The organism is Corynebacterium glaucum, assembly GCF_002287505.1.
Taxonomy (GTDB): Bacteria; Actinomycetota; Actinomycetes; order Mycobacteriales; family Mycobacteriaceae; genus Corynebacterium; species Corynebacterium glaucum.
The window spans coordinates 1,526,175-1,583,069 of sequence record NZ_CP019688.1; the positions used below are offsets into that span (position 1 = coordinate 1,526,175).

At 61.9% G+C, this 56,895-nt stretch carries 54 protein-coding genes (2 of these 54 running past the window's edge); 20 read left to right on the forward strand and 34 right to left on the reverse strand.

What is annotated here, in order from left to right; genetic code table 11:
- Nucleotides 1-585: the 3' portion of an amino acid ABC transporter permease gene (locus CGLAU_RS07445; protein WP_095660139.1), read on the forward strand. It extends 372 nt beyond the left edge of the window; 585 of the gene's 957 nt are visible here — the last part of the coding sequence; its start codon lies beyond the left edge, outside the window; it ends in the stop codon at nt 583-585.
- 31 nt (nt 586-616) lie between these two features.
- Here CGLAU_RS07445 and recX read toward each other — a convergent pair whose 3' ends face one another.
- The 3 genes from recX to CGLAU_RS07460 form a co-directional block, all read right to left on the reverse strand.
- Nucleotides 617-1,228 (reverse strand): recombination regulator RecX, encoded by a 612-nt coding sequence (recX, locus tag CGLAU_RS07450; protein ID WP_095660140.1) that lies wholly within the window; start codon nt 1,226-1,228, stop codon nt 617-619.
- A gap of 3 nt (nt 1,229-1,231) precedes the next feature.
- Nucleotides 1,232-2,377, reverse strand: coding sequence for a recombinase RecA (gene recA / locus CGLAU_RS07455; protein ID WP_095660141.1), 1,146 nt, complete (start codon nt 2,375-2,377; stop codon nt 1,232-1,234).
- 195 nt (nt 2,378-2,572) lie between these two features.
- Nucleotides 2,573-2,788, reverse strand: coding sequence for a DUF3046 domain-containing protein (locus CGLAU_RS07460; RefSeq protein ID WP_095660142.1), 216 nt, complete (start codon nt 2,786-2,788; stop codon nt 2,573-2,575).
- Between the two features lie 92 nt (nt 2,789-2,880).
- Between CGLAU_RS07460 and CGLAU_RS07465 the strand changes: the two genes are divergently transcribed.
- The 3 genes from CGLAU_RS07465 to CGLAU_RS07475 are packed head-to-tail and all read left to right on the forward strand — an operon-like array spanning nt 2,881 to nt 4,798.
- Entirely contained in the window at nt 2,881-3,492 is a 612-nt protein-coding gene (locus tag CGLAU_RS07465; protein ID WP_095660143.1) for a biotin transporter BioY, read from the forward strand.
- Nucleotides 3,493-3,497: 5 nt separating this feature from the next.
- Nucleotides 3,498-4,187 carry an energy-coupling factor ABC transporter ATP-binding protein gene (locus tag CGLAU_RS07470; RefSeq protein WP_095660144.1) on the forward strand — a complete coding sequence of 230 codons (690 nt, stop codon included), beginning with the start codon at nt 3,498-3,500 and terminating at the stop codon, nt 4,185-4,187.
- Entirely contained in the window at nt 4,187-4,798 is a 612-nt protein-coding gene (locus CGLAU_RS07475; protein WP_095661115.1) for an energy-coupling factor transporter transmembrane component T family protein, read from the forward strand. Before CGLAU_RS07470 ends, CGLAU_RS07475 begins: the two co-directional genes overlap by 1 nt.
- A 61-nt stretch (nt 4,799-4,859) precedes the next feature.
- Here CGLAU_RS07475 and CGLAU_RS07480 read toward each other — a convergent pair whose 3' ends face one another.
- The 4 genes from CGLAU_RS07480 to pgsA form a co-directional block, all read right to left on the reverse strand.
- Entirely contained in the window at nt 4,860-5,717 is an 858-nt protein-coding gene (locus CGLAU_RS07480) for a PspA/IM30 family protein (RefSeq protein ID WP_095660145.1), read from the reverse strand.
- 87 nt (nt 5,718-5,804) lie between these two features.
- Complete coding sequence (locus CGLAU_RS07485) at nt 5,805-6,164, reverse strand: helix-turn-helix domain-containing protein (protein ID WP_415877120.1); 360 nt, start codon at nt 6,162-6,164, stop codon at nt 5,805-5,807.
- A gap of 15 nt (nt 6,165-6,179) precedes the next feature.
- On the reverse strand, nt 6,180-6,746 hold the full coding sequence (locus CGLAU_RS07490) for a CinA family protein (protein WP_095660146.1): 567 nt from the start codon (nt 6,744-6,746) through the stop codon (nt 6,180-6,182).
- A gap of 5 nt (nt 6,747-6,751) precedes the next feature.
- Nucleotides 6,752-7,306, reverse strand: coding sequence for a CDP-diacylglycerol--glycerol-3-phosphate 3-phosphatidyltransferase (gene pgsA, locus CGLAU_RS07495; protein ID WP_332461810.1), 555 nt, complete (start codon nt 7,304-7,306; stop codon nt 6,752-6,754).
- A 46-nt stretch (nt 7,307-7,352) separates the two neighbouring features.
- Between pgsA and CGLAU_RS07500 the strand changes: the two genes are divergently transcribed.
- Nucleotides 7,353-7,640 (forward strand): YciI family protein, encoded by a 288-nt coding sequence (locus tag CGLAU_RS07500; RefSeq protein ID WP_095660148.1) that lies wholly within the window; start codon nt 7,353-7,355, stop codon nt 7,638-7,640.
- A gap of 21 nt (nt 7,641-7,661) precedes the next feature.
- Here the strand turns inward: CGLAU_RS07500 and CGLAU_RS07505 are convergent, their stop codons facing one another.
- Entirely contained in the window at nt 7,662-8,831 is a 1,170-nt protein-coding gene (locus CGLAU_RS07505) for a TerC family protein (RefSeq protein ID WP_095660149.1), read from the reverse strand.
- Nucleotides 8,832-9,404: 573 nt separating this feature from the next.
- Here CGLAU_RS07505 and CGLAU_RS07510 point away from each other — a divergent pair.
- From CGLAU_RS07510 to CGLAU_RS07530, 5 genes are all read left to right on the forward strand, one after another.
- Entirely contained in the window at nt 9,405-10,973 is a 1,569-nt protein-coding gene (locus CGLAU_RS07510; protein WP_095660150.1) for a SpaH/EbpB family LPXTG-anchored major pilin, read from the forward strand.
- A 145-nt stretch (nt 10,974-11,118) separates the two neighbouring features.
- Nucleotides 11,119-12,060 carry a class C sortase gene (locus CGLAU_RS07515; protein WP_095660151.1) on the forward strand — a complete coding sequence of 314 codons (942 nt, stop codon included), beginning with the start codon at nt 11,119-11,121 and terminating at the stop codon, nt 12,058-12,060.
- On the forward strand, nt 12,050-12,913 hold the full coding sequence (locus tag CGLAU_RS07520; protein ID WP_095660152.1) for a SpaA isopeptide-forming pilin-related protein: 864 nt from the start codon (nt 12,050-12,052) through the stop codon (nt 12,911-12,913). The genes CGLAU_RS07515 and CGLAU_RS07520 overlap by 11 nt, the downstream gene beginning before the upstream one ends.
- On the forward strand, nt 12,910-16,053 hold the full coding sequence (locus CGLAU_RS07525) for a SpaA isopeptide-forming pilin-related protein (protein WP_095660153.1): 3,144 nt from the start codon (nt 12,910-12,912) through the stop codon (nt 16,051-16,053). Before CGLAU_RS07520 ends, CGLAU_RS07525 begins: the two co-directional genes overlap by 4 nt.
- Before the next feature lie 112 nt (nt 16,054-16,165).
- Complete coding sequence (locus CGLAU_RS07530) at nt 16,166-17,794, forward strand: SpaH/EbpB family LPXTG-anchored major pilin (RefSeq protein WP_095660154.1); 1,629 nt, start codon at nt 16,166-16,168, stop codon at nt 17,792-17,794.
- 9 nt (nt 17,795-17,803) lie between these two features.
- Here CGLAU_RS07530 and CGLAU_RS07535 read toward each other — a convergent pair whose 3' ends face one another.
- The 8 genes from CGLAU_RS07535 to CGLAU_RS07570 all read right to left on the reverse strand — a co-directional run bounded on the left by CGLAU_RS07535 (nt 17,804) and on the right by CGLAU_RS07570 (nt 27,220).
- Complete coding sequence (locus tag CGLAU_RS07535; RefSeq protein ID WP_095660155.1) at nt 17,804-18,385, reverse strand: DJ-1/PfpI family protein; 582 nt, start codon at nt 18,383-18,385, stop codon at nt 17,804-17,806.
- Complete coding sequence (locus tag CGLAU_RS07540; protein WP_095660156.1) at nt 18,385-21,528, reverse strand: FtsK/SpoIIIE family DNA translocase; 3,144 nt, start codon at nt 21,526-21,528, stop codon at nt 18,385-18,387. The genes CGLAU_RS07535 and CGLAU_RS07540 overlap by 1 nt, the downstream gene beginning before the upstream one ends.
- Before the next feature lie 72 nt (nt 21,529-21,600).
- Nucleotides 21,601-22,236, reverse strand: coding sequence for a TIGR03085 family metal-binding protein (locus CGLAU_RS07545; protein WP_095661117.1), 636 nt, complete (start codon nt 22,234-22,236; stop codon nt 21,601-21,603).
- Nucleotides 22,237-22,400: 164 nt separating this feature from the next.
- On the reverse strand, nt 22,401-24,470 hold the full coding sequence (locus CGLAU_RS07550) for a ribonuclease J (RefSeq protein ID WP_095660157.1): 2,070 nt from the start codon (nt 24,468-24,470) through the stop codon (nt 22,401-22,403).
- A 2-nt stretch (nt 24,471-24,472) separates the two neighbouring features.
- Entirely contained in the window at nt 24,473-25,381 is a 909-nt protein-coding gene (dapA, locus tag CGLAU_RS07555) for a 4-hydroxy-tetrahydrodipicolinate synthase (protein ID WP_095660158.1), read from the reverse strand.
- Nucleotides 25,382-25,457: 76 nt separating this feature from the next.
- Nucleotides 25,458-26,210, reverse strand: coding sequence for an FAD-dependent thymidylate synthase (gene thyX / locus CGLAU_RS07560; protein WP_095660159.1), 753 nt, complete (start codon nt 26,208-26,210; stop codon nt 25,458-25,460).
- A gap of 3 nt (nt 26,211-26,213) precedes the next feature.
- The gene (dapB, locus tag CGLAU_RS07565; RefSeq protein ID WP_095660160.1) at nt 26,214-26,960 is read right to left on the reverse strand and encodes a 4-hydroxy-tetrahydrodipicolinate reductase; all 747 of its coding nucleotides are present in this window, start codon (nt 26,958-26,960) and stop codon (nt 26,214-26,216) included.
- Nucleotides 26,961-27,010: 50 nt separating this feature from the next.
- On the reverse strand, nt 27,011-27,220 hold the full coding sequence (locus tag CGLAU_RS07570) for a hypothetical protein (RefSeq protein WP_095660161.1): 210 nt from the start codon (nt 27,218-27,220) through the stop codon (nt 27,011-27,013).
- Between CGLAU_RS07570 and CGLAU_RS07575 the strand changes: the two genes are divergently transcribed.
- The 3 genes from CGLAU_RS07575 (at nt 27,219) to CGLAU_RS07585 (ending at nt 29,642) form a co-directional block, all read left to right on the forward strand.
- Entirely contained in the window at nt 27,219-27,683 is a 465-nt protein-coding gene (locus CGLAU_RS07575; protein WP_095660162.1) for an AMIN-like domain-containing (lipo)protein, read from the forward strand. The two genes, CGLAU_RS07570 and CGLAU_RS07575, sit on opposite strands and share 2 nt — an antisense overlap.
- 212 nt (nt 27,684-27,895) lie before the next feature.
- Nucleotides 27,896-28,684: an NAD(P)-binding protein gene (locus CGLAU_RS07580; RefSeq protein ID WP_095660163.1), complete on the forward strand. Its 789-nt coding sequence runs from the start codon at nt 27,896-27,898 to the stop codon at nt 28,682-28,684.
- A 34-nt stretch (nt 28,685-28,718) separates the two neighbouring features.
- Complete coding sequence (locus CGLAU_RS07585) at nt 28,719-29,642, forward strand: oxygenase MpaB family protein (protein WP_095660164.1); 924 nt, start codon at nt 28,719-28,721, stop codon at nt 29,640-29,642.
- Between the two features lie 82 nt (nt 29,643-29,724).
- Here the strand turns inward: CGLAU_RS07585 and CGLAU_RS12520 are convergent, their stop codons facing one another.
- Together CGLAU_RS12520 and CGLAU_RS07595 are read right to left on the reverse strand one after the other, a co-directional pair.
- Complete coding sequence (locus tag CGLAU_RS12520; protein ID WP_232507075.1) at nt 29,725-31,179, reverse strand: DUF6114 domain-containing protein; 1,455 nt, start codon at nt 31,177-31,179, stop codon at nt 29,725-29,727.
- On the reverse strand, nt 31,169-31,744 hold the full coding sequence (locus CGLAU_RS07595) for a DUF6230 family protein (RefSeq protein ID WP_095660165.1): 576 nt from the start codon (nt 31,742-31,744) through the stop codon (nt 31,169-31,171). Before CGLAU_RS07595 ends, CGLAU_RS12520 begins: the two co-directional genes overlap by 11 nt.
- A gap of 293 nt (nt 31,745-32,037) precedes the next feature.
- Between CGLAU_RS07595 and CGLAU_RS07600 the strand changes: the two genes are divergently transcribed.
- Both CGLAU_RS07600 and CGLAU_RS07605 read left to right on the forward strand, forming a co-directional pair.
- The gene (locus tag CGLAU_RS07600) at nt 32,038-33,129 is read left to right on the forward strand and encodes an oxygenase MpaB family protein (RefSeq protein WP_095660166.1); all 1,092 of its coding nucleotides are present in this window, start codon (nt 32,038-32,040) and stop codon (nt 33,127-33,129) included.
- 111 nt (nt 33,130-33,240) lie between these two features.
- Nucleotides 33,241-34,821: a succinic semialdehyde dehydrogenase gene (locus CGLAU_RS07605; protein WP_415877155.1), complete on the forward strand. Its 1,581-nt coding sequence runs from the start codon at nt 33,241-33,243 to the stop codon at nt 34,819-34,821.
- Here the strand turns inward: CGLAU_RS07605 and CGLAU_RS12270 are convergent.
- A complete protein-coding gene (locus CGLAU_RS12270) occupies nt 34,805-35,659 on the reverse strand; it encodes a helix-turn-helix transcriptional regulator (RefSeq protein WP_157731287.1) in 855 nt (284 codons plus the stop codon). The two genes, CGLAU_RS07605 and CGLAU_RS12270, sit on opposite strands and share 17 nt — an antisense overlap.
- A 16-nt stretch (nt 35,660-35,675) precedes the next feature.
- Between CGLAU_RS12270 and CGLAU_RS07610 the strand changes: the two genes are divergently transcribed.
- Together CGLAU_RS07610 and CGLAU_RS07615 are read left to right on the forward strand one after the other, a co-directional pair.
- The gene (locus CGLAU_RS07610; protein WP_232507076.1) at nt 35,676-36,740 is read left to right on the forward strand and encodes a hypothetical protein; all 1,065 of its coding nucleotides are present in this window, start codon (nt 35,676-35,678) and stop codon (nt 36,738-36,740) included.
- 11 nt (nt 36,741-36,751) lie between these two features.
- On the forward strand, nt 36,752-37,153 hold the full coding sequence (locus CGLAU_RS07615) for a cupredoxin domain-containing protein (RefSeq protein WP_157731289.1): 402 nt from the start codon (nt 36,752-36,754) through the stop codon (nt 37,151-37,153).
- 1 nt (nt 37,154) lies between these two features.
- Here CGLAU_RS07615 and CGLAU_RS07620 read toward each other — a convergent pair whose 3' ends face one another.
- From CGLAU_RS07620 to CGLAU_RS12360, 5 genes are all read right to left on the reverse strand, one after another.
- Complete coding sequence (locus CGLAU_RS07620; RefSeq protein ID WP_095660170.1) at nt 37,155-38,417, reverse strand: copper oxidase; 1,263 nt, start codon at nt 38,415-38,417, stop codon at nt 37,155-37,157.
- Between the two features lie 53 nt (nt 38,418-38,470).
- Entirely contained in the window at nt 38,471-40,759 is a 2,289-nt protein-coding gene (locus CGLAU_RS07625) for a polyribonucleotide nucleotidyltransferase (RefSeq protein WP_232507077.1), read from the reverse strand.
- Between the two features lie 176 nt (nt 40,760-40,935).
- Nucleotides 40,936-41,205, reverse strand: coding sequence for a 30S ribosomal protein S15 (gene rpsO / locus CGLAU_RS07630; RefSeq protein ID WP_095660172.1), 270 nt, complete (start codon nt 41,203-41,205; stop codon nt 40,936-40,938).
- Between the two features lie 82 nt (nt 41,206-41,287).
- Entirely contained in the window at nt 41,288-42,250 is a 963-nt protein-coding gene (locus tag CGLAU_RS07635; RefSeq protein WP_095660173.1) for a nucleoside hydrolase, read from the reverse strand.
- A gap of 42 nt (nt 42,251-42,292) precedes the next feature.
- Entirely contained in the window at nt 42,293-43,291 is a 999-nt protein-coding gene (locus CGLAU_RS12360; RefSeq protein WP_198304867.1) for a bifunctional riboflavin kinase/FAD synthetase, read from the reverse strand.
- Between the two features lie 30 nt (nt 43,292-43,321).
- On the opposite strand from CGLAU_RS12360, the gene truB reads away from it, so the two are divergent.
- Entirely contained in the window at nt 43,322-44,212 is an 891-nt protein-coding gene (truB, locus tag CGLAU_RS12365; RefSeq protein WP_198304869.1) for a tRNA pseudouridine(55) synthase TruB, read from the forward strand.
- Nucleotides 44,213-44,230: 18 nt separating this feature from the next.
- Here truB and CGLAU_RS07650 read toward each other — a convergent pair whose 3' ends face one another.
- From CGLAU_RS07650 to rimP, 9 genes are all read right to left on the reverse strand, one after another.
- A complete protein-coding gene (locus tag CGLAU_RS07650; protein WP_095660174.1) occupies nt 44,231-44,884 on the reverse strand; it encodes a 4'-phosphopantetheinyl transferase family protein in 654 nt (217 codons plus the stop codon).
- Nucleotides 44,884-45,684, reverse strand: coding sequence for a metallophosphoesterase family protein (locus tag CGLAU_RS07655; RefSeq protein WP_095660175.1), 801 nt, complete (start codon nt 45,682-45,684; stop codon nt 44,884-44,886). Before CGLAU_RS07655 ends, CGLAU_RS07650 begins: the two co-directional genes overlap by 1 nt.
- A 22-nt stretch (nt 45,685-45,706) precedes the next feature.
- Nucleotides 45,707-47,002, reverse strand: coding sequence for an MATE family efflux transporter (locus CGLAU_RS12370; RefSeq protein WP_198304871.1), 1,296 nt, complete (start codon nt 47,000-47,002; stop codon nt 45,707-45,709).
- The gene (locus CGLAU_RS12375) at nt 47,003-47,974 is read right to left on the reverse strand and encodes a DHH family phosphoesterase (RefSeq protein WP_198304873.1); all 972 of its coding nucleotides are present in this window, start codon (nt 47,972-47,974) and stop codon (nt 47,003-47,005) included.
- Between the two features lie 9 nt (nt 47,975-47,983).
- Complete coding sequence (gene rbfA / locus CGLAU_RS07665; protein WP_095660176.1) at nt 47,984-48,421, reverse strand: 30S ribosome-binding factor RbfA; 438 nt, start codon at nt 48,419-48,421, stop codon at nt 47,984-47,986.
- Between the two features lie 152 nt (nt 48,422-48,573).
- Nucleotides 48,574-51,459, reverse strand: a complete 2,886-nt coding sequence (gene infB / locus CGLAU_RS07670) for a translation initiation factor IF-2 (RefSeq protein ID WP_095660177.1) — start codon at nt 51,457-51,459, stop codon at nt 48,574-48,576.
- Nucleotides 51,460-51,581: 122 nt separating this feature from the next.
- The gene (locus CGLAU_RS07675) at nt 51,582-51,923 is read right to left on the reverse strand and encodes a YlxR family protein (protein WP_095660178.1); all 342 of its coding nucleotides are present in this window, start codon (nt 51,921-51,923) and stop codon (nt 51,582-51,584) included.
- Nucleotides 51,924-52,029: 106 nt separating this feature from the next.
- The gene (gene nusA, locus CGLAU_RS07680) at nt 52,030-53,034 is read right to left on the reverse strand and encodes a transcription termination factor NusA (RefSeq protein ID WP_095660179.1); all 1,005 of its coding nucleotides are present in this window, start codon (nt 53,032-53,034) and stop codon (nt 52,030-52,032) included.
- 3 nt (nt 53,035-53,037) lie between these two features.
- Nucleotides 53,038-53,580, reverse strand: coding sequence for a ribosome maturation factor RimP (rimP, locus tag CGLAU_RS07685; RefSeq protein ID WP_095660180.1), 543 nt, complete (start codon nt 53,578-53,580; stop codon nt 53,038-53,040).
- Between the two features lie 31 nt (nt 53,581-53,611).
- Here rimP and CGLAU_RS07690 point away from each other — a divergent pair, with 31 nt between their 5' ends.
- The gene (locus tag CGLAU_RS07690; RefSeq protein ID WP_095660181.1) at nt 53,612-54,415 is read left to right on the forward strand and encodes a hypothetical protein; all 804 of its coding nucleotides are present in this window, start codon (nt 53,612-53,614) and stop codon (nt 54,413-54,415) included.
- A gap of 36 nt (nt 54,416-54,451) precedes the next feature.
- Here CGLAU_RS07690 and CGLAU_RS07695 read toward each other — a convergent pair whose 3' ends face one another.
- Entirely contained in the window at nt 54,452-56,251 is a 1,800-nt protein-coding gene (locus CGLAU_RS07695) for a proline--tRNA ligase (protein ID WP_095660182.1), read from the reverse strand.
- 30 nt (nt 56,252-56,281) lie between these two features.
- Here CGLAU_RS07695 and CGLAU_RS07700 point away from each other — a divergent pair, with 30 nt between their 5' ends.
- Nucleotides 56,282-56,895, forward strand: partial view of a YaaA family protein gene (locus CGLAU_RS07700; RefSeq protein WP_095660183.1) — the 5' portion only. The gene runs 58 nt beyond the window's last position; the window shows 614 of its 672 coding nt (coding positions 1-614); it begins with the start codon at nt 56,282-56,284; the stop codon falls past the right edge of the window.

The following is a 56,895-nucleotide window of genomic DNA, read 5'->3' on the forward strand; positions in this document are numbered from 1 at the left end:
ATCTTCGCCTACCAGTTTTTCGCGGTCTACAAACTCGTGCCGCCGAACGGACTCGCATTCTGGGCGGTCGTTGTGGCTCTCACCCTCTACAACGGCTCGGTCATCGCGGAGATCCTTCGCGCGGGCATCAACTCGCTGCCGAAGGGCCAGACCGAGGCAGCCCGTGCGCTGGGAATGTCGCACTGGCAGACCATGTGGTCGATCCTGCTCCCCCAGTCCATCGCGGCGATGCTGCCGGCGCTCATCGCGCAGATGGTGATTGCGCTCAAGGACACTGCGCTGGGCTACCAGATCGGCTACGTCGAGGTGGTCCGCTCCGGCATCCAGTCCGCCTCTACGAACCAGAACTTCCTGGCCTCGCTCGTGGTTGTTGGCGCCATCATGATCATCATCAACTACGCGCTCACCTTGCTCGCCGAGCGCGTCGAGCGCCAGCTTCGGGCTGGGCGCGCACGACGCAACATCTTTGCCAAGGTGCCTGAGGCTGCCAGCGCAGGCGTGGGCTTGGACACGAAAGACACCGTCAACGTGGACTGGCACGCGCCGGGCTACACCGAGCTAGAAAACCCCGACCGGGGGCACTAAGCCGCTTATCGACGGCCCATGGCAACGCGAATTATCCCACGTCGCTGCTGTCCGAGTTGAGCGCATCGATTCGCGCGTCCAAGGTCTCACGTGCGACACGCAGCGACATCTCTGAGGAGTAACCGCGCCGCGCGAGTACGCCAACAACACGGCGCAAGTGCTTGTCGTATTCCTGCCGATCCGTGGGTGGTGCCTTCACAGCGCGGGCTTTCTTTTCCGCCAGCACCCGTGCTTGCGCCTCTTCGTCCTCCGGAGAAACTTGGCTGAGCGCATCGGCGCGGATATCCGCTGCCACGCCCTTGTCTCGCAGCTCGAGGTCAAGTGCTCGCGCGGATTTTCCACGGGCCGCTGCACGCTGGCGCACCCACTCGCGGGCGAACGCCTTGTCGTCGAGCAGCCTCGAGCGCTCGAGGGAATCGAGCACTTCCTCTACGAGGTCCTCCTCGAACTCGGCTTTTAGCAGCCGCTCGCGAAGCTCGTGCCGGGAGCGGGCACGCTGATCTAGGAGGCCAAGCGCCCGCTTACGCACGGGTGCGATGGCCTCCTCGTGGGTGCGGTCGAAGAGTTCTCCGCCCCCATGTGTTTTGTAGTGATCGAGGGCCTCTTGTAGCCGTGCGATTTTGTCCGGGTCGGGCGTATTCAACGGCTAGCTGCCCTGCGCGGGCAGAAGGTTGACATCGTCGTTTTCGTCCTCGTCATCGTCGAAGTCGATGTTGGGGACCATGTCGACGAGGTCGTCCGAAAGCTCGTCGCTCGCCGCATCCTTGCCCGCATATGCCCCGACACCCAGTGCCTTGAAGATCTTGTCTTCGATCTCGTCAGCCAGTTCCGTGTTGTCCTTGAGGAACAGCCGGGCTTTTTCCTTGCCTTGGCCGAGCTGCTCACCTTCGTAGGTGAACCACGAGCCGGACTTCTTCACGATGCCGTTGTCCACGCCCATGTCGATGATGGAGCTCTCGCGGGAAATACCTTCGCCGTACATGATGTCGAACTCGGCAACCTTGAACGGCGGCGACACCTTGTTCTTCACCACCTTGAGCTTGGTGCGGTTACCAATCGAGTCCTGGCCGTCCTTCAGCGTCTGGATGCGGCGCACGTCGCAGCGCACGGAGGCGTAGAACTTCAGCGCTTTACCACCGGTGGTGGTCTCAGGAGAGCCGAACATCACGCCGATCTTCTCGCGCAGCTGGTTGATGAAGATCGCAGTGGTACCCGAGTTGTAGAGCGCGCCCGTCATCTTGCGCAGCGCCTGCGACATCAGGCGAGCCTGGAGACCCACGTGGGAATCACCCATCTCGCCTTCGATCTCCGCCTTCGGAGTCAGTGCCGCAACGGAGTCGATGACGATCATGTCGATTGCACCGGAGCGCACCAGCATGTCGGCGATCTCTAGTGCCTGCTCACCAGTGTCTGGCTGGGAGACCAAGAGATTATCCGTGTCTACGCCAAGCTTCTTCGCGTAGTCCGGATCCAGCGCATGCTCCGCGTCAATGAAAGCCGCGATGCCGCCAGCCTTCTGCGCCTGCGCGATTGCATGCAGCGCCACCGTGGTCTTACCCGAAGACTCCGGGCCGTAGATCTCCACGATGCGGCCGCGCGGCCAGCCACCGATGCCCAGTGCCACGTCGATGGCGGTATTGCCGGAGGAAATGGACTGGATCGGCGGGCGGTTGTCCTCACCCAGGCGCATGATGGCGCCCTTGCCAAAGTCCTTCTCAATCATCGCCAGCGCTGCATCGAGCGCATTCTGGCGGTCGTTGCCAGCGGCTCCAGTCTTCTTCTTTGCTGCCATGTGCTTGTAACTCTCCTGCGATGTGTAGCTAGCGTGCGTGCTTCAAACCGATATGTATTAGACGTTCACCGACACCGTCTCGGTTCCATCAACACTTCGAAATCCTAGAACGCGGATTCAACACGTTCGAACGTACACGCAAACATGTTCGATAACAATGTGACACGCGCGCACCCGAACGCAACCTTCCCTGCCTTACTTTCCCGGCCGATCTACGCCTAAACGCCGCTCTTCCGGCACGTCAAACGCGTCGCAAAGCCCCTCCCACACGACGCGCGGATCGACACCATTTTCGATTAGCTCGGCCGCTGTGCGATCGCTTTGCGGCAGCACCTGCGACTGGACGATCCACTGCGCACGCTCCGCGCCGAACTCGTCTTCCACGAGCTGATCAAATTCCGTCAAACGCATGCCACCTAACCTACACACACCCCACGCCTCTCCCTTTCTGTAAGCGCGCCTTTTTCATATCGCTTGAACACCGTTCAGATACTCTTCTTCACATGACATCTGTGCACGCCTCTTCAGACTCCCAACCGCCGCGCTCCAGCTCTAGCGCCAGCACTGCCACTGACATCGCCTACATTGCAGTCTTCGCCGCCATCATCATCGTGCTGGGGTTCCTCGCCATCCCAGTCGGCGCCCTCGGCGCACCGATCGTGCTGCAAAACGCCGCAGTCATCCTCGCCGGCCTAGTCCTCGGACGCCGCCGCGGTTTCCTCACCGCCGCAGTGTTCCTCTTGGTAGGCCTGGCACTTCCGGTGCTCGCAGGCGGGCGTACCACCATCGCCGCAATCGGAGGCATCACGGTCGGGTACCTTGTCGGCTACCTGGTTTCCGCTTGGGTCGCTGGCGCGATCGCCTACCGTGCACCGTTCAAGTCGAACCGGGGCATGGCAATTGCCGTGCTCATCATCGCAGGTTACGTGGGACTCTTCATCCAGTACTTCTTCGGCGTATTCGGCTTCATGTTCCGCGCGGACATGACGTTCATCCAGGCGTGGCAAGCCCAATTGCCGTTCGTGCTGACCGATGCAATCGAGATTGCGCTCGTGATCGCCGTCGCAATCGGAGTGCACTCGGCGATCCCGGACATCCGCAGGGGTCGTCGATAAGCATCATGCCCCTCATTGAGTTTCGCGAAGCCTCCGTTTCCTACGACGGCGAGACCGTGCTCGCCCCGCTCAACGTCAGTTTTGACGAGCAGCGTGTCGGCATCATCGGCTCGAACGGCTCCGGCAAATCCACCACCGTGCGCATGATCAACGGTTTGATCGAACCCACGACAGGCAGTGTGCTTTACGACGGCCTCTCCCCCACGAGCCAGGGCAAAGACGTCCGCAAACGGGTGGGCTTCGTCTTCTCCGACGCGGAATCACAAATCGTCATGCCAAGGGTGAGCGACGATGTGGCGTTCTCGCTCCGTCGGTTCAAACTGCCCCGCGCTGAGGTCCAGGCTCGGGTCACCGCGGTGCTGGAGAGGTTCGAGCTTTCTCACCTGGCCGAAAACTCGCCGCACACCCTCTCAGGCGGCGAGAAGCAAATGCTCGCGCTCGCCTCGGTGCTGGTGATCGAGCCGGACACCGTGATTGCAGATGAGCCAACCACGCTGCTCGACCTGCGCAACCGCCGCCGCATCATCCGCGAGCTGATGAGCTTGGAGCAGCAATTGGTGGTAGTCACCCACGACCTGGACATGCTTCGGGATTTCGACCGCGTGCTGGTCATCGACGAGGGGCAATTGCTTTACGACGGCTCCCCGGACGACGCCATCGCCTTCTACATCGACCGAATGGATGCCAAGCCGTGATCCGCGAGCTACCGCTAGGCGTCTACGTTCCCGGTAGTTCCTTCCTGCATCGGGTGCACCCGAGCCTGAAGTTCTTGCTGCTGGTCGCGTTCGTCCTCTGGGTGACCATCTGGCCGACACTGCCATGGCAATCGATGGCGGCCCTGACATTGATCATGGTGCTGTATGCGCTCGCCGGGATCCCAGTCGGCGTGGCCTGGCGCCAGTTCGTAACGTTGTTGCCGTTCTTACTCTTCCTCTGCGCGTTTATCTGGTGGCAAAACGGACTGGCAGCGGCTCTGACCACGGGCATAGGATTGACCGCCACAATCGCCGCTGCGAACTTGCTGACGCTGACTACCACGGTCGAAGCGCTGTTGGACGCGCTTGACCAGAGCCTCCAGCCGCTCGCTCGCGTTGGTGTTCCCGTGGAACTGATCAGCCTCACCATCGCCCTGACCATCCGGTTGATCCCGCTCATGCTGGCGACCGCGAACGAAGTGCTCGACGCGCGCCGGGCCCGCGGTGCCGGGTTTTCCTTCGCCGCCTTCGGTGTGCCGCTTGTGATCCGAGCGGTGCGCCGCGCCCGCCAAATCGGCGAGGCGCTCATGGCGCGCGGCGCGGTGGATTAAGCCCAAAACCGCCTCCATCCCGCAGTCATACAACGGGATGGAGGCGGTAGATGCAGAAGCGTTAGATTTCGCCGCGCAGCTCGCGCATGCGCTCGGCAACAGCGTCGTCCGAGACACCAGCCCCGGACGGCTGCTGGGACTGCTGCGCTGCACCCGGGCCGTTCGCACCCTGCTCAATCGCCGGCTTCGAGCCGGAGGTCAGCTCACCAGACATCTCGGCACGGATCTGCTCGAGGCGGCCGTGGCCAGCCATCTGGATGCCTGCCTGCTCAACCTCAGCCATACGGCCTTCGATGGAGTTTTGCGCAAGCTCGGCGGCACCGAGCGCGTTCGCGTAACGACGCTCGATTTTGTCGCGCACCTGATCCAGGTTCGGGCCAGTCGCGGTAATGGAGTTCATCTGGCGCATGGTCTCCGAGACCTTTTCCTGCATCTTGGCCTGCTCGAGCTGGCTCAGCAGCTTGGAGCGCTCAGCCACCTGCTGCTGCAGGTGTGCCGCGTTGCGCTCCACGGCCTGCTTCGCGGCCCCTGCCTGCTGCAGCGCCTGATCGTGGAGCTGCTTGGTGTCTTCCACGCCCTGCTCTGCGGTCACCAGCTGGGCAGCGAAAGCCTCTGCGGCATTCTCGTACTCGCTTGCGCGCTTCTGGTCGCCCTCGTTGCGAGCCTTGTCAGCGAGCTGCAGCGCCTGGCGGGTGTTCGCCTGCAGCTTCTCCACGTCCTCCAGACGGCGGTTCAGCTGCATCTCCAGCTGACGCTGGTTGCCAATCACAGCAGCTGCCTGCTGGGACAGCGCCTGGTGCTGACGCTGCGCCTCGCTAATCGCCTGCTCGATCTGGACCTTCGGATCAGCGTTCTCTTCGATCTTGTTGTCGAAGAGGGCCATGAGGTAGTTCCAGAACTTCTTGAACGGGTTCGCCATGGGTCAAAGACCTTTCGTGGAATGTTTTATCTATCGCGTAACCACAATAGACGCGATCCGCCCGCCACGCTGCAGGCGCTCAGGGTTTTAGGCCTCGGCTGCAGCTGGAGTGGTCGAAGCCAACTCGTCATTGATTGAAGGCAGCGATAGGTTCGCCACAGCCTCGAGCAGCACCTCGGCCACGGTGGTGTCCAACGCCTGGCAGATAGAGGCAAGCACCTCGGAGGAGACCTCTTTACGCCCACGCTCCAGCTCGGAGAGGTAGCCAGGTGAAACCATCGCGTGGGTGGCAAGCTCTCGAAGTGTCACGCCCTTATCGGCGCGGTAGGCACGCAGCGACATCCCGAGCGCCTCACGCAGCAAGGGTTCGCGCTGGCGGGGGTTACGCACCGGGGAAACCGGCACAGTTGCCGGTGCATCAAAAAGCAGAGTTGTTGTAGCCATCATTGAGTTCAACGGTACTCACCCCGCAATTGTTCCCTCGGGTTGGTCACGCACAGCCTTCAGCGCCCCACGCAGCGCTGCTTCAACGGCAGCGGCGCGAATCTCGTTGCGGTTGCCCGCCAACACTCGCACCGGCTCCGACTCCCCTGGAACCAGGGCGTAACGGCTCATCGCTATAGGCGCCAACTCGGCCGCGGGCGACGACGCGGTCCACTTCGGGCCACTGACACCAATCCACACCTCACCGACGTGGTGGCCGTCCTGCGGGTCCGGCCCGGCGACGCCCGTCAACGCCACCGCCCAGTCCGCACCGCACGCAGCCTTGCAGCCCCGAGCCATCTCGCGGGCGGTTTGCGCCGAGACCACGCCGTGGCGCGCGACCACTTCCTCGCCCACCCCAGCGAGCGTGACCTTCAAATCGGTCGCGTACGTCACCAACCCGCCGCGCAGCACGTCGGAGGCCCCCGGCACGCCAGCCAAAGTCGCGCACGCAAGCCCCGCCGTCAGCGATTCGCAGAACGCGATGGTCTGTCCGCGCTGACGAAGTTCGTCGATAAGCAATTGCTCGATGCTCGCTGTGCTCATTGGGCTCACTGATTGACCTTCTTCGCATCAACCAGATACTGAATGCCGGTGACCACCGTGACCACCACGGCCAGGAGCATGACAATGTACGTCGGCACGCTCATCCACTCCGGCAGCGGACAGAGGTACATGCCCACGCCCACCGTTTGCAGCACGGTCTTGAGCTTGCCGCCCTTCGACGCGGGCACGACCTTGCCTTGGCGCAGCATGCCCATGCGCCAGAAGGTGATGCCGAGCTCACGGATGATGATGACCACCGTCATCCAGATCGGCAGGTTGCTGGCGGTGTTGAGCGTCACCAGGGCGGTGATCATCAAGGCCTTGTCCGCGATTGGGTCGGCGATCTTGCCAAAGTCCGTCACCAGGCCGCGTGCGCGGGCGATGTCGCCGTCGAGCTTGTCCGTGACCATCAGCGCCACAAACAGGCCGAACGCCCACCACCATTGCTGGCTCAGCACCAGCCACGCGAACACCGGAATGAACAGGATGCGCAGGCTGGTGAGGATGTTCGGCAAGTTCCAGTTGGACTGCTTGCCAGGCGCCGGGGTCGAAGTGCTCACGCCGTCCACCCTACCGACCGCCGCTTGCGGGCCTAAACTGCCACGCATGAAGTATTTTGCATGCACTTACACCTACGGCGACGACGCGGCCCTGATCGACGCCACCCGCCCTAAGCACCGCGAGTTCATTTCCAACCAGCTAGGACTCGGCCGGATTGTCGGCTCGGGCCCGTACGTCGACGGCACTCAGGCGCTGATCATCATTCAGTTGCCGGATACCGCGACCGAGTCCGATGCCACCGAGCTGATGGACCAGGATCCCTACATCGCCGCCGGCGCGCTGGCCAAGCGCGAGATCCGCGAGTGGAACCCGGTTTCTAACATCTTCAGCTAGAGCTTTTTCGCTTATCGACGGCTAACGCTGCCCCTTCGCCACGTCGAGGTGCTCCGTCTCGCGTGATCCCGTCGCGGTGTGGTCACCCTTGCCGGAGGTAGCCGGGTCGTCGATCCACTCGACGTGGTTGCCGTCCTTGTCGATCTTGCGGCGGTTGCCGTGATCGTCGTAATCGATGCGGTAGCTCTCCTCGTCCGGATCGATCTTGCCGTTTTTAACGTCGCTGCGTTGCTTCGCAACGGACGCGATCGCGGTGATCGCCAGCACGCCGACGATGACCACAAGCGAGGTCACGGTACCGATCTCCGGGACGTTGAGGCCCTCGCCGCCGTTGATGAACGGCAGGTTGTTCTCGTGCAGCGCGTGCAGCAGGAGCTTGACACCGATGAAGCCGAGGATGATGGCCAGGCCGTACGGCAGGTACACCAACTTGTCCAGGAGGCCGTTGAGCAGGAAGTACAGCTGTCGCAGGCCGAGCAGCGCGAACGCATTCGCGGTGAACACCAGGAACGGTTCCTGGGTGATGCCGAAGATCGCCGGGATGGAATCGAACGCGAACATCACGTCGATGAATCCGATGGCGAGCAGCGCCACGAACAGCGGGGTGACCGCTTTCTTACCGGACTGCGTCTTCGAAACGAGGCTGTCGCCGTGGTAGGACTGCGTAACCGGGATCGCCTTGCGCAGCGTCTTGACCACGAACATGTCGTTCGGGTCCTGTTCCGGCTGGTCGGTGGCTTCGTCGTAAACCAGCTTGACCGCGGTGTAGATCAAGAACGCGGCGAAGATGTAGAACACCCACGACCATGCGGAGATGATCACCGCGCCCAGCAGGATGAAGATGAGGCGGAAAACCAGCGCCATGACGATGCCGATGAGCAGCACTTTCTGCTGGTACGCGCGCGGGATCTTGAACGAGCCCATGATCAGCGCGAACACGAACAGATTGTCCACGGACAGGGACAGCTCGGTGATGTAGCCGGTGAAGAACTGCAGGCCGTGCTCGGCGTCCCACAGCCACCAGACGATGCCGCCAAAGATGCACGCCATCGTCATGTAAAACAGCGCCCAGCCGCCCGACTCTTTCATTGACGGTTCGTGCGGCGTGCGCACGTGGGACACAAAGTCGAATACGAAGAATCCGAGGATCACCACCGAGGTGATGAGCCAGATCCACAAAGGAACGTCCATAGGTGTTTGCCTCCGGTCTTAAGGGAAAGGTAGGTGGGTCGGACCGGAGGTCTCCCCCGCCAACGCGGGCTGTGAAGACCGGGGCTTCCGCTTGACGACGGCTCCGTGCTGACGATCTCCAACAATTCTGGGGTACTCCCCTCCATGTGCGAAAACGCTGCCGTTTTCACAACGCTAAGACACCCTACACGGCGCATCGGCGTGGCCGCCGCATGAAGCACGCTATTCGAATCGAGAATGTTTGGACGGCGTGTTCAGCGGTAGACAGATGTAGTTGAAATCGCATTCTCAGGTTAGAGATGCGAGAAGGTGTTCTTCTTCATTTTTCACTTAACCAATCCGGTGGAAACCCTGTACATAGCGGCATGAACAGATTGCGACCCGTTAATGGTTTATAAAGTTATTTATAGATCTGATTTTTCAGTTGACTCGCTTACTTAACGTTCGTAATGTCTAGCTCGTTCTGCTGGCAATCTCCTGTGATGGCCGTGTAGACATCGTTCACCCACATCCGCCCCGACTCAAAGGTTTGGGTCGCGGGAGCGGATACTTTCTACATCGAAAGGTAAAGCTATGGCACACGCCATGAAGCGAACCGCAGCTATCGCGCTCGCGGCAGGTCTTGCAATCCCCGGCACCATCGGTACCGCTGTCGTGCTGAACACCGCCCCGGCGTTCGCGCAGTCCATCGACACTGTCAACGAGGCAACCGGCTCTATCACCGTTCATAAGCGTACAAACCACTCTGAACTGGGTAGCGACCACGACGGCTCGGATCTCGGCACCGGTGCGCCGGGTGAACCGCTCAACGGCGCGCAATTCTCTCTCCAGCCGTTGCAGTTGATCACTGATGACGCAACCTTCGCCGCGGCAGCCGGTCTTAAGGTGTCCGGCGAAACTGTTGTCGATGCCGACGGAAACACAGTCACTCCTGGAACTGCCCAGACCGGTACAACCGAAGGCGAAGGCACAGTCACCTTCGGAGACCTTGCTGCTGGTGCTTACCTGCTGACTGAGACCGCGGCACCTGCCTCAACCGACACGGTCTACATCCCGGCTGCCCCGATGATCGTGTACGTACCGATCGCCAACAACGATGAGTGGAACCGCGACGTTCACGTCTACCCGAAGAACACTGAGCTGAAGACCACTAAGAAGGTCGTAGACAAGGACCGTCAGCCGGTTGCTGGTGACAAGATCGACTACACCATCGACACCAACGCACCGGTCATGCCGCAGGGTCGCACGCTGACCGAATTCAGCCTCAACGACTACTACAACAACAAAGAACTACTGAACCCGGAGATCGGCGCGCTGACGTTGAACGGCACGGCTCTTGCCGAGGGCACTGACTACACCGTCTCTACCGACGCGTACACCGCCGGTGACAAGGGCGACGCAAACACCAAGACCTCGTTTGTGTTCACCGAGGCTGGCCTGCAGAAGCTTACCGACAGCAAGGGTGGCGCTATCCAGGTCACGATCAAGGCTGAGGTCGCCAAGACCGTCGTCAAGGGTGGCGAGGGCCTCGATGACGGTGCGGTTGATAACTACGCCGACACCACCGGTGCCACCAAGCGCACCGACGATTCCACCACCGTCGACGAGCCGTTCAAGACCCCGGAGGAAAAGGTCACCTCCTACTTCGGTGCGGTGCGCATCGTGAAGAAGGGCGAGGACGGCAAGGTGCTCCAGGGCGCTAAGTTCGAGCTGCACAAGGTCTCCTCCGACGCCACCTGTGACGGTGTCAAGGCGGGTGCTGACACCAAGATCGAGACCGGCGACCTGGTTACCGACAGCAACGGCAAGTTGTTCATCAACAATCTGCACGTCACCGACGTAGCCAACAGCACCGAGACCATCGATGACACCTACTGCCTGGTCGAGACCGAGGCACCGTCTGGCTACCAGAAGCTCACCGCAGCTATCCCGTTCACTCTGACCGCGGGCGAAGTCACGGCTGCGACTGCAGACGACCAGGTTACGACCGAGGTCTACAACATCTCCAAGGACGTTGAGAACACGAAGCGTCCTGAGTTCTCCTTGCCGCAGACCGGTGGGATGGGTGTTGTTGCCCTGGTCCTGGCTGGTTTGGCAATCCTCGGCGGTGGCGCATTCGCCGCACGTCGCCAAAACGCCTAACCCCAGGCACGCACTCGATGTAGTGCACCGTGCACACCGGCTAGACCCCATGCGGTTTTTAGCCGGTGTGGGCGCACCCATGTGGGGAGGCGTCCAAAGCCGAAACAAAGTATCCCCACCCACTTTTCATCACTAAGGAGCCACCATGTCTTCGGTCGTCGGAGCCAGACCACAAGAGCCAGGCAAAAACAGCTCACTCCACAGCACCGCAGAACAGAGCGCCAACCGTCGCGTACTCCTGCCGCTGCTGATCATGCTGCTCGGACTAACCGTGTTGGTCTACCCAGTCTTTTCCACCCAATGGAACAACTGGCTCCAACAACGCTCCGTCGACGACTACCAAAGCCAGGTGCGCTACGGCGAGCAAAACGACCCGGACGCTCTTGAGCGAGCGCTGGAATCTGCCCGCAGCTACAACGACACTCGCGCCGACGGCCCAATCCTCGACCCGTGGCTCGCACGCATCTCCAAAGACAACGCCGACTACCAGGCCTACCTCGACGAGTTGGATGACTACCCAGCGATGTCCCAGGTCGCGATCCCATCGATCAACTCCAACCTGCCCGTCTACCACGGCACCAGCGAAGACACGCTGCAAAAAGGTGTCGGCCACCTCTTCGGCTCCGCACTACCCATCGGTGGTGAAGGCAACCACACCGTGCTTACCGGCCATACAGGACTGACCAACGCGACGCTGTGGGACAACCTCATAGACGTCCAAGTAGGTGATGCGATCTACATCAACACCTACGGGCACAAAATGAAATACGAAGTCCACGACACCGAAGTCGTACTCCCGGATCAGACGGACTCCCTAGCGTCAATCCCTGGCCAAGACCTCGTCACCTTAATCACCTGCACCCCGTACGGCATCAACACCCACCGCCTCCTCATCCACGCCCACCGCGTGCCCATGGATCCGCAGGAAGCCAACGTCTTCGACGAAACCACCAAACTCATGCAGTGGTGGATGTGGCTCATCCTCACCATCGCCGCCCTCGCCACCGCCGCCATCATCTGGTGGCTTCGCAAACAACACACTCCCGCCCTGACCAATGCCAAAGATGACACACACGATGAAAGCTAGACTCCTTGCCACCAGCGCAGCCACAGCCGTGATGCTGCTTACGGTCCCTGGCGGTATTGCGGATGCTGATGCTCAGTCTCGTCCGGTCAGCGGCAACGACGGCAAAATCTCGATGCAGTCCGTCGACCGCAACCGTGCACTCAGCCTGAAAGTCACTAAGGCGAAGGGCAACCTCTACGACGACACCCATGAAGGTGAACTTCCCGAAGGCCGTCTCGAAGGTGTGAAGTTCACACTCTTCATCGCCCCGGACATCCCAGTAGGCACAGATGCTGATCGCGACGAAGCCAGCCGCGCACGCACAAAAGAAGAATGGGACGCCGTCAAACGCGAACCGGTCGCAACCCAAACCACCGACAGCAACGGTGAAGTCACCTTCACCAACCTCGCACCCGGTCTCTACTTGTTGGAGGAGCTCGCCCCCGATGCGGAGCACAACTACCACACCTCCGCACCGCAATGGATTGTCCTCCCGCTAACCGATGCCTACGGCACCCGGTTTGTTTACGACAACGTCATGGTGGTCAAACCCTCCCCGACCACAACCCCCGCCACACCGGGCGTGCCGTCGCCACCCGGAGCGAAAGAAACCCCAGCTCCTCCCGATACCCCGCCGGGGAAAATCACGACCCCGATAGTCACCCCACCACCGGCGACACCTCCAGCGGACACTTTCCCAGTGGACACACCCCTAGGAGACAATCTAGCTCCAAACACCCCGCCGGAAGACTCTCCGGTCAAGCCCGGGCCGGGCCGGCTGGCTGAAACAGGTGCCAGCGTACTGCTGATCGTTTTCGTCGGTCTCACCCTCATCGGACTCGGCGTGCTCATCTCAAGGAAGAAGGCGAAATGATGCGAACTCACGAAAGCTCATTGACGAAACGCATCGCCGCCGCGGCGGCAGCTGCCGCCGTACTGTTCACCGCAACCCCGGCAATCGCTGCCCCACAAACCACCACCGTTGCGGCCACAACAGAGCAGACCTGGACCGTCACCGACGAAACCGGAAACACCATCGATGCCGAACCCGCCGTCACCGTCACCGAAACCAAGACCGCCGAAAACGCACCAACCCAAGCGAAGCCGGCTCAAAATGCGCCTGCCACTACATCGGCGAAGCCAAAACAGCTCACCGAACCGGAACTCGCTGAAGACATCACTTTCACGCACGTAGGTACTACTGCAGATGGCAAAGAAGAATACGAACTCGAGGCAACGGTTAACCTTCCCGCCGATGAGGTAACCGGGCAGGTGTTGCCGCTTAATGCGATCTCGTTGATGCGCACCGAAGGCACCCTCAACCTTGATTCGGTTGAAAACGCCACCATCGACGGCGCCGAACTCAACAAGGACGCCGTCGAAGTATTCACCTACCCCGACATCCCCACCGAAGACGATGAAGCCCTCATCCCAGACGAAGTCACCGGTGATGTCATCACCCTCGACATTGCTGATGAGAACATGGGACGCACCGCAACCGTCACCGCAACCATCTACGCCAACGAACGCGCTTCCCGCAACATCGAATGGGACCTCTACAACGGGGTACTCCCACTCACGCTCAACAACATCGAGGTTGAAGGCGGGGCACCAATCGCCCCTAACGGCCCCGTCCCCGCCGACAGAGCGCGCGTCGTCGTCCAGGTAGCTGGCGATAAATTGCTTTCAGGCACCAACGGTGCAACCCGCGCGTCTGGCCCGAACGGCGAGCGTCTGGAGCGCGTCTTCCAAAACACCCCCGGCGAGGGTGCTGTCCTGCGACTATACGCCCCGCTGAACGACAAGAAGTTCGGTATGTCTGAGACGGCAACGGCCTGGGAGCAGGGCGCTCGCGGTGAGAACGCACGTCCGATCAACCAACCGTGGGCGACGTGTACGGCAGATGCCAACGGCGAGTGTGTCTTTGAGATTCCCCGCGGCAACGGCGCGGACATCTACGACTACTACTGGGTCGTCATGGAACAGGCTTCGCCTGGCTACAAGGTACAAGACTGGGTCCGCCTGGGTGTCTCTGGTGACACGGACACTGGCCGTGCGCGCATCCTGCGTCACGCCTACCCGACACCGCTGCTCAAAGGCGGCCAGATCTACTACTCCGGTGCGAAGTACAAGCGTATTTCCTTCAACCGGGATGGTTATGGTTCGGACTGGGGCGACTTCGACTCCGCGTCCTTCATGTACGAGGAAACCACTGGTCAGTATCAGGGTGCTTTTGGTGGCCACGTGCCGTACCGCAGCTCTTTGGGCTCGTTCACCCAGGTGCGTGAGAACCCGGCGATGCCGGAGACCTGTGGCCTCAAGGCGGCGCTCATTGTCGATACGTCTGGAAGCATGGGCACCAGCATGGATGTCATGCGCGACGTCGTCGGCAGCGTTATCGACGGTCTGGCGGAGACCAGCACTGAGCTGGGTTTATACAGCTTTTCCACGACCTCCCCGGGCGATGCTAGGAACCTGCCCAATTTGGATCCGAAACCGACCTACACCCCGGAAGGCCGCGCAGCTTTGAAGAGCTGGAAGAACAACCTGACTACCAGACGCTCCTCCGGAGCGACGAACTGGGAAGACGGCCTGGAGCAGGTAGCGGAATACAACGCGAAGAACCCGAACTCCCCGTACGACGTGGTGTACTTCATCACTGACGGTAACCCGACGGTGTACAACAACCCGGCTGGTAGCCCGGGCCAAGGTAACTCCGGTGCGGAAAGTGAGATGCGCGAGCTGGAAGCAGCTATCGCCATGTCCAACACCGTGAAGTCTCAGGGCTCGCGCATGGTGGCTGTGGGTATCCCGGCGAAGTGGCCAACCTTTTGGGGCACCCCGATCCCATCAAAGCGTCTGTCGAACCTGGAGATCTCCGAGCTGAACTTACAGGCCGTCTCTGGCGGTCAGGGTGGTGTTGACGAGCGATCCCTGCGCTCGAAGGACTTCGTGTTCTTCACCGAGCAGGACGTGTTCAAGCAGGCGCTATTGAATTCGCTCAACCTTCCGTGCCAGGTGACAGTCGAGCGACGCTTCTACGAAGGCGATGACGAGAACGTAGTCCCGAATTTCGACAACACTCGCGGCACCAATGTAGAGACCAACGCCAATAAGTGGGAGTTTACTGCTGACATGACCCCGACGTCCGGGACCGAGGAACAGCAGTCGAAAGTCCCGGACTCCGTGAACAAGCTAGGTGACAACAACCAGGCCGGATTCCCGTTGAACCGCACCACTGGGTACACCCAGATCGACATCAAAGAACCCGCAGGCAAGATCCCCAGCGGCTGGATACGCATGGATGCCGGTCCGAACGGTGAGCGCGCCCAGTGCAGCACCAAAGCTGGCAAACCGGTTACGACCACCGCGCTCGAGTCGGAGAAGACTAACGATTTCCGTCTGAAAGACGTGCCCGTCAACGGCGGCATTCACTGCGTGGTGTACTACCGGATCCCATCTGAACCACCTCAACCCGGCACATTCAAGTTCAAGTTGAACAAGGTCGATGCTCAGGACAACACTATCGGCCTGGAGGGTGCGGAGTTCAAACTCGAGGGGCTCGATGAAAGCAACGCAGGTGAACATGCTCCATCTTCTGTCGAGAACGCTGGAATAGGCGAGTTCAACTGGACTGAATTGAAGACTGGCCGCTACAAGCTCTCGGAGACGAAGGCTGCTGATGGCGGGTACATCTTGTTGGCTCAGCCGGTGTTTTTCCGGGTGGTCAGGGACGGTAACGCCACGAAACTGTACGTGCTTGAGAACGAAAGTGATCAAACCGGCATCGAGCTGACGGAGGAGAACAAGGCCGAGATCGTCACGTTCCCGATCGTTGGTCTCGACCAATCCGGCGCCGACAACGAGACCACGATCACGATGAAACTGGCCAACACCAAGGTCGGAGAACTGCCCAAGACCGGTGGCACGGGCGTCCTCGTCCAGGTCATGATCAGTTTGCTGATCATGACGGCCGGCGCAGCCGCCGCGCGGACTATGCGACGAGCTGCGTAGCAGTGCAACTCGCACCAATCACCCCGCCGTTAACCCCGGCCGACTCCATCGGACCGGGGTCCCTGCACACCCGCGCGATGTAGCGCGGAGCTATCGAAAGGCAGTCTGAACTATGGCTCAGACCTATTCCCGCAAACTCGCCACCGCCGTACTGGCGGCCGGGCTCGTATTCGGTACGACTACCGGCACCCCCATAACTCAAGCCCCCGTAGCGCACGCAGATTCAGCACGTTCTGCAACGATCTTTCTGCACAAGCGGGTCGGCGCTGACACTCATGGTGATCCGCATGTTGCGGGCAAAGAATCCACCAATGCACCTGGCACTCCCCTTGCTGGGGCAGAGTTCACCCTTCGCAAACTGAATCTCAGCCTCATCAATGCTGATGGCTACATTGATGATGCCGCGATCGCTCAGGCTGCGGAACTGCAGACGACAGCGGATGGCGTAGACGTCGACAAGCTAAACGCTCTCGGCTTCGATGAGCGAGTCGAACCATTCATGGGCACAACTAACGAAAACGGTGAGATCACCTTCCAGGGGCTGCCCTTCGGCGTGTACCTGGTCGAGGAGACCGGAGTACCTGAGTCGGAGGGTGGGGCCTATGTACCGTCGGCGCCGTTCGTGGTGGCTGTGCCGATGTTTGATCCGGAAGCCGAACCGTACGATGCGTGGATCCGGCAGGTACACGTCTATCCGAAAAACACCGAGCTGAAAGTGACCAAGACTGTCAAGGATGCGGGCGTGCACCCCGCCATGCCTGATAACCGCACGTTTACCTACACCGTGAATGCGCCGGTGCCGCTTTTGCCTCCGCAGCGCGAACTGACGGAGCTCAGCGTTGTGGACTCATACCTCGCTGGTGAGTTCGTGAATGGTCTCAAAGTGGAAAAGGCCGAGATTGTCCGCGAGGCTGGCGGAACTGAAGCGGTGCCGAACTATGAAGTCAGCGGACCGACACCGCTCCCCTCTGCGATCGAGGAAAGCGGCAAGGTTGTCGCTGATACCTCCCGTACCATCACCGTGACCGATAAGACTGTACTGTCCGGCTTGCAACCCGGCGACATGCTGCGGGTGACGCTGACCGGCGAGGTCAACCCGGTTCAGCAGAAAGGGCAAAGTACGGGCGTGACCGACGGCGAAGTGTCCAACTACGCTCACGTGACCGGCAAGAATCAAGTCTTTGGCAAGCCAGGTTTCGACGACCGGGAGTTCACGACGCCGACGACTCACGTTGAGTCGTACATCGCCGCGGTCCGGGTGACCAAGCACAAGGCTGGTGCCCCCGATGCGCTGCTTGACGGCGCTGCCTTCGATGTCTTCTCCGTCCCAGGCGACAAGCAGTGTTCCGATGGGGATCGGTCCTTGATAGTGAAGGATTTCGAGGTCACCGGTGGCCAAGCGGTGATCAACGCTTTGCACGTGGAAGATTATGTTGACGGCAAGCCTGCGACTACTCCTGCAGAGCAACTGAAGTTCTGCATCCAGGAGACCAAAGCGCCATCCGGCTACGTGCTTGATAAGACGCCTCGAGAGATCACCGGTGTAACTCGGAACAAGGCGGTGCAACCGACGACGGTTGGAGAGCTCACGTTCAGCGCTGAAGTCGCGGTCGAGAACGCAGAGCTCCCCCAACTCCCGCTGCCGCAGGTCGGTGGTGTCGGTGTGATCGGTCTTGTCCTTGCAGGCTTGGCGTTGCTCGGCGGCGGTGCCTACGCAGCGCGGCGTCGAGGTAAGTACTAAGACAAGTCGCTAAGCAAACGGGTCATCTGTTGGGTCGAGTGCGGCGTTCCATTCGAGGATGGTTGCAACCTCATCGGCCGCAGATTGCCCAACATGGTGTGCGACAAAAGCCAGCGCCATGTCGGTTCCGGCTGAAACACCTGAGGATGTCCAACGGTCCCGGTCGTGCACCCAGCGGGCGCTTCGCACCCACTCGACATCGCCGCCGAACGAGGTTGCCCAGTCGTAGGCGCGTTTGTTGGTAGTGGCGCGGTAACCATCTAAACGCCCGCTTGCTGCAAGCAACGCTGCCCCGGTACACACCGATGCGGTGATACCTGCGCGCACAGACATATCGGTTAGCTGGGCGAGGAAGGCTTGATCATTTACTAACACGCGGGTGCCCGCTCCCCCTGGGACGAGCAGGACATCGCCACTCATCGCGTTGTAGTCCGCGTGGGCAACGATCTCCACGCCCTGGCTGCTGGTAACCGGCCCACCATCCGCGGAGAGCAGCTCCACGCTTAACCCCTCCACCTTGGCAAACACCTCGACAGGGCCGGTTACATCAAGCAACTCGAAGTCCTCAAACAGGACGACCGAGATTCGCACTAAAACGCACCGCCAGTCGGATTGTAGGCCGCCTGCACGGTGCGGGCATCACCAGAGGATTCGGCATCAGCTGCGCCGCTGTCGGGGTCGCTGGTGGGGTCGGCGTTGGCCGAGCCGTCGAAAAGCGAAGGCTCCTCTGTGGGTGCCTCAGCTGGGTCGGCTCCCTTGATCATCCACAAGATGGTCTCCAGCTCCTCTGGCTTGACCAGCACCTCGCGGGCCTTCGAGCCTTCCGACGGGCCGACGACGCCGCGCGATTCCATGAGGTCCATGAGGCGGCCGGCCTTGGCGAAACCGATGCGAAGCTTGCGCTGCAGCATGGACGTGGAGCCGAGCTGGGAGGTGACCACAAGCTCGACGGCCTCGAGGAGGTCGTCCATGTCCTTGCCGATCTCCTCGTCGATCTGCTTCGCCTCTGCGGCCTTCTCCTCGGTCACGCCCTCGACGTAGTCCGGCTCGTCCTGGCTCTTCGCTGCCTCGACGACCGCCTGGATCTCTTCATCGGTGACAAACGCACCCTGCAGACGCTGCGGCTTGCCGGCACCCTGCGGGATGAACAGGCCATCGCCCATGCCGATGAGCTTCTCGGCGCCCGCCTGGTCGAGGATGACGCGGGAGTCGGTGAGCGAGGAGGTGGCGAACGCCAGGCGCGAGGGCACGTTCGTCTTGATCAGACCGGTGACCACGTCCACTGACGGGCGCTGGGTGGCCAGCACCAGGTGGATGCCGGCGGCACGCGCCTTCTGGGTGATGCGCACGATCGAGTCCTCGATTTCCTTCGGCGCGGTCATCATCAGGTCCGCGAGCTCGTCGACGACACAGACAATGAACGGGTACGGGCGCATCTCGCGCTCCGAGCCCGGAGGGGCCACGAGCTCGCCGGAGCGGACCTTGCGGTTGTAGTCCTTGATGTGGCGCACGCGCGCGGACTTCATGTCCATGTAGCGCTGCTCCATCTCCTCCACCAGCCACTGCAGGGCCGCGGCCGCCTTCTTCGGCTGCGTAATAATCGGCGTGATCAGGTGCGGAATGCCCTCGTACGGGGTCAGCTCCACCATCTTCGGGTCCACCAGGATCAGGCGCACTTCCTCCGGGGTGGCGCGCGTGAGCAGCGAGACCAGCATCGAGTTCACAAAAGCGGACTTACCTGAACCGGTCGAACCGGCCACCAGCAGGTGCGGCATCTTTTGCACCGATGCGGCAACGAAGTCGCCCTCGATGTCCTTGCCCAGGCCGATGAGCATCGGGTCCGAATCGGCAGCCACCTTCGGCGCGTCGAGCACGTCGCGCAGGCGCACCATCTCGCGGTCCTGATTCGGGACCTCGATGCCCACGGCGGACTTGCCAGGGATCGGGGTGAGCAGGCGCACGTTATCCGTCGCCACGGCGTACGCGAGGTTCGACTGCAGGTTGGTGATCTTGGAGACCTTCACACCCGGGCCCAGCTCCACCTCGTAGCGGGTCACGGTCGGGCCGCGGGAGAACCCGGTCACCTGCGCGTTGACGTTGAACTCCTCGAACACGTCCGTGATCGCTTCGATCATCCGGTCGTTCGCTGCGGTACGGGTCTTCGGCGCATCACCGGGCACCAGCAGGTCAGTCGTCGGCAGTGTGTAGTCCGGGTTCTGGGACACGCGTTTGGCCGGCGCCGGAGCTGGCTCTTCCTTCTCCAGCTCAGACTTCGGTGTCTTTGCGGGCACCGCGGCAGCGTCGATGCCGCTGCGTGCGATGATCGCCTGTCGCATCGCCTCCCGCGAGGAGTCGACCGCATCAGGAGCTTCGTTTGCTTGTCGACGGTCCCCCGCTTCGGCTTCCTCACGCGGCAGGACCCTCGTCTCTTCTCGCCGGGCAGGCGGGGTGCGCTGCGCCTTCTTCTGGCGGGGGCGCTTCGGCTCTCGCGGCACGGCCACGGTCGTGCCGCTATCGACTGCCTCTTCTTCACCGCCATCGGTGTCGACGTCTTCCGCGAAGTCGTAGAGGTTCGCAGTCGCATCGGCGCCATCCGCCGGATAGTTGTCCATCGGAGTTGCGCGGCGGTTGCGCTTCTTGCGACCTGCGGTTGCCGGGCGGGGCGCAACCGGTTCCGGACGGGTCGTGCGATCGCGTCCTTCGGCGATGTCTTCGAGCTCGCGGTCCACGTGACCATAGAGATCGTCGTCTTCGTCCAGGCTTTCATCGAACTCGGCATCGTCAACCCCCTTCTCCACCATGCGGGAGAAGAGATCGACAATGTAGTCGTATGCTTCGCGCACCGTGATGCCGGTGGTCTTCAAAGCCCCGTAGACAATCACAAGCGCAAGCAGCGGTATGGCGACGTACGACGAAAACGCAGCGGCCAGCGCTCCGCCGAAAACCGCGCCAATCGCCCCGCCGGCGATGCGGCGCGTCTCCCAGTCGGCCGGGTTCCCCGCAAAGACGTGGACCATCCCGAGCATGGAGATAGCAATAATGGTGAGTCCGAGCGCAACACGGGATCGCACCGCACCAGGGGTGCGAACATTGAGCATCAACGCGATGGCGATGCCCACCAACACGACGGGCAGGATGAGGGCGCCAGCACCGATTACCCAGTGGCAGCCTTGCGCGATGGCATTGCCAACTGGGCCGGCAATATCCATCCACACCGATGCGCCAATGATTGCAGCAAGCCCTAGCAGCACCAGCCCCCATGCGTCAGCGTGGCTGGCGAACGTCGAGCGGCTCGCGCCGCCACGCGAGGAGCGACCCTCCCGGGACTCATCATCTGCATCTGACTCGTTCACGGGGTACGCGTCCTCAGCACTGCGACGCGGGCGGCGACCCCGGCGGGGTTCTGGCTCCCCATAGTCGTCATCCGGACCGAACGGCTCGAAATCATCGTCCCGGTCTTCACCTCTGTCGCGGTTGCCTGCTCCGAGCCCAGAAAGGGCGGAGCCGACCCATCCAGCGGCCGCGCTAATCGAGTTCCCGACAGCCCTGGTCGCCGAACCGACCCGCTCATCCGCGGTGTTGGCAGCCACCATTGAGGATGTCGGCGGGTGGGTCATTGAGGTGGGTGCCTCATAATCCCGCCCGGCAGGACGGCTCGCTGACGAGTGGCCGCGTGGGCCACTCCTGGCAGTACGGGAGCGCGTCGAGCGAGGTGCGGAATTTTTGACAGACATGGGTGTAACTCTAATACCCCAAGTCACATTCTTCCCATCCGCCACACGGAAAGGTACAGCTTTTGCGAGTGTCTAAACCCCGCGCTTGATCCCTTTGACGCTCTCCAGCGCATCGTCTGGGCCTTCGAGCCTAACTTCAGATGCGTCGCGCCCGGAAACCCAGAGCAGCAACTCCCCCGGTTTACCGAACACCCGCACCACACGGTCACCTTTCTCGGCCACGCCAGCCTTCCCACCCAGCGTGATGGCCGGTTGCTCGGGCGGAGTGAGCACCACTGGGACGTCCGAACCACGGAATGCGAGCGTGCCAAAGCGTTTCGCCCAGGTCAGCAGTTGGGTGTTCACGTGATTGCTGAACGTGCGGGGCTCGATGACACCGCCGCCTCGGCGCACGTCCTCGTGATGAATGAAGTGTTCAGCGGTATTCATTGCTGAATTCAGCGGGCGCATCGCGGCCGGCGGACCAGCCGCCCACTCGCGCACAATGTCCTCGTAATCACGAGACTGCTGCTTTTCTTCCTCCCGCTCGAGCACCGGCTCGAGCGGCTTGAGGAACATTCCCGGGGTTGCCCATGGCTTGCGCTCGCGAATAAGCAGGTGGGCGGCCAAGTCTTTGGTCACCCACCCCTCGTTCAGCGTAGGGGCATCTGGACCGAGTTCAAGGAGGAGGTCTGCGAGACGTTGGCGTTCTTGCTGGGCAAAAGACATGCCGCCCAGCGTAGCGGAGGCGGTTGGCGTTGACTTCTCGCGCACGACCCCGCCCGGGCAGCGGCGCAATGAGGTGCTCGAAGTTTCATTTCCGAGACATCAGCCCCTCCTGCAACCGCGTTGCACCGCGGCGGCAGAAGGGGCCGTCGATAAGCGAAAAGCTCTTAGAGCGACTCGCGGGTAGCGTGCACCTCGTTGTCGTCGACCGGGACGTTGTCAGCTGCCATCGGGACGACCGTCGGCAGAATGACCGGTTCGCGCTTGTACTTCTGCTCAATCGCGCGGCTCACCTTGCGGCGCAGTTGCTGCACCATGCGATACGGGTCGTTCTCGCCCTCGGCAGCGAGGTCACCCATGACCGTCTCTACACCCTCGATGACACGCTTGTTGAAGTCGCGGTCATCCTCGGAGAAGCCCGTGGTGGACACGCGCGGGGTTTCAAGGAGACGACCGGTACTGTCATCGATCACACAGGTGATGGACACAACACCGCCGGATGCGAGCGAGGTGCGGTCGGCGAGCACGTCCGGATCGACATCGCCCATAGTCTCACCATCGACGTAGAGCTGGCCGACCTGGTACTGACCGACGACTTTGACCTTGCCCTTCTGCATATCGACGACGACACCATTTTGCGCGAGAGCAACGAACTCCGGGCGCACACCGGTTGAAATCGCGAGCTCTTTGTTGGCGCGCATGTGGCGCCACTCACCGTGCACCGGCATCGCGCAGGTCGGTCGCGCAGCGTTGTACAGCATGAGCAGCTCGCCGGCGTACCCGTGGCCGGAAGCGTGCACGTGCGCATCGGTATTGGTGATCACGTTCGCGCCGATCTGTGCGAGGTTGTTGATCACGGCGAACACCGCTTCTTCATTACCCGGGATCAGCGAGGAGGACAGGATGATCGTGTCGCCGTCGCGGACGGTGATCTGGCGGTGCTCACGGCGCGACATGCGGCTCAGCGCTGCCATCGGCTCACCCTGGGTGCCGGTGGTGATGAGCAGCGTCTTGTGCGGCGCCATCTTCGCGGCTTCTTCGATCGGGATGATCGTGCCCTTGGGCGCCTTGAGCAGGCTCATCTTCTCGGCGATCTCCATATTTCGCATCATGGAGCGGCCGTTGAACGCAACCTTGCGGTGGTTGGCAACTGCGGCGTTGATAGCCATTTGAACACGGGCGACGTTCGAGGCGAACGACGCAATGACCACGCGCTGTCGGGCCTGAGAGACCAGACGGGTCAGCGTCTCCTCAATACCGGCCTCCGAGGCGGAAATGCCCGGGATGGTGGCGTTGGTGGAATCGCACATGAACAAGTCAATGCCCTCGTCACCCAAGCGAGCAAGTGCCGGGATGTCCGTCGGCTTGCCGTCGTACGGAGTCTGATCGACCTTGACGTCACCGGTCATTACGACATGGCCGGCACCGGTCTTGATAGAGACGCCCAGGCACTCCGGAATGGAGTGGTTCACGTGCCAGAAGCGCAGGCGGAACGGGCCGACATTGATATCGGAATCCTTGTTCACCTCGTGCAGCTTCGGACGCTGGCGGTGCTCCTTGGTTTTTGCAGCGATCAGAGCGTTGGTGAAGCGGGAAGAGTAGATCGGGATGTCCGGGCGCAGCTTGAGCAGCCACGGAATGGCGCCGATGTGGTCTTCGTGACCGTGGGTGACAATCAAGGCCTCGACCTTGTCCATCTTGTTTTCGATGGGGCCAAAGTCAGGCAGTACCAGGTCAACACCGGGCTCACCGGAGTTCGGGAAGAGCACGCCACAGTCGACGATGAGCAGTCGGCCGTCATACTCGAAGACCGTCATGTTGCGGCCCACCTCGGAAATGCCGCCGAGGGCGTAAATGCGGAGTGTGCCGTTGGCAGCCTTCGGTGGAGCAGGCAGGCGTTTGGTCAGATCCGCGCCCTGCATCTGCTTGACCGGGTTCCGGCGGTCGCCGCCGCCTCCCTGGCCACCGCGTCCGCGACCTCGTCGACGGTTGCGGCCACCGCTGTTACCGTTTCCGCCATTACCGCCACCGTTTCCGTCATGGCCGCCGTTGCCGTTCTGGCCACGGCTGTTTCCACCGTGGCCGTTGCCGTTATTCGCGGCAGCCACAGAATCACCGGTACCGCCCTGGTTCGACGCGGGGTTCTCAGGCGCCTGGAATACCGGCTGCTGGTCTGCGGACTCCGGCGGGCCTGCCTTGCGCGTCACCTTTCGGGCGCGGTTACGGGGTTCATTCATATTTAAAGGACTCCAGCCTTCTCCATATCGTCTCGGAGCGCCTCGATCTGCGTTTCCGCCGCCGCGACGACGGGCAGTCGTGGGTCTCCAACCTCAATGCCCTGCAGTCGCAGAGCTGCTTTCGCGAACGTTGCACCACCGAGGATTGCTTGTTGCTTTGCAAGCACATCGATGGTGTTGGCGTTAATCTCCCGCGCACGGGCGAGGTCGCCGGCCTCGAAACTCGTGATCAATTCCCGAAGTGCACGCGGTGCAGCATGCCCGACAACGGAAATGAAGCCGGTGGCACCCATTGCAAGCCACGGCAGGTTCAACGGGTCGTCGCCCGAGTACCACGCCAGGTCAGTGTTCTGGATCAACCCAGCGGCTTCGAAGAAATCCCCCTTAGCGTCTTTCACCGCCTGCACGGTGTCCAGCTTCGCCAACTCTGCGATCGTCGGACCCGCAATCGGAATTCCGGATCGACCTGGGATGTCGTAGAGACAGATAGGCAGATCCGTCGCTTGTGCGACGGCTGTGAAGTGGGCAAGCAAGCCGGTCTGTGACGGCTTCGAGTAGTACGGGGTGACCACAAGCAGCGCGTCAGCACCTGCGTCTCTCGACGCCTGCGCCAGCTCAACCGTGGTGCGGGTGTTGTTTGTACCCGCTCCTGCGATCAAGCGTGCCCGATCCCCTACTTCTTCTTTTACTGCCTTGAGTAGCTCAAGCTTTTCTTCGACAGTCGTTGTCGGAGATTCACCGGTGGTGCCTGCCAAGACGAGGGAATCCATCCCGTTGTCCACGAGGTGGGCGGCCAACTTGCGGCCTGCGTCGAGATCAAGGTCGCCGTATGCATCGAACGGCGTGACCATGGCAACGCAGGCAGTGCCGAAAACTTCAGCTCCGCGGTTAGCTCTCATAGATGTGCCCATGGGAAAATAGACTACCCCGTCCTACCTTTCTCAAGCACACCAGCACACGGACACCCTCAGGTCCGCCACTTGGTCACTACGACACGTACGGGCTGGTGGCCATGCGTGTGCCGTCGGCAAGCTCGCTAATGAGGAAATCGCTGAACAGCACCGGAGACTCCTCCCGCAGCAGCTCGAGGCAGGCGATAGCCAGTCCACGGATCTCCGTGTCAGCATGCTCCGATGCTCGAGCTGCAATGAAACTCCGCCACGCACGGAAATTGCCGGTAACCACAAACCGGGTTTCGGTCGCGTTGGGCAGCACCGCCCGCGCGGCCTGCCGAGCCTTCTTCGCACGCAGCAGCGCGTTCGGCTCGCTTGCAAGGTTGTCTTCTAAAGCCGCGAGGAGTTCGTCGTGGACGAAACGTGCTTCGTCTACAGCGTTCAAAAACAGTCGGCGCAGCTCGTCGTCGCCCGCGATCGCGTCCGGCACCACAACTTCTCCCCCGCCGGCGTGAACGTACCGCTGAGAGAGCTGTGAGAATGAGAAATGCCGGTGCCGCAGAAGCTCGTTGCCCGCCGCCCGCGACAAACCGCGGATATACATCGTCGCCGTCGCGTGCTCGAGGAGGGCGTCATGCCCGACGTCGATAATGTGGCGCAGATACGCGTCGTTAGCTCGGGTGTGAGGGTTCGGCTTGTCCCACGTTTCGTAGCACGCGCGGCCAGCGAGCTCCACTATCGCCTCGGCGTCAGTCGCCCCCTCATCCACCTCCCACGCAACACCGGTTGGCATGGTGAACTTCGAGGAGGCGATGAGTTGCACGTCCAGCGTGGACTCCACTGCCATGGTTTAAAGCCCCAGGTACTTGTCTAGGCCGATTGTGAGACCCGGGTAGTCGGCCACCTGGCGCACGCCGGTCAGCACGCCCGGGACGAACGAATCCCTGCCGTACGAATCCTGCCGGATGGTCAAGGACTGGTCCTGCGTGCCAAAGATGACCTCTTCGTGGGCGACCATGCCCGTCATACGCACCGCATGTACATGCACGCCGTCCACGTTTGCTCCGCGCGCACCGTCCAAGGACTGCTCGGTGGCATCTGGCATGGGATCCAAACCCGCCTCGCGCCGAGCGCCGGCAATGCCCTGGGCAGTCTTAATAGCGGTACCCGACGGCGCGTCAAGCTTGTTCGGGTGGTGGTACTCCACCACTTCGGCTGATTCAAAGAACGGCGCAGCCTGCTTCGCAAACGCCATCGTTAATACTGCGGAAATCGCGAAGTTCGGCGCGATTAGCACACCGACCCCGTCCGACTCCGCACACCAGCGGCGAACCTGCTCGTAGCGTTCGTCGTCGAAACCAGTCGTGCCCACCACGCAGTGAATGCCGTGCGAGATGCAGTACTCGAGGTTATCCATCACAGCATTGGGCGTCGTGAAATCAACAATGACCTCAGTACCCGTCTCGACGAGCGCATCCAGCGAATCGCCATGGTCAATTTCTGCGACAAGCTCTAGGTCCTCGGCGGCCTTCACACCCGCCACGACGGCGGATCCAACGCGCCCTTTCGCACCCAGTACTCCAACTTTCATGGTCACGATTCCTTTACATTTGGGCATTTTGCTTGTCGACGATCTATTTCGCGCTCTTATAGTGAGGGCATGAACCGATCGTCGATAAGCATAATGCTCCTTGCTTCCCTGGCCCTGACTGCATGCAGCCAAACCGCAACCACTGACGGACCGACGGTCACCGAGCCCGCCGAGACCACCGCAGTCTCGACGACGAGCGTGGCGGCGCCGACTACCGTTTCCGCCTCCGCGAGCGGGAACTCCACCGTGAGGTTCGCGGACGACATGGAGACGCAGGGGGCCTTTAGCACGGAGGAAGTGCGTATTCCTCCGCAAGGCGGCGAGCTGGTGATCCAAGATGTCCGTGCAGGCACGCACGATGGCTTTGATCGAGTGGTGTTCGAATTTTCCGGCTCAGGCAAGCCCGGCTTCATCGCCGGATACAGCCCTGAACCGCGGCAGCAGGCTTCCGGCAACGAGGTTGAGGTTCCTGGGCAGGCTTACCTTGAGCTGATAATCCAAGGAACCCCCATGGGGCAGATGAGTGAGCGCGAAGATCTAGTTGGCGTTGGGCCGGTTCGGGTTGCACCGGGTGGCGGTCTGGTCGGCGCTGGCAACGTCGCCGGTGTGGTGCACGGGGGCATGTTCGAGGCGGACACGCAGTACTTCATCGGCGTGGACTCCGCACGCCCCTTTAACGTATATGCGCTGGAAAACCCGACCCGCGTCGTCGTCGATTTTCAGCGGTAGCCCCCTTCAGCTGGATGGATCGCGCGGAAGCGGCGCGTGCGCCTCATGGACCCGGCGTGGATCGCGACAACGATGCCCTCGGGTGGCACTGCCCGGAATGAGCGCTGAAAGTAGCGGCGCTCGAACTTTTTGAGAAAAGTGTCTCAGGTCACCGATCCGATGGATTATGATCTAAGCGAATTCATAGGTTTCGGTCTTGAGAGGTTCAACAAATGTTCAAACCGTATCGCCGCCCAACGGTCGCTGTCATAGGCGCCGGGGTGGCCGGGTCAAGCGCGGCAGCGGAGTGCGCGTTCTCTGGCTTCGACACAGTGCTGTTCGAAAAGCGCGACGACATCGGAGGCCACTTCCTCGACCCTGACGCTGCGAAAGTATCGCGCCGCTTCCACCACCGGACTCCGTACTTGAAGAAGACGCGAACCGATGGAACACCTCGGTCGGTGGTCAAGCACCTCAAAGCGGCTGTGGAGGCAAGCGGCGCAACGTTTCGCGGCTCGACTCAGGTCACCGGCGCGCACTTCGACGAGCCGGAGGGCAAGTGGGTAGTCACCTTCACCACACCGGACGGCACCGAACAAACGGACTCGTTCGACATCTTGGTAAGGGCGACGGGCGAGCCGTCTCCATGGATTGAAATCCCCGGTCGCAAGAACCAGGACGTTGATGATCTGTATCTCCACCAAGGAGTCGAGGTGGTTGGGCCGCCCAACCTGTTGTTTGTTGACGGTCCGCACGCCTCCGACGCGCGTCTCGAGGGAAAATCCATGGCGGTGGCCGAGGCACGCGCAGACTACTGCCGCCGCTATGCGCGACAGCTTGAGATCCGCGGCCCGGGTGCAATCACCGTCAAGCAAGACAGGTGGCTGGTGCAGCCCGGAATGCTCAGCGGACTCAAGGGCGTGTTGCACGAGTTCGACCCGTATCCCCACGCGTTCAGCCAAGCCTCAAATTACGTATCTGAAGACCGTCGTGCAGCGAGAAAAGCTGCTGCTAGCGAGTGACGAGCACGCACGAACCTATTGCTAAGGAGAGCTAATGACCACCGTTGATCCGCATCCCCAGACCGATACCTCCGTCGAAAGGGGCACCGCCCGCCGCGACGACGCGACCCAAGACCAGCTTCCACCGCTCGGCCCCGATTCCATCCTGTGGGACCGCTTCGGTGACTGGCGCTCGCTGTTCGTTGCCCTGTCCGCAGGGCTCCTCCAGATCGCCCAGAAGGACATCAGCCGCTCGCTGGTACAGCAGTCGAATGTCTTCGACAACGAAGTCGCGCGTCTGGTTCGTTCCGCCTTTCCCATCATTCGCACCGTGTACGAGGGCCCCGAAGTGGGTGCAATGATCCGGGACTTCCACAAGAACGTCAAGGGCACTCACCCGGACGGATCGCGCTACCACTCGCTGAATCCAGAGGTTTACTACTGGGCGCACGCGACCTTCTCTATGATGCCGCTGCTCCTCGAGGGCAAGATGTCGCCCAAGATGTCACGCAAAGAAAAGGAGCAGTACTTCCAGGAGTGCCGCACCTGGTACACCTTCTACGGCGTTGCAGAGCCGGACGACGCCCCCACAACGTACGCAGAGTTCGTCGATTACATGGACCGCATGTACGAAACCCTTGGCCCGAGCGAGACCATCGACCGTTCGCGCATTGTCAACGGGCTGACCCTGGACCCACCGACCCCTGACGTGCCGCGGTGGCTGTGGAAGCCCATCGCACCTGTCGCCGGCAAACTCTTGCTTTGGGCAGCCATCGGATTGCTCCCGGAGAAGGTCCGCGAAATCGTCGGCCTCGAATGGACTGCAAAGGATCAGCGTCGCCTGGATATCTTCTCCCGCGGCGTTCGTACCGTGTTCTCCGTACTGCCGCGTCAAGCGCGGATGGTTCCGATCGCGACGCGAGCCTTCGCCAAGGCAGAAAAGACCGGTGAGGTACTCGAACCCCAGCACTTGCGCTAGTACCTCTTAATGGAGCAAGCAAAAAGGCGCCGGGTATCCCGATGCCTTTTTGCATGTAGGCAATGAGCGAGACAAGAAGCTACTACCTCGAGGCAGACAGCTCAACGCCGGGAGCGTTAAAGTTCATGCCATAGAGACTCACCATCTGGAGAGTGACGTTTCGCAGTGAGATCTGATCCATAACAACGTTTGGCACGTTGACTTGGGGGACGTCGTTAGGAGTCGGGATGCCGAGTTGATCCAGCACCGAACCAACTGTGCCGTTGAGGTCCACGGCGACCGGCACGGTGGAAACGTTTGCGACCGCAGGAGTGGCGGTAAGCCCGGTGGCAATCACCCGAACCGGACCGTTGGCGACGGTGGTGTCAATCGGCCCGGTAGCGAGGAACCCGTTCCCCAACAAACCAGGGATAGAAAGACCCAGGTTATTGGCAACTAGACGATCGCCCGTAAGAACCAGAACCCGCTGGGTTGTTCCCCCTATTGGAATATCCTCTAAGGTCACGTGAACATTGCCGGTCAGGACGACACTATCTGCGGTGACGACGCTGATGCTGCCAGATGGCGACGGCTTTTCTGGGGGCGGCATCTCCTCGGTTGCAGGAGAGACGACTTCACCGAGGCCTGGCACTGTAACGGAATCCGGGATTGGGATGTGCGGGGGCTCACCGGGACCTGGTAGCCCCGGCGGCTGCGGCAACTGTGGCGGCTCCGGAATCCGCGACTCCAAGTCCGCGAGGATATCGCTGGGTGATGGCAGCTGCGGTAGACCGATCGGCGGGGCTGCGGGGCCTGGAGCCGGCTCCTGTGCGTAAACGGTCCGAGATTCCGCGAGGCTCAAACCAATCACGCTGACACATCCGATCACAGCAATGATTGATTTTGTGGTCGACCCCGTAATGACTCTGGTCGATCCTCCGGTGGGCGGGGTGGCATGCGTTGAATCATCCTGCGTAGCGGGTACGCCAGCCACCTCGGATGCTACGTCACTGGTCCCGTTTTTAGCTCCGCGCCGAAGACGCTTCCGCCGTGGTTTTCGATCCCCGTTCTCCCAGGCGAGTGCGAGAGAGCCCCCGATGATGCCGGTGAGCGTGCCGATAATGAAACCACCGATATTCGAAGCAGGTAGAGCAACAAGAGCTACCAAGATGCTGAGCACGCCGAGGTACACCACCGCTGCCGGCTGCAACCACATCCCGAGCCCGAACATGATGAGTAGAGCACCGATTAAAAGCGTCGATACACCGGAGATTGTGGAGATCATCACCAGTAAGTCTGAAATGCGGATGGTGAAGTAAGCCGGAGCAAGCATGATGATGCCCGAGATTATGACGAGCAGCCCAGGCCAAAACGGTCGAGAGTTTCGCCATGCAGCAAATCCGGTACGGCCGGTTTCGGAGCCGCCCGTGCTCCTCACACCTTCGGTTGTTTGCGTGGGCTCAGACATAACCGGATCGATCTCAGCATCACGAGCCAGATCGTCCTCAATGTAATCGTCGAAGTCGTCCCACTCATCCTTGGCGGATTTAGCAGGCATTCTCACGACCCTTTTTCACTGTCACAGTGACACCCTTTGCGCTGAGCTTCTTGGCACCCACCGCGGTGGCCTTGATGTCGTCGGCACTGAGGGTCACTTTGCTGGAGTACAGACCCCACGCGCCCTGAGTTGCAGACGGAATCACCTGCGAAGCGTCGATGCCCACTGAAGCATCAGTGAGGTTCAGCGCGCCTTTGATGTCGCTGGCGCCGACCAGCAGGTCGTTGACTTCTACGCTGCCGTCACCCTTCGCGATGAGCTGCAGTGTGCCCTCCCCCACGGCCGGAATGTCAGGAAGCGTCGCTGACAGGCAGAGGTTTGAAGCCACCGCATGGCCGAACTTCAGCCGGGCGACCGGAATGTTGTCACCGGACATGTCCTCGCTGTCCATGAACAAGGAGAAATCTTCTCCCTCCAGGTGGGTCATGCTGACCTTGAAGAAGGTTCCGGACAACGCCAGGTTCGCCGTGAGGCCACCTTGAGCCACTGCAACTCCCGTTACGCCGAAAGCAAGCATGCTCACTGTTAGCGCTGCGGCCGCCTTCTTGCCGTTGATTCTGCCCATCGGAATGCCTTTCTCAAACGAGATACCGGCGCATACAACTCGGTATGTCCATTCAGGTTTTTATTAATTCCAACACACTAACACGCACTCTAGGTCTACATCACAATTTGACAACGCTTAACTCCAAGCGCTGGTTTGCGGTGCTCACGAGGCCGAAAAGTAACTCCATCTCGTCCCATCCCATCCCAGACCAAACAGTGACCTCGATAAAGTGACCGACACTTCAATTGCCGCTTCCCTGTGCTACCGTTCACATGAGATCCGATCCTCCAGTTAGCAGAAAGAAGCTGCACATGTCTAACGCATTGTCGACTGGCCGCGATAATGACGGCCGCGAGCGCGAGTACAACGAAGATTGTGGTCCCGAATCAGGTGTCACCACGGACTTCGACTCGCTTGGGAAATTCGACGACTCGAGCAACCGTGGCAAGCGGGAGCTGAAGCGTGCTCCGCTCGGCCCGGATTCGCTGCTGTGGAAGTGGGGCTCCGACAACCGCATTCACTTGCTGCGCGGCTACACCGGCGTGCTGCAGAATATGCATCCGGCAATTGGTCAGTCCCTGCTGGACCACTCGAAGTTCTTCGAGGAGCCATTCTCTCGCCTCGAGCGCTCCACCCCGCAGATTATTTACTCGATCTATGACGATGGCACCCGCGCAAAGCAGATCCGCGACTACCATCACGGCATTAAGGGCACGCTTCGCGACGGAACTCGTTACCACTCGCTGAACCCAGACGTGTACTGGTGGGCGCACGCCACCTTCGTCTGGCGTGTGATCTGGGCACAGGAACTCTTCGGCACCCCGTTCACCCGCGAGGAGAAGGAGCAGATCATCCAAGAAGGCGTGACGTGGTGGGACATGTACGGAATGTCCGAGCGCCCCGTGATCGACACTCTCGACGGGTACATCGAGTACTTCAAGGAGATGGAAAACACCGTCCTGGAGCGCAACGAGACCGTCGACTTTGCCCTACGTACTGCCCGCGTGGAACCGGTGAGTCCTCCGGACGGTGTGTCGCAGCGGGTGTGGAACGTCATCTGGAAACCGATCATGCGCTCGGTCATCTGGATTACCTACGGCACCCTCAACGACAAGCAGCGCGAGATCCTCGACTTGGACTGGACTGAGAAGGACCAGAAGCGTTTCGACCGTCTGGCAAACTTCATCCGCAAGGCGTTCGAGAAGCTGCCGGAAGATAAGCGCTACATGGAGCCTGGTCGCAGCATGATGATCAAGCACGGCATGATCGATGGCGAATACAAAGAGCCTAAGCTTGCTGCACCATACGGTCACAGTGAAGAGACCGCAGAGGGATCCGACGCAAAGACCGATAAGAAGGACGGCCCTTCCGACGAGGCCCGAGCCGCTGGTTGCCCGATCTAAATCTGCTTATTCACGATCCGCCCCAGTACCGCTGACACTGACTGCCGGTGACAGCCGGTGCCTGGGGCATCGTGCTTTCCGACACCCGCACTTCCGAGAGAAAAGATCATGATTCCGAATCGTTTGCAAGAACGCCCGCTGCCCGAAGACTTCGCTCGAAAACTCCTCCTGCACTCCACCAACGCAAAGTCCGGATCGTTGGACAAAGGTGAGCTTCGGGAGGTGACCTCCCCATTTCTCAGCGAGCCGTTGGGGTTCGTCGGCGTCGGCTCGGCGGATGACGTGATTAAGGCTTTCGAGCTTTCCCGCCGCGCACAACAGCAGTGGCAGGAGCGCAGCATCGCTTCGCGCGCCCGCGTTTTCAAACGCTTTCACGATTTGGTCAAGGCGCACCGCGATCTGCTGGCCGACATTGTGCAGCTTGAAACCGGCAAGGACCGCACCGCCGCATACGACGAAGTCCTAGATGTGATGAACAATGCGCGGTACTACGCCAACAATGCGGAGAAATTCCTGGCAACCAAAGACCAGGCCGGTGCTTTCCCAGTGATCACCAGTACGACGCTGCAGCGGGTTCCAAAGGGAATCGTCGGGCAGATCAGCCCATGGAATTACCCCTTGGCGCTGGGTGTCTCGGATGCAATTGCGGCGCTGATCGCCGGCAACGGTGTTGTGGCGAAGCCGGATTGGCAAACCCCGTTCTCCAATCTGATTTCACTGCATCTACTGCTCAACGCCGGTTTGCCGCACGACCTCTTCCAGATCGTTACCGGCTCCGGTGAAGTCGTGGGCCAAGCGATCGCAGAGCGCTGCGACTACCTCATGTTCACAGGGTCAACAAAGACCGGCAAGCTCCTCGGCAAGATCGTCGGCGAGCGTCTCGTCGGCTACTCCGCAGAACTCGGTGGCAAGAACCCGATGGTCATCGCACCGGACGCGGATATCGCCCGTCACATCGACACCATCACCACTGCATGCTTCTCCAACTCAGGCCAGCTCTGCGTGTCCATCGAGCGGATCTATGTTCACAAAGACATTTACGACGAGTTCTTGACGGCGTTCACGGCAGCCACCGAGAAGCTCACACTGGGGTCCGGGCTCAACTGGGATTACAACGTGGGTTCACTGATCAACCAAGATCAGCTCGACCGCGTCACAGCGTTTGTGGACGACGCAGTGGTCAAAGGCGCGACGGTGATCACCGGTGGCATCGCTCGCCCGGACGTTGGTCCATTCCACTTCGAGCCCACCATTCTCGCCGACCTCGGTGAAGGCACCGATCTCGAGACCCAAGAGGTGTTTGGCCCGGTGGTGTATGTCAAGCGAGTTGCTAGTCTCGACGAAGCGGTTGAACTTGCCAACAGCACAAATTACGGATTGAACGCCTCTGTCTTTGGCGCGGCGGAGACTGCTGAGCGCCTCGCTTTTCAGATCGAATCGGGCAGCGTCACCATTAACGACGGCTACGCTGCAACGTGGGCCTCAATCTCCACGCCACTTGGCGGCGTAAAGGAGTCCGGCATGGCGCGCCGGCACGGACCAGAAGGCATCACCAAGTACACCGAGGTGAAGAACATCGCGCAACAGCGAATCATGCCAATGCGCGGGCCGAAGCAGATGCCGCGGAAGTACTACGGTCAACTGATGACCACCGCTCTCGACTTGGGTAAGAAACTCAAGTTCCTGCCGTAGCCGACTCCCCGCCATCGTGCAAGGAGATTCCGCATTCCCCTGGTTGATCAAACGGATTCAGCGTAACGGTGGTGCCACCCACGCGTCCTCGCAAATAACCGGCATGGAGGCGGCAAATATACGGTGGCGGCACCGCGCCGTCCCTCCTAATGAAGGGGCATGAGCACAAACCCAATTCACCCGATTCTCGGATGTACGGATCGAACCCGAGCACAGCCAGCTCGTCGAGTAGCGCTTCGACGGTGCTCGCCACCGGCTGCAACTCAGCCAAGCCTGGTGCAGCGCTTCGTGCCGCTGCCCATGCTCGACCAATGCCCTCTGGGTCAGTCGTGCCACTCCCACCGCTGTCGAGTGTGCTGGCGAGCAGACCAATCAAATCGATGTAGGCATCAGCGATGGTCGCTTGGTGTGGAGTCCGCACACGATATTGAAGGGCCGGCCTACCCCGGCCAGAAGTTTTTACCGGCGTGGCGGATACCAACCCGCCGTCGATGAGTGAGTCCAAGTGCCCTCGCACAGTATTTGGGTGCATGTTCAGGGCCTTGGAAAGGAGCGTCACGTCGGCAATCCCGCCGTTTTGGTGAAGTACACGAAGGATTTCATGTTGCTTTGCGCTTGAGACGGCGCCCTCTCCGATGAGCGCGGCTGTCGACTGAGGCGGCGAGGTTACGTCGCCGTTGTGATTGCTGTCTCCCACCGTTGTAAAGCCTTTCTGGAAGTACGCAGCGACATCCTTTGTCGCAAAGAATTGTACGATAAAAACCGTGAAAAATAGTGTGGCCGCGCACATTGCGTGGCAGACGGCCCTCGCAGTCTTGATTGGTGCGTGGATACTCATTTCAGCGCTCCTGTGTATGGGGGCACTGAAAGGTGCGTCGATTTCTTGGTGGGCATGCATCCACGCATTCACTCTTGGCGCGCTGACCACTGCTGTCATCGGGTACTCTACCCACTTCACAGCAGCGCTCACTCGCGGGCCACTGCAAGCCTTGTGGCCGCTGGCAGTCAAAATCGCGCTACTACAGGGTGCTCTGATAGTGATGCTCCTGCGCCCCGCTTGGACAACGGTGCACACGATGGCGGCGTGCCTCATCGCTGCGGTAATGCTCTGGCATGCAACAACGCTCGCGCGAATGCACCGGAAAGCCTTCGCCAACCACCTTGCAACCACCTCGTGGTCCTACGTCATCGCCGCCTTACTGCTCGCACTTGCGATCGGGTTTGCCATCGCGGCGCAGTTCGTCGATAGGCATGACCCGTTGATCGCTGCACATGCGCGCTCCGCAGTGTGGGGTTTTGGATGGATCACTCTCGTGGGAACGGTGATCACGTTTCTACCGACTGTCGCGGGAGTACCCATGGTCTCTCGATTTCAACACGCGCGAATCTTCGCTGCTTATGGCGTTCTGGTGGTGGGGGCTTCAGCTTGCATTGCGGCTGGCTGGTCACGCACAGGGGGCGTATTCCTGGCGGGTGCCGCGGTGGTGTCGGCGTGGGTTCTGTTTCCGACAATCACGCAGGTCATCCGTGCCGACGCATCCCTCAATGCCGCCTCCCTCCACATCACTTGTGGCATCTTGTGGGTTCTTGCCTGCATGATCGGGGACGCGGTCGCACTCATTGCCGGCTCTACTGCGCGCCTCGGCACGGCAGGAGCGCTACTTGCTCTTCTTGGCGCTGGTTTTGCACAGTCCGTATTGGGGGCGACATCGCAGCTTGTGCCTGTGCTCACTGGTTCTGCAGCGGCCCGCGATCGTCTCGCGGCGGGTCTTTGCTTTCGCGCAGCGATGCTCAACTTCGGCGGGCTGATCGCCATCGCAGTCTCTCCGGCCGCCGGCGCGGCTTTCATGGCCGCAGCGATTATTTGGCATGTCATAGCCTTGTCGACCTCGATAGTGAAAGTGAAGCGCAACGTATGAACAATCCCAACATGACTACCCGCGCAGCCCAAGTTGTTTCACGACGCGCTGATGTACTCGCATGGTTAATTGTCGCCGCATTAATCACGACAGCTACGATCTGCGCACTTGTGCGCGGCGAATCGTCTCAGTCCCCGGATGGTCCAGCGCTGCAAGATATCCGCATCACCGGTATGGAATTCACCCCGTCTAGTATCGAAGTCGATTCGTCGACTCATGTGGTGCTGCGAATCACTAACGACGACTCGCGTGAACATAACCTGAAGCTCGGCAGCGGCTTCACTGGCCCTATCTACCCAGGTGACTCTGTGGTTTATGATTTCGGCACGTTCGAATCTGACACGCAAGGCTGGTGCACCAAGGCAGGCCATAAGGCGATGGGGATGGTCTACGACGTGACCGTCCGCGAATAAGCTATCTCGCAGCAATCACAGCTCGTTGTGCACGAACTCCGCGTCCTATCAGCGGCAAAAACGCGGTAAGGCAGCCGAACACCACCACACTGAACGCGATTTTCGCGATCGAACTCGGCACAACGAGCCAACAGCTCAGCGCAACGTTGAACAACACGACGCGGAGTATCCCGCCACGATTCAGCTCAGAGAGACCCGCCCGCGTAGCCGCTGGCCCTCCACCCATCGTCGTGGGAAGCAGGTAGCTCATGGTCCCAAAAAGCAGTTGCGCCGCGAACCCGACGAGAAGCGGAAGCACCGGTGCGCTGCCGGGGAACCCAAACTCGTCAGCAGAAAGAATTCGAACGCCCAACCAAACCGCTGCGGCAACCAGCCAGACAACCGCGGCGAGTGCAGAGAGACTCCAGTAAGTAGCCCGTTGTTTACGCTCCCCCACAGTCCCCAACACAGCAGCCACCCATGTCTGCAGCGCAAACGCCCATGCCCCCGCATAACACAGCACGCCCGCCCCTACGGCGATCTTGTTCCCTGCCAGTGCTCCAGCAACTCCAATAACAATGCCCAGGCATGCGGCACCAAGCATGGTGCCTGGCCTGTCCAATGTGCGGTTAACACGCCACATGGCAGAGAAGAGCACCGTCAGCGACGACGCAGCAGCCAACCCCACGAACCCACCAAGGTTGCACAGTAGATGCGCCACCAAGATCCGGTTTTGCCATTGGCCCGGCAAATCGATCGCCAGGGCGATGCCGAATATCGCGCCGATAACGAGGAAGACAGCAGAGGCCACGTATCCGCCAACCACGGGGCGAAATCGTTGTGCCTTGCCAGCAGCCTGGAGCTGGCGAAAGATTACCAAACCATGCCATGCAACAGCCGCACACACGACGACCGCACCGCACGCCGTGATTTGCCAGTGCCGTTCAAAAACCGGCCGAATGATCTGGCCCGCTAACACCACCAGAATGCCAAGGTTCAATAGCCGCGACCGCAACAGCTGCGCAGGGCGAGCGTCGTCATCGAGCCGACGGTGTAGAAAGCGCTCGGTGAGGTTCTGGGACCAGACCGTGATCGAGTTCGTCAGAATGCCCAGTGTGAAAATGTGGACGAGCAACCACCGTGATTCCGGTATCAATGGATGCGCTAGTCCTACGGCAAGAAACACCCCGATCCACACTGTGACGGGGCGCGACACCTTACGGTGCCAGACCCGGGGATTCCAGCGTTGGGCTTCCCGCCCCGAAGCAGCGGCTCTCTCCGGCATGCTGGAATCCTATCACGCAATTTCTACGGACGGATCCGGGTTAAATGATGCCTCTACGCCCCGTCCTCGACCGGGACGAGGGAGATCTTGCCGCGGTTATCGATGTCGCGGATCTCCACCTCAACTTTGTCACCCACGTTGATCACGTCTTCGACGTTCTCGATCCGGGTGTTGCCGCCCAGGTTGGAGATGTGGATCAGGCCGTCAGTGCCAGGCAGGATAGACACAAACGCGCCGAACGCCACGGTCTTGACTACGGTGCCCAGGTAGCGCTCCCCCACCTTCGGCATCTGCGGGTTCGCAATCGCGTTGATCTTCTCAATCGCAGCGTCGGCGGCAGAACCCTGGGTGGCTGAAACGTAGATCGTACCGTCGTCCTCAATGGTGACCTCGGCGCCGGTGTCCTCGGTGATCTGGTTGATGGTCTTGCCCTTCGGGCCGATCACCTCACCGATCTTGGACACTGGCACGGTGACCGTAGTGATCTTCGGTGCCAGCGGGCTCATCTCGTCCGGGCCTTCGATGACCTCCGCCATCGTGTCCAGAATTGCTTCGCGGGCGTCACGCGCCTGCTCCAGCGCATTCGCCAGCACGTCGGACGGGATGCCGTCGAGCTTGGTGTCCAGCTGCAGTGCGGTGATGAACTCACGGGTGCCGGCAACCTTGAAGTCCATGTCGCCGAACGCGTCCTCGGCACCAAGGATGTCCGTCAGTGCGACGTACTCGGTTTCACCGTTGACCTCGCCGGAGACGAGGCCCATCGCGATACCCGCGACCGGGGCTGCCAGCGGCACGCCCGCGTTGTACAGCGACAGGGTCGAGGCGCACACCGAACCCATGGAAGTGGAGCCGTTGGAACCCAGCGCCTCTGACACCTGGCGGATGGTGTACGGGAACTCCTCGCGCGATGGAATCACCGGGGTCAGCGCACGCTCCGCCAGCGCACCGTGGCCGATCTCGCGGCGCTTCGGCGAGCCCACACGGCCCGTCTCACCGGTGGAGTACGGCGGGAAGTTGTAGTGGTGGATGTAGCGCTTCGACGTCTCCGGGGTGAGCGAATCGATCTGCTGCTCCATTTTCAGCATGTCAAGCGTGGTGACACCGAGAATCTGGGTCTCGCCGCGCTCGAACAGCGCCGAGCCGTGGGCGCGAGGGATGAGCTCGACTTCCACCTCGAGATCGCGGATGTCGGTGATTCCGCGGCCGTCGATACGAAAGCCCTCGGTGAGAATCTTTTCGCGCACGATGTTCTTCATCACGGCGTTGTAGGCGGCGCGGATCTCCTTCGACGCGGCGGAGCGCTCGTCAGCCTCATCGTCGTCAATGTCGAACTTGTCCATGAGATCGTCCTCGATCTCCTCCATGTATGCGTTCGATGCGTCTTCACGCTCGGCCTTGCCCGCGATGGTCATGATCTTGGCCAGCTTCTTCGCGGCCTTTTTCTCTACTTCGGAGTACACCTTGTCGGAGTAGGCCGGGAAGAGCGGGAACTCCTTCTCACCAGCTGCGCACTGATCTGCCAGCGCATGCTGCGCCTCGCAGAGTGTTTTGATGTACGGCTTCGCAGCCTCGAGGCCTTCAGCGACGGTCGCCTCAGTGGGAGCCGGTGCTCCGTCTGCCACCAGCTGGACCACGTTGGCACCTGCGCCAGCCTCAACCATCATGATGGCCACGTCCTGCTCGGTCTTGCGGCCGCGCTTGCGCTCCACAATGCGACCGGCAACGACCATCTCGAACAACGCGCGCTCGTGCTGAGCGTGGTTCGGGAAAGCCACCCACTGTCCCTCAGGATGCTTGTCGTCTGCAATCAGCGCCATGCGCACGCCACCGACTGGGCCGGACACCGGCAGACCGGACAGCTGAGTCGCTGCGGAAGCGCCGTTGATTGCTACGACATCGTAGTACTCCTCCGGGTTCATGCTCATGACGGTGACCACGACCTGCACCTCGTTGCGCAAACCCTTGACAAAGGTTGGGCGAAGCGGACGGTCGATCAGACGGCACGCCAGGATCGCCTCGGTGGACGGGCGACCTTCGCGGCGGAAGAACGAGCCCGGGATCTTGCCGGCTGCATACATGCGCTCTTCCACATCAACGGTCAGCGGGAAGAAGTCAAAGCCCTCGCGCGGCTGGTTCGAGGCAGTCACGGTAGACAGCATCATCGTGTCGTCGTCCAGGTAGGTCGTCACCGACCCGTCTGCCTGGCGCGCGAGCTGGCCGGTTTCAAAACGGATTGTGCGCGAGCCGAAATCGCCGTTATCGATCTGGACCTCGGCTTCGGTGATACCGAACTCCTCATCAACAACGACTTCGTACGAGTTCTTCGGGGTGAAGTTACGCAAAAAGATCCCTCTCCTCGGGTGCAAATCGTGGCGATCCTCGGTGCCGCCCATGTGTGCTTCTTTGTCTTTACATGCAACGTTTTGACATACTACCAGCTCGCACAGCTTTACCCCAGCAACAAAAAAGCCCGCCTTCAAGCAGGCGGGCAAAAGCTTTTCGCTTATCGACGTTGCGCTTAGCGGCGCAGACCGAGTCGCGCAATGAGCTCGCGGTAGCGCTCAACGTTGTTCTCGCGCAGGTACTTCAGCAGACCGCGACGGCGGCCGACCAGCAGCAGCAGACCACGGCGGGAGTGGTGATCGTGCTTGTGGTACTTCAAGTGCTCGGTGAGGTTGTTGATGCGCTCGGTCAGCAGCGCAACCTGTGCCTCCGGGGAACCGGTGTCGGTCTCGTGCAGGCCGTACTCCTTGAGGATGCCTGCCTTCTGCTCAGTGGACAAAGCCATGAGGAATTCTCCTTAGTTATTTCAGTCCGCATCTTCTGCTGCCTGAACTGCCGCGGACCGCAGTACAAGCCGGGTGAAGAGTTTACCTGGATGGCGTGGCAGCGGCCAAATCGGTGAGTCGGCGCATAAACTCGCCCAAGAAGCGCTGAACGTCAACCGCGACCGCCACATGCGCGGTTTTCTCCGCGTCGTTCAGCCTGGTTTCGTCGCCAATCGTGCGGCCGCGGGTCTCGCCCTCGGTGTCCGTTTTCATGTTGATGTCGATGGTGGTCACCAACGTTGGGTCCACCGCTACACCGACGGCCAGCGGGTCGTGCAAGCCACAGCCGCCGAGGTAGGGCGCGGTGGTCTCGTACGCCTTGATGTAGTAGTTCGTTGCCGCGGCCAGGAAGTCACCACCGGTGGTCCCAAGCGCCTCCCACTTCGCAGTCTCCTCTGTGGTGAGCAGCGTCTGCAGGGTGACATCAAGGCCGATCATGGTGATATCGCCGACACCGCGGAAGACCATGTCGGCAGCCTCGGGGTCTTGGTTGATGTTCGCCTCAGCCCAAGCCGAGACATTGCCCGGCACGGTGAGCGCGCCGCCCATGTTCACAATGTGGGCGTTGGCAGCGAACTCCGGGTTCGCTTCCATCGCAGCAGCCACCGTCGTCAAAGGCCCCACCGGCACAATCACCAGCTCGTCCCCGTACTCGCGCACGGACTCAACCATGAAGTCCACGGCGGACTTCGCCTCCACCTCACGCTTCGCGTCCGGAATCTGGGCTTCACCGATGCCGTTCTTCCCGTGGATGAACTCGGAGATCTCGAGCACCTCGAAAGAGTCCTTGGCGCGTGCATGGCCCGGACCCGCGTACACGGGAACATCCTCGCGGCCGAACAGCTCCAAGATCGCGAGCGCATTGCGGGTACCGGTGGGCACCAGCACATTGCCGTAGGTGCCAGTGACACCGATCAGTTCAAGCTCCTCCGAACCGAGTGCATATGCGATGGCGAGTGCGTCGTCGATGCCGGTATCTACGTCGAGGATGATTTTTCGTGCCACGGGAGAGCGCCTTTCGTCGTGAAGGGTGTTTCGGAGCCGGTGTTAAACGCCTAGGGTATCGCGAGTGCGCGCGACATCGCGGGCCATGTGCTCGAGCAGCTCATCGACGGTGTCGAACTTGACCATATCTCGGACCTTTTCCACGAACTCAACCCGCGCCATCCTGTCGTATAGGTCGGCATCGCGGTCCAGGACGTAGGACTCCACGCTGCGCCGCTCGTCACCGAAGGTGGGGTTGGTGCCCACAGAGATCGCGGCCGGGTAGCGCACCCCGGGTTCCATGTCGCCGGCGATCGGGCCGTCGTCGATGATGGTCAGCCAGCCGGCGTAGACCCCGTCGCCGGGGAGTGCCGCAGATTCAGCTACATACTGGTTCGCCGTGGGATAGCCCAACTCGCGGCCCCCGCGGCCCGCACCACGCTCAATCATCGCGATCACGGAGAACGGCCGGCCCATGTAATCGGTGGCCACATCCAAGTTTCCGCCCGCGAGCTCGTCGCGAATCGCGGTGGAACAGATGCGCACGCCCCCGTCGGAAAGTAGGCGCACGATGGTCACATCCACCCCGTACTGTTCCCCGAGCTGGGCCATGGTCTGTGCGGTACCGGCGGCATCGCGCCCGAAGGTGAAGTTCTCCCCCACGATGATGTGGCGGGCACGCAGACGTTCAGCGAGCACGTCGCAGAAGTACTCCTCGGGGCTCATCCCGGCTAGCTCAACGCGGAAATCGATCACCAGCAGGTAGTCCACACCTAAATCAGCGATAATCCGGGCGCGCTCTTCCAGAGGAAGCAGGACGGACGGCGCCGAATCCGGGGCGAAGATCGTGCGCGGGTGGGGGTCGAAGGTCATCACCACGCTGGGCACGCCGAGCTCCCGCGCGGTCTGGACTGCCTGAGAGATCAACAACTGGTGCCCGCGGTGTACCCCGTCGAAGACTCCAATGGTGACGACGGTGCCGGTAGCGCCCCCTGCGCCCCCTTCGCCTTCGGGTTGACCGAAATCAGCAGGCGCCTCGTCGAGACCATGCAAAATCTTCACGCGACATAGAGTACGGCATACTGAAAAACCATGACCGATCCCCTCGCAGCATCCGGAATCGTTGTCGTGGACAAGCCCGAGGGCATGACCAGCCACGACGTTGTCGCCCGTCTGCGCAGGATCTTCGGCACTCGAAAGGTCGGCCACGCCGGCACCCTCGACCCGATGGCCACCGGTGTGCTCGTCGCCGGCATTGAACGCGGCACGAAGCTCCTCGCCCACCTGGTCGCCGAGGACAAGGTCTACGAAACCACGATCAGGCTCGGCGCCGCGACCACTACCGATGACGCCGAAGGCGAAGTCACCGCAACCACGGACGCAAGCGGCGTCACCGATGAGCAGATCGCCACCGCTATCGAGCACCTCACCGGCGACATCATGCAGGTCCCAGCCACAGTGTCCGCCATCAAGATCGACGGCAAACGCGCCCACGAGCTCGCTCGCGCCGGCGAGCAAGTGGACATCCCTGCCCGCCCGGTCACCGTGCACTCGTTTGAGTACACAGTTCGCCGGGGAGAGCACGTCGACATCGACGCGCGCGTGCACTGTTCCTCCGGCACCTACATCCGCGCGCTCGCAAGAGACCTCGGTGAACATCTTCAGGTCGGCGGGCACTTAATTGCTTTGCGACGCCTGCGTGTCGGCCCCTTCTCCCTCGACGAGGCCAGCACGTTGACGGACCTTGAGGCCTCGCCAGCTCTGTCGCTTTCCATGGATGAGGCGCTCACCCGCGGCTGGCCGGTGCTCGACGTCACCCAAGACGAATACGAAGCCCTCGCCATGGGCAAATGGCTCGAGCCGCGGGGACTCAAGGGCGTGCACGCTGCTCAAGGACCCGACGGCCGCGTTGTAGCGTTGGTCAAAGAGCAAGGCAAACGACTTGCGACGACGTTTGTCGCCCGCCCGTCGACGCTGAGTTAACGCCCCCGTCTCCCGCGCTCACTCGAGAAAAGCAGAGGCGATGACGTAGCCGCCTCGAACGACCCAGCGGCCCTCAAAATACGGTGCTGGCGTGGGGCGCGCGAGCAGCTGCGAGGTGAACGTGCCGTCGGTGCGGATCTCGATTTCCGCCTCGTCGAAACCTAACCAGCGTCGCGTCAGCGGGAACCAGCACTTGTACGTGGCTTCCTTCGCGCAGAACAGGAGGCGGTCAGCCCACTCGTGGCCGTCCTGCTGCATCTGGTAGACCATCGTGAGTTCGTTCTCGCGGGCGATCTGGCGCAGCACACCGTCGGGGAGCGGTTTCGCCGGCTCCGCGTCGAGCCCCATCGAGCGCACTGTGCGCGTCGGAGCTGCAACCGCGGCGCGCAGGCCATCGGTGTGCGTCAACGAGCCGGTGAATCCTTTCGGCCAAAGCGGCATGCCGCGTTCGCCCCGGAGGATCGCCTCCGTCGTCGTTAAGCCAAGTTCCTTTAATGCTTGATGGGCGCACCATCGCGCATCGCCGAACTCCCCTTTTCGAATATCCCTGGCCTCGGAGACCTGGGCCCGTTCGGAGGGCAGCAGATCGCGGTAGTTGGTCAGGTCCTGCGCATCATCGTTGCGAAGGTAAACGACACGGGCGGCCTCCGGGAAGAGAGAAAGGTCTTGCATCACGGTTTAACCTCCATCACCGGATATGGGAACGGGATGGCCTCGTGCTCCCGTGCCTCCCATTCGCGGGGGTAGCCGAGCGAAACCTCAACGTGCTTGATCCCGTCAATCTGCATGGCACCCGGCATGTGAAGGTGGCCGTAGATCACCGCGTTGGCGTGGTAGCGCTGCGGCCAGCTGCGGGTGTGGCGAGTTCCGCACCACAGTGCGATCTCAGACCAGCGCATCTTCATGGTCGGCTCCTGCACCAACGGCCAGTGGTTGATCAGGACCGTCGGCCCGTCTATCCGGGAGAGGCGTTTCGTGGTGTAGGCAAGGCGGTCCCAGCACCACGCGCGCACATCGACGAACGGGGCGATGGCGAACTCATCCGTCATCATGATGTTGCGCCGCTTCGCGGCATCCACCGCCTCCTCGACGGTCATGCCCGGGCCGCGGAACGAGTAGTCGTAGAGGGTGAACAACGGACAGATGGTGACGCCGCCGAACACCGGGTAGGGATCCTCCGGTGTAACCACGCCCATCTCACGCATGGACTGCACCAGCGCCGTGTACTTGTCGCGTCCCCGGTGCCGGTCCGCAGAGCGCGAGAACAGCTCGTGGTTGCCCGGCACCCAAATCACGGTGTCGAAGCGTTCTACGAATTTCCGCATGACGCGCACGATGAGGTCATGGCGCTCCGCCACGTCACCGGCGACGATCAGCCAGTCGCTCGGATCCGTGGGTTGGATTGCGTCAATGCGCAGCGAGTTGGCTTTCACCGCCGCGTGCAGATCGCTTACCGCCCACAAAGTGGTCATGGATAATACCTAGCACGCACGCTCAGACCCGTGCCCACCGCATCGAGCGGAATCGCCACACCACGCCGGCGAGGCGCAGGAGGACGGAGGCGAGATGGCCAGCCCAGATGCCAGTAAGGCCCCAGCCGAACTGCACGGACAGCAACGTGATCGGCACGAACGTCCCCAGCACCGAGACGATGGTGAGGTTGCGCAGAAACGCCGCATCCGAGGCACCGAGCAGCACCCCGTCGAAGGCGAAGACCACACCGCCGGACACGATCATCCCGATGAGCAGCCACCAGGGCACTGTGAGCTCAGCGAACACCGCGGCATCATGCGTGAAGATCGACTGGATCGGGCGCGCCAGCACGGCGAAGACAGCAGCGAGTACGAGCCCAAAGATCGTCGAATAGCGCGCCGCCTGCACACCCACGGATTTCGCGCGCTCAATCTGGCCGTTGCCCAGAGCTGCGCCGGTGAGTGTTTGTGCCGCGATGGCCATTGAGTCGAGCACCAGCGTGAGGAAGTTCCACAACTGGAGCATGATCTGGTGCGCTGCGAGCACCGCGACTCCGAACCTGCCCGCAACGGCGGCTGCAGCAAGGAGCGAGATCTGGAAAGACAGTGAACGCAAGATCAGGTCGCGGCCGAGCACCAGCTGCTGGGAAATAATCGACCAGTTCGGTGCCCAGCCGCCGCCGTTTCGGCCGTGTTCGCGTACCAGCACGATGAGGAAGAGGGCGGCAGCGATGCCCATGCCGATCACGTTGGCGACGGCGGAGCCAACCAGCCCGAAGCGGTCGACGAGGACGGGAAGCAGGACGGCGCCCGGAATGAGACCAGCAAGCGTGAGTTTGAAGGGCAACCGAGTGTTTTGCACGCCTCTCATCCAGCCGTTGCCTGCCATGATGATCAGTGTCAGCGGGATGGCCAGCGCGGCCACCCGCATCCAGCTTGCGGCCGCAAAGCTTGTGGCGGTGTCGTTGGTCAGCCAATACGCGATGGGCTGGGCGAGCGTCCAAATGAGCGTCGACAAGCAAAGCCCAGCTACTACCGCAACCCAAGTGGCCTGGACGCCCTCGGCAACCGCTGCTTCGCGTTTGCCCGCGCCGAAGAGCCGCGAGCTGCGCGCCGTGGTGCCGTAAGACAAAAAGGTCAGCTGAGTGGTCACCGTGGACTGGATAGTGGCACCCGCAGCAAGTGCTGCGAGTTCGCCGGTGCCCAACCTGCCCACCACCGCAGTATCCAACAAAAGGTAGAGCGGGTTGGCTGCCAGCACACCGAGTGCGGGCAATGCGAGCGCGAAGATTTGGCGCGGGGTGATTGCTGCAGTCATTTAACCGGGAAGTGCTGCCAGCAGCTCGCGAGTGATCATGTCTTGGGTTCCGTACGCGGAGTACCCCGCGGCTGGGACGTGGCCGCCGCCACCGAGCGCTTTCGCTACCTGCGAGACGTCAATGACAGAGGACCGCAGAGAGACCGCCCAATAACGCGGGGCCTGCTGCTTGAACACCACGCCCACATCGGAACCCTGGAGGGCGCGCGCGTAGTCGATGATCTGCTCGACTGCGGTTTGGCTCATCCTCGCCAACGACTCAGCGGGCACCGCGATCACGCTCACGGTCAAACCCTTTTCGCGGTAGGTCTGCATGTCCGCCAGCACCGATCCCATGATCCGCAGATCCAGCGCGCTCATGGAATCCATCAGATCCAGCGCGATCTGGCGGGTGTCGAGTCCGTAGGACACCAGCTCCGCCGCGAGCGTATGCATGCGTGGGGTGCCCCAGCGGAAGTTGCCAGTGTCCGTGACCAGGCCTGCGTAGAGGCAGTACGCCATATCCTGATCCATCACCACACCAAGGTGGGAAAACAGTTCCCGGATGATGGTGGTGGTCGATTCAGAATCAACGATCAGGTTGGTCGCGCCGAACCCGGGGTTGGTCTCGTGGTGGTCGATTACCACGACACGCCCCGGGTTCGCCGCAATCGGTTCCGCCAGCAGCCCCGTGCGGTCGATTGAGGCGCAGTCAACGGTGACCACCAGGCCGTCGTCAGGCAGGGTGCCCCCATATGTCACGGCGGCAACCCCGGGAACCGTGCTGAGGTTGCCCGGATGCGGGTAGGTCTGGCCGATGAACACATCGGTCTCGATGCCAATCGACCGCAGCCCAGCGGCTAATCCGCACGCCGAGCCGACGGCATCAGCGTCGGGCTTGATATGGGCGACGACGGAGACTTTCCGCGCATCGAGCAGTCGCTTAGCGACGGCTTCGAAGCGCGACGCGTCCCCAGGAAACAACGACTCCATTCGATCTGGCTACCCCTCGCCGGATGTCTTGTACGGGTTCGCGCCCCCGGCAGGCGTGGCGCCCTCGCGCAGCTTCGCCAGTTCGGCATCGCGGGCGCGAGCGCGGTTGAGCAGCTCTTCCATGTCTGCGGACGCTTCCGGGATGCTGTCGTATTCGAAGGAGATTGTCGGGGTGAAGCGGACACCGAGTTGATCGCCGACCGTCTTGCGGATCTGGCCGCGGGCGCGGTTGAGCGCCTCCGCAGCTGCGTCGAGGTCTGGCTCCTCATCGAGGGTGCGACCGCGCACGGTGTAGTACACCTTCGCGTCGTGCAGATCCCCGGTTACCCGGACATCCGTCACAGTCACCAGCTCCAAACGGGGATCTTTGACCTCTCGCTCGATCGTGGTAGCCACGATCTGCTGAATCTGCTTAGCCAAGCGCTGTGCACGTGGGTTATCAGCCATGTCATCTCCTTTTGTTGCTGGTGAACAAAACCGTCCGCATCATCCTACCCTTGCCCTGCATTGGTACGACATGCGGGCGCAGGCCCCATCCTTGACTGGACAGCGGCCCGCGCCCGTGTACGGCTTACGGTATCTACGCGGCGTATTTACAGCTAGGTGCGCGGCACCTCAACCATCTCGTACGCCTGGATAACGTCATCGACCTGGATGTCCGGGTAGGACAAGACCATGCCGCATTCGTAGCCCTTGGCAACCTCGGTGACGTCGTCCTTCTCGCGACGCAGCGAGTCGATCGTCGCGTCCGGGGTGACCACGTTGCCGTCGCGCACAAGGCGCACCTTGGCACCGCGCTTGACGGAGCCATCGGTGACCATGCAACCGGCGATAAGACCCACTGCGGAGGCCTTGAAGATCTGGCGGATCTCGGCCTGGCCAAGGTCGCGCTCTTCGTAGATCGGCTTGAGCATGCCGCGAAGCGCTGCCTCAACCTGATCGATGACCTGGTAGATCACCGAGTAGTAGCGGATCTCCACGCCCTCGCTGTTGGCCTCTTCGGTGGCCTTACCCTCAGCGCGGACGTTGAACGCCACGATGACGGCGTCCGAAGCCGCAGCGAGCAGCACGTTGGTCTGGGTCACCGCACCGACACCGCGGTCGATGATGTTGACCTCGACCTCGTCGTCCACCTCGATCTTGAGCAGGGCTTCTTCCAGTGCCTCGACGGAACCGGCGTTGTCGCCCTTGAGGATGAGGTTGAGCTGGCTGGTCTCCTTGAGCGCCTGGTCCAGGTTCTCCAGGGAGACGCGCTTCTTGGTGCGAGCCTGCATCGCGGCGCGGTGGCGGGCATCGCGCTGCGCAGCGATCTGGCGAGCCACGCGGTCGTCCTCGACCACGAGCAGGTTGTCACCCGGGCCAGGAACACCGTTGAGACCCTGAACCTGCACCGGACGCGACGGCCCAGCTTCCTCGACGTCGTTGCCCCACTCGTCGACCATGCGACGCACGCGGCCGAAGTTGCCGCCGACGACGATGGAGTCGCCGACGCGCAATGTACCGCGCTGGACAATCACGGTGGACACCGGGCCACGTCCGCGGTCCAGGTGAGACTCGATTGCCAAGCCCTGAGCATCCATGTCCGGGTTCGCCGTGAGCTCGAGGGCCGCGTCTGCGGTCAGCAGGACGGCCTCCAAAAGATCGTCGATACCCATGTTCTGCTTTGCGGAGATGTCGATGAACATCGTGTCGCCGCCGTACTCTTCCGGCACGAGACCGTATTCGGTGAGCTGGCCGCGGATCTTGTCCGGCTGCGCCTCTGGCTTATCGATCTTGTTCACCGCAACCACAATCGGCAGTTCAGCCGCCTTGGCGTGATTGATCGCTTCGACAGTCTGCGGCATGACACCGTCGTCTGCCGCTACCACGAGGATCGCGAGGTCAGTCGACTTCGCACCGCGGGCGCGCATGGCTGTAAACGCCTCGTGACCCGGGGTATCCAGGAAGGTTATCGTGCGCGGCTCATCCTCCAGCTCAACGGTGGTTTGGTACGCACCGATGCCCTGGGTGATGCCGCCGGCCTCACCCTTACCCACGTTTGCCTGACGGATGGTATCCAGCAGGCGGGTCTTACCGTGGTCGACGTGGCCCATGACAGAGACCACCGGAGGACGCTGCTCGAGCGCATCTTCGCCGCCTTCGTCTTCACCGAACTGCAGGTCAAAGGACTCGAGCAGCTCGCGGTCCTCGTCCTCCGGCGAGACAATCTCAACTTCGTAGTTGATCTCCGCACCCAGCAGCTGCAGGGTCTCCTCGGACACCGACTGCGTAGCAGTCACCATCTCGCCGAGGTTGAACAGCGCCTGCACCAAGTTCGACGCTTCAGTGCCGATCTTTTCTGCCAGGTCGGACAGGGTTGCGCCCTGACGTAGACGAACGGTTGCACCGCCGCCGTCGGGCAAGCGAACGCCACCGATGACGTTCGGTGCGTGCATCTCCTCGTACTCAGCACGCTTCTGGCCCTTCGACTTGCGACGCTTACCGGGGGCACCACCCGGGCGACCGAACGCACCGGCGGTACCGCCGCGGCGTCCACCGCGACCACCACGGAAGCCGTCGCGCGGTCCGCCACCATGACCCGGACCACCCTGGCCACCACGACCACGACCCGGACCCCCCTGGCCACCGCGACCGCCGCGGCCCGCGTTCGCGGACTTGGACGGCATTTGCGTGGGACTCGGGTGCGCGGCCATATCGGCTGGCGACGGGCGGTTGCCACCGGGACGCGGGCCCGGACGGCCCTGTCGCTGACCTTGGCGCTCGCCGCCTGGGCGCTGACCACCCTGGCCCTGACCCGGGCCTCGACCGCGACCAGCCTGCTGCTGGCCGCCTCGACCGCCACCCGGACGCGGTGCCGGACGGGCGCCGCCGGTGTTGGAAGAGAACGGGTTGTTTGCGACACGCGGACGCCCACCAGGCTTCGGCATCGGGCGCGGCATTGAACCCGGGGTTGGGCCGCCTTCAGCAGGCTTGGGTGCTGCAGGCTTCGGTGCCGCAGGTTTCGGGGCACCAGGCTTCGGCGAAGCAGCCTGCGCCGGCTTAGGTGCAGAGGCGGCAGGGGCGGCCTCGCCAGTGCTTGCGGCGGCTTTCGGTGCCGCCGGGGTGGCGGGCGAAGGCTTCGCTGCCTGTGCCGCAGGCTTTGCAGCGGCCGGTTTCGCAGTGGCTGGCTTTGGAGCACCAGGCTTCGGAGCCGTGGTCTTCGCCGCCGCTGGTTTCGCGGCGCCGGGCTTCGGCGCAGCCTTCTTCGCATCCGCTTTTGGTGATGCCTTGTCGGCCTTGTCGGCCTTTTCCGACTTTTCCGCCTTTTCTGCACCGTCGCCGCTTTGGGCCTCGTAGTAGGCCTTCATCTTCTTCACCACCGGCGGTTCAATGGTGGAGGAGGCGGTCTTGACGAACTCGCCTTGTTCCTTGAGGGTGGCGAGCAGTTCCTTACTTGTTACGCCGAGCTGTTTTGCCAGTTCGTGAACGCGTAGCTTTCCGGGCACGTGTCTCCTTGTTGGTTTGCTAGGAGCATGTGCTTGCCAACGTGGTGTCGGCGGGAAGCTATCTGCCCCTAGGAGTGGTCAGTGACTTTCATCGCTGATGCTGCTTCATGGTCGCGTACTCATCAGTGTTCGGTCTTCCTATCGTCATGTGGGTCGTTCGATGCGTGTACGAGGTACGTACGTACTTGACTCACGTCTACCGCTGCTGACGCCGCGGGAGACATACGGAGCGCGCGAGCGAATGCCCGTCGCCCCTCCGCAAGCTCTAACGCATCCAGCGTGGGTTTAATCCACGCTCCCCTACCCGGCAGAGACCGCGACGGGTCAGGAACGACCCGCCCCGGCATGTCCGGGTCGGCGACCACCCGCAGTAAACGGGTGTCGGGCAGCTGCTCGCGCGTGGCAATGCACGTGCGGATCCGGATCGGAAGGACGCGCTCAGCGTGTTCTGCGTGAGCGTCCATCCACACCTTTCTGCTAGCCCTGCGAGGATGTCTCCATCCCGCGCTGGATTCGGTTCTAAGCCGTATCCAAGGTTACGCCAAATCGCGGGGAAACTGTAGTTCCAGCTCAGCGCGCGTCGGCATCAGAGTGGATGTCGATCTTCCACCCCGTCAACCGCGCAGCGAGGCGCGCATTTTGTCCCTCTTTGCCGATTGCTAGCGAGAGTTGATAGTCAGGCACGACGACCCGCGCAGTCTGGGTCTCCGCATCAACCACCTCGACGCTGATCACTTTCGACGGCGCGAGCGCGTTGCCCACGTATGTCGCTGGATCCTCGGAGTAATCGATGATGTCGATTTTCTCCCCGCCCAGCTGCTCCATGATGTTGGTGACGCGCGCACCCCGCGGCCCGATGCACGCGCCTTTGGCGTTCACACCCTTGACCGTGGCGCGGACAGACACCTTGGAGCGGTGGCCGGCCTCGCGGGCGATCGCAATGATTTCCACCGAGCCGTCGGCAACCTCCGGCACCTCGAGAGCGAACAGGCCGCGCACGAGCTCCGGGTGGGTGCGCGACAAATGCACCATCACGTCGCGATCGCCCTTGTTCACACCAACGACGTACGCTTTCACGCGGTCGCCGTGGATCAGCTGCTCCCCGGGGATCTTCTCCGCTGGCAAGAGGATGCCGTCCTGGGGATCCGCCTCAGTACCGATCTGGACCACCGTGATGCCGCGGGCTTCCTTGTTTGCGTCCCGTTGCACCACGCCGGAGACGACCTGGCCCTCACGGCCCGAGTATTCCGTGTACACGCGGCCTGCTTCAGCCGTGCGCAGCTGCTTCTTGATGGCGTCGCGGACCGCAACGGCACCGATGCGGGAGAAGTTCACCGGGGTGTCGTCGTATTCGGAAATCACCGCACCGTCGTCATCAAGCTCGGTGACGATGACGGTCACGTCGCCGGTGTCCGTGTCGATGTCGATGCGTGCCTTCGAGCCGTCCTCAAGCGGGTGCTCGCGGTAGTCCCGGTATGCCCACAGCAGCGCGTTGGCAATGGTCTCCAACAGCTCGTTGAAGGAAATGCCTTGGTCGCGCTCGATCGCCCGGAGGGCGCCCATGTCAATATTCACTTATTACCTCTCACCGGCCTCGAGCTTCGAGGCCTCCTCAAACGACAGTTCCGCCAGCTCCACCTCTGCGACGGGAGCAGCATTGAACTCAACTTCTACCACTGATTTAGGCATCTCGGAAACCGGCCGCACGAACACCTTTGGTGCCTTGCTACCGGCTTCCACAAGCACGAGCTCTCGCTCGTCGTCGCTGAGCGCGCCAATGCGGTAGGTCTCGCCGTCCACGTCGACGAGACGGCCGCGGTTACGGCGCCAGTGCCTCGGCACGGTCAGCGGCAGGTCCACCCCAGGCGTGGTGATCTCCAGCGTGTAACCTGCGCCGAAGTTGACCTCTCCGGCGTCTTCCAGGTCGTCGAAAAGCGAAGAGAGCTCCTGACTGACCACCTCAAGCTCGTCGAGGGTCGGGCGCGAATCCGAGTCGAGGGCGACCACGACCTGCGACTTTTTGCCTGCCTTGACCGTGCGGAGATTCTCAAGGTCCATCCCGTGCTTCTCCGCGACGGGCGCGATGAGCCGGGTGAGCTCTTCTGTGCTGGGAAATGCCATGCGCTCCAGCCTATCGTGTAGCGTTTTGCGGGTGAAGAAGCTGCTCATTACCGTTCCGCTGGTGTTGTTGCTCGGGGGTTGCACGGTGATGGATGTGGTGGGGCCGCGCCCGAATAAGGAAGTCATGGCGCTGGCGAAGCAAGCTCATGCCGACGGGTTGCCGAGCGGGGCCACCGAGGATTACCGGCAGCTGCGCACAGAGCAGTCCGATGCACTCAAGGCCGAAGCGCTGCGGCTGTGCGGGATCACCCCAGAGGGCGAGGCTCCGTCGTCGTGCTCAGTGAACTTCGACGACGCAGAGCTCCCCGCCAGCATTGGGGCGCAGGAGCTTGTGTCTCTCACGGCAGACACTGCGCCGCGGTTGCCCAAGGAATCGGTGGCGCTAGCCGTGGAGCAAGCTATCGACGCGACAGCGATGCAGCCGGTAGCGCTGGACAACGTCGGTTCAGCGACGCTGACCAGCGAAGCCGACATCACTCACGCCACGGCCGTGGTTCAGCGCGAGGCGGAGCTGCAGTACGGGCTCGGGTTCGCGCTTGCGTTTGCCGATGACCCGCTACGCGAGCGCATTGCCGTGTTACGGGAGGCGTCGCGGGAACGCACCGACGCGCTCACCCCGAGCATCCCGCTCGACGACGGATCCCTTGCGCCCTCCCCCGGCTACCAGTTCGTGGAGGGTTACGCCGAGCCCACCACACTCGAGGAAGCACAACTGCTTGTCGACGCCCTGCAGCGCGCGGTGATCGACGAGACCGCTGCTGCGGCAGCAGCCGCTGAGGATCCGACGTGGATGCGCGACGCGATCTTCATTGCCGCTCACGCGAAGCGCGCGTAGCGGACAGCGGAACCGGCAACTACCCCGCGAGCGGTGCTAGCCCGCGAGCGGTGCGGTCTGCTTGCGCACCAGCTCGACGACCTGGTCCACGATGCGGTCCGCCGGAGCCTCAAGGGTTTCACCGCCGCGGATACGCAGCTCCACGATGCCGTCGGCGAAGCTGCGGCCCAGGATCACCAGGAACGGCATGCCCAGCAGCTCAGCGTCCTTGAACTTCACGCCAGGCGATACCTTCGGGCGGTCGTCGAAGAGCACCTCGAGGCCGGCGGCGTCGAACTCGGTGACCAACCGCTCCCCTGCCTCCAGCGCTGCGGCGTCTTTGTTCGCGACAGCAACGTGCACCTGGTACGGCGCGATGGCAACCGGCCACACCAGGCCCTTGTCGTCGTGGCGCTGCTCGGCCACCACAGCCATCATGCGGCTCACGCCAATGCCGTAGGAGCCCATGGTGGGCACGGCACGCTTGCCGTTTTCGTCCAAGATCTGCACGTCGAAGGCCTCGGTGTACTTGCGACCCAGCTGGAAGATGTGGCCCAGCTCGATACCACGCGCAAGCTCGAGCGTGCCGTTGCCGGACGGCGAGGGGTCGCCCTCCTTAATCTCTGCGGCCTCGATGAATCCATCCACCGTGAAGTCGCGGCCGGCAACCAGGCCCACCACGTGCTTCTGCTGCGCATCGGCGCCGGTGATCCAGCTCGTGCCGTCGACCACGCGCGGGTCGGCGAGCACACGCACGCCATTTGCAGCCAGCGCACGCGGGCCAACGTAGCCCTTCACCAAAAAGCCCGACTTGGCAAAGTCCTCCTCGCTGGCCAGCTCAAAGGTCGCCGGCTCGAGCGAGGCCTCGAGGCGCTTCTCGTCGAGCTCGCGGTCGCCTGGGATCAAAATTCCGGTCAGCTGCGGGCCGACGGGCTCGCCGCCCTCGGTCACAGCGCGCGGGTCATCCACTTTGACCACCATGCACTTGAGGGTGTCGGCGGCGGTGACCTCGTGGCCGTCGACAAGCACCTGCGCACTGTTCGCCCAGTCCACCAGCGCGGTAATGGTCTCCGAGGCCGGGGTGTCGTGCTCTACCGGCTCCGGCAGGCCTTCAAAGGCTTGGGCTTCAGGCACCACAGTGGTCACGGCCTCAACGTTTGCCGCGAAGTCGCCCGCGGTGGAGACCACGAACGTGTCCTCGCCGTTGTCGGAATATGCGAGGAACTCTTCCGACGCAGATCCGCCCATTGCGCCCGAAGTCGCCTTGCAGATCTCGTAGCGCAGGCCCACTCGGTCGAATATCCGCTGGTACGCCGCCCGGTGCGCGGCGTAGGACTCATCTAACCCCTCATCGGTCATGTCGAAGGAGTAGCTGTCCTTCATCACAAACTCACGCCCGCGCAGGATGCCCGCACGCGGGCGCGCCTCATCGCGGTACTTCGTCTGGATTTGATAGAGCGTGACCGGGAAGTCCTTGTACGAGGAGTAAAGGTCTTTCACCGCGGCGGTGAACATCTCCTCGTGCGTGGGCCCAAGCAGCATGTCCGCACCTTTGCGGTCCTGCAGGCGGAACAGATCATCGCCGTACTCGGTCCAGCGGTTCGTCGCCTCGTACGGTTCACGCGGCAACAGCGCCGGGAATAGCAGCTCCTGCGCTCCCATCGCGTCCATCTCCTCGCGCACAATGCCCTCGATCTTGCGCAGCGTGCGCAGCCCCAGCGGCAGCCAGGAATACACACCCGGCGCTGCGCGTCGCACGTAGCCAGCGCGCACCAGCAGCTTGTGGCTGGGCACCTCGGCATCGGCGGGATCTTCGCGCAGCGTGCGCAGGAACAAGGTGGAGAGGCGTGTGATCATGCGGGGAAGTTTACCGCTAGGGTTTTTCGCATGCTCATCGTGCTTCCCCCGTCCGAAACCAAAGCGCCCGGAGGAGTCAACGACCCGATGGAGCTGTCGTTTCCGGAGTTTAACGGGATCAGGGATTCGCTTATCGACGCCCTCGCCCACACGCCCATCGAGGAGATGGACGCACCAGCGTCGAAGCGCCACGAGGCGGAAGAGAATCACTCGCTGCGGGAGGCTCCGGTTATGCCCGCGATCCATCGCTACACGGGCGTGCTTTACGACGCCCTGGATGCCGCCACCCTCCCCGATTCCGCGGTTTCCCGCCTGGCCGTTGGTTCCGCGTTGTTCGGGCTCGTGCGTGCGGGCGACATGATTCCGCGCTACCGCCTCTCTGCCGGTTCCAGGGTCGCCGGCAAGACGATGAAGGCGTGGTGGGGGCCGTCGATAAGCGATGCGCTTGGTGCTGAGCCCTTTGTAGTGGACCTGCGATCCGGCGTATACCAGCAGCTTGGGCCTGTGCCCGGCGCGGTGACGGTGCGTGTGGAGCGCGACGGCAAGGTGGTCAGCCACTTCAACAAGCAGTACAAGGGTGAGCTCGCGCGGGTGCTGGCGCTTGGGCCGCAGGTCGATTCCGTGGAGGGGGTTGCGGACGTTGC

What these genes read in the sequence shown, in the direction of transcription:
- recA (WP_095660141.1), bottom strand. Translation starts at nt 2,377, where the DNA reads ATGGCAGCAAAGAAGAAGACTGGAGCCGCTGGCAACGACCGCCAGAAT.
- CGLAU_RS07460 (WP_095660142.1), bottom strand. Translation starts at nt 2,788, where the DNA reads ATGCGTTTGACGGAATTTGATCAGCTCGTGGAAGACGAGTTCGGCGCG.
- CGLAU_RS07465 (WP_095660143.1), top strand. Translation starts at nt 2,881, where the DNA reads ATGACATCTGTGCACGCCTCTTCAGACTCCCAACCGCCGCGCTCCAGC.
- CGLAU_RS07470 (WP_095660144.1), top strand. Translation starts at nt 3,498, where the DNA reads ATGCCCCTCATTGAGTTTCGCGAAGCCTCCGTTTCCTACGACGGCGAG.
- CGLAU_RS07480 (WP_095660145.1), bottom strand. Translation starts at nt 5,717, where the DNA reads ATGGCGAACCCGTTCAAGAAGTTCTGGAACTACCTCATGGCCCTCTTC.
- CGLAU_RS07485 (WP_415877120.1), bottom strand. Translation starts at nt 6,164, where the DNA reads ATGATGGCTACAACAACTCTGCTTTTTGATGCACCGGCAACTGTGCCG.
- CGLAU_RS07490 (WP_095660146.1), bottom strand. Translation starts at nt 6,746, where the DNA reads ATGAGCACAGCGAGCATCGAGCAATTGCTTATCGACGAACTTCGTCAG.
- CGLAU_RS07500 (WP_095660148.1), top strand. Translation starts at nt 7,353, where the DNA reads ATGAAGTATTTTGCATGCACTTACACCTACGGCGACGACGCGGCCCTG.
- CGLAU_RS07505 (WP_095660149.1), bottom strand. Translation starts at nt 8,831, where the DNA reads ATGGACGTTCCTTTGTGGATCTGGCTCATCACCTCGGTGGTGATCCTC.
- CGLAU_RS07510 (WP_095660150.1), top strand. Translation starts at nt 9,405, where the DNA reads ATGGCACACGCCATGAAGCGAACCGCAGCTATCGCGCTCGCGGCAGGT.
- CGLAU_RS07515 (WP_095660151.1), top strand. Translation starts at nt 11,119, where the DNA reads ATGTCTTCGGTCGTCGGAGCCAGACCACAAGAGCCAGGCAAAAACAGC.
- CGLAU_RS07520 (WP_095660152.1), top strand. Translation starts at nt 12,050, where the DNA reads ATGAAAGCTAGACTCCTTGCCACCAGCGCAGCCACAGCCGTGATGCTG.
- CGLAU_RS07525 (WP_095660153.1), top strand. Translation starts at nt 12,910, where the DNA reads ATGATGCGAACTCACGAAAGCTCATTGACGAAACGCATCGCCGCCGCG.
- CGLAU_RS07530 (WP_095660154.1), top strand. Translation starts at nt 16,166, where the DNA reads ATGGCTCAGACCTATTCCCGCAAACTCGCCACCGCCGTACTGGCGGCC.
- CGLAU_RS07540 (WP_095660156.1), bottom strand. Translation starts at nt 21,528, where the DNA reads ATGTCTGTCAAAAATTCCGCACCTCGCTCGACGCGCTCCCGTACTGCC.
- CGLAU_RS07545 (WP_095661117.1), bottom strand. Translation starts at nt 22,236, where the DNA reads ATGTCTTTTGCCCAGCAAGAACGCCAACGTCTCGCAGACCTCCTCCTT.
- CGLAU_RS07550 (WP_095660157.1), bottom strand. Translation starts at nt 24,470, where the DNA reads ATGAATGAACCCCGTAACCGCGCCCGAAAGGTGACGCGCAAGGCAGGC.
- dapA (WP_095660158.1), bottom strand. Translation starts at nt 25,381, where the DNA reads ATGGGCACATCTATGAGAGCTAACCGCGGAGCTGAAGTTTTCGGCACT.
- thyX (WP_095660159.1), bottom strand. Translation starts at nt 26,210, where the DNA reads ATGGCAGTGGAGTCCACGCTGGACGTGCAACTCATCGCCTCCTCGAAG.
- CGLAU_RS07575 (WP_095660162.1), top strand. Translation starts at nt 27,219, where the DNA reads ATGGAGACGCAGGGGGCCTTTAGCACGGAGGAAGTGCGTATTCCTCCG.
- CGLAU_RS07570 (WP_095660161.1), bottom strand. Translation starts at nt 27,220, where the DNA reads ATGTCGTCCGCGAACCTCACGGTGGAGTTCCCGCTCGCGGAGGCGGAA.
- CGLAU_RS07580 (WP_095660163.1), top strand. Translation starts at nt 27,896, where the DNA reads ATGTTCAAACCGTATCGCCGCCCAACGGTCGCTGTCATAGGCGCCGGG.
- CGLAU_RS07585 (WP_095660164.1), top strand. Translation starts at nt 28,719, where the DNA reads ATGACCACCGTTGATCCGCATCCCCAGACCGATACCTCCGTCGAAAGG.
- CGLAU_RS12520 (WP_232507075.1), bottom strand. Translation starts at nt 31,179, where the DNA reads ATGCCTGCTAAATCCGCCAAGGATGAGTGGGACGACTTCGACGATTAC.
- CGLAU_RS07595 (WP_095660165.1), bottom strand. Translation starts at nt 31,744, where the DNA reads ATGGGCAGAATCAACGGCAAGAAGGCGGCCGCAGCGCTAACAGTGAGC.
- CGLAU_RS07600 (WP_095660166.1), top strand. Translation starts at nt 32,038, where the DNA reads ATGTCTAACGCATTGTCGACTGGCCGCGATAATGACGGCCGCGAGCGC.
- CGLAU_RS12270 (WP_157731287.1), bottom strand. Translation starts at nt 35,659, where the DNA reads ATGAGTATCCACGCACCAATCAAGACTGCGAGGGCCGTCTGCCACGCA.
- CGLAU_RS07610 (WP_232507076.1), top strand. Translation starts at nt 35,676, where the DNA reads ATGGGGGCACTGAAAGGTGCGTCGATTTCTTGGTGGGCATGCATCCAC.
- CGLAU_RS07615 (WP_157731289.1), top strand. Translation starts at nt 36,752, where the DNA reads ATGACTACCCGCGCAGCCCAAGTTGTTTCACGACGCGCTGATGTACTC.
- CGLAU_RS07620 (WP_095660170.1), bottom strand. Translation starts at nt 38,417, where the DNA reads ATGCCGGAGAGAGCCGCTGCTTCGGGGCGGGAAGCCCAACGCTGGAAT.
- rpsO (WP_095660172.1), bottom strand. Translation starts at nt 41,205, where the DNA reads ATGGCTTTGTCCACTGAGCAGAAGGCAGGCATCCTCAAGGAGTACGGC.
- truB (WP_198304869.1), top strand. Translation starts at nt 43,322, where the DNA reads ATGACCGATCCCCTCGCAGCATCCGGAATCGTTGTCGTGGACAAGCCC.
- CGLAU_RS07650 (WP_095660174.1), bottom strand. Translation starts at nt 44,884, where the DNA reads ATGCAAGACCTTTCTCTCTTCCCGGAGGCCGCCCGTGTCGTTTACCTT.
- CGLAU_RS07655 (WP_095660175.1), bottom strand. Translation starts at nt 45,684, where the DNA reads ATGACCACTTTGTGGGCGGTAAGCGATCTGCACGCGGCGGTGAAAGCC.
- CGLAU_RS12370 (WP_198304871.1), bottom strand. Translation starts at nt 47,002, where the DNA reads ATGACTGCAGCAATCACCCCGCGCCAAATCTTCGCGCTCGCATTGCCC.
- CGLAU_RS12375 (WP_198304873.1), bottom strand. Translation starts at nt 47,974, where the DNA reads ATGGAGTCGTTGTTTCCTGGGGACGCGTCGCGCTTCGAAGCCGTCGCT.
- rbfA (WP_095660176.1), bottom strand. Translation starts at nt 48,421, where the DNA reads ATGGCTGATAACCCACGTGCACAGCGCTTGGCTAAGCAGATTCAGCAG.
- CGLAU_RS07675 (WP_095660178.1), bottom strand. Translation starts at nt 51,923, where the DNA reads ATGGACGCTCACGCAGAACACGCTGAGCGCGTCCTTCCGATCCGGATC.
- rimP (WP_095660180.1), bottom strand. Translation starts at nt 53,580, where the DNA reads ATGGCATTTCCCAGCACAGAAGAGCTCACCCGGCTCATCGCGCCCGTC.
- CGLAU_RS07695 (WP_095660182.1), bottom strand. Translation starts at nt 56,251, where the DNA reads ATGATCACACGCCTCTCCACCTTGTTCCTGCGCACGCTGCGCGAAGAT.